Origin of the sequence: Paraburkholderia denitrificans, assembly GCF_042655705.1 — a bacterium.
Lineage (GTDB): Bacteria > Pseudomonadota > Gammaproteobacteria > Burkholderiales > Burkholderiaceae > Paraburkholderia > Paraburkholderia denitrificans.
Genome location: NZ_JBHSMP010000013.1, coordinates 1 through 56,454, shown reverse-complemented (window position 1 = coordinate 56,454; position 56,454 = coordinate 1). Strand labels below are relative to the sequence as shown.

The window sequence follows — 56,454 nt, the reverse complement described above, 5'->3', positions numbered from 1 at the left end:
CACCGCGCTGATCGTCGCCGTCGTGCTCGGGCTCATCAACACCATCCTGCGGCCGGTGCTGATCCTGCTCACGCTGCCCGTGACGATCATCACGCTCGGGCTCTTCATTCTCGTCGTGAACGCGCTGTGCTTCTGGCTCGCGGCGACGCTGCTGAAGGGCTTCGAGGTGTCGGGTTTCTGGTCGGCGTTCTTTGGCTCGATCCTGTACAGCATCGTGTCATGGCTGCTGTCTGCCCTGATTTTCGGCAACCGCTCGCTCGGCTAACCGGGCCGCGGCCATCCCATCATGAAACCGATCGAACTTTCATTCGAATTTTTCCCGCCGAAGACGCAGGACGGCGTCGAAAAGCTGCACGCCACCCGCGCGCAGCTTGCGACGCTCAAGCCGAAATTCGTCTCGGTGACGTTCGGCGCGGGCGGCTCGACGCAACAAGGCACGCTCGACACCGTCGTCGAGATTGCGAAGGACGGCATCGAAGCGGCGCCGCACCTCTCGTGCATCGGCTCGTCCAAAGAGAAGCTGCGCGAAATCCTCGAGCAGTACCGCTCGCACGGCGTCCGCCACATCGTCGCGCTGCGCGGCGACCTGCCCTCGGGCATGGGCGAAGTGGGCGAGCTGCGCTACGCGTCGGAACTCGTTGCGTTCATCCGCCAGGAAACCGGCGACACGTTCCACATCGAAGTGGCCGCGTATCCCGAATATCACCCGCAGGCGCGCTCGCCGCGTCACGACATCGAAGCGTTCGCGCGCAAGGTGAAGGCGGGTGCGAACTCGGCGATCACGCAGTACTTCTTCAACGCGGATGCGTACTTCCGCTTCGTCGACGACGTCCGCAAGCTGGGCGTGGACGTGCCGATCGTGCCCGGCATCATGCCGATCACGAACTACTCGCAGCTCATGCGCTTTTCCGAAATGTGCGGGGCGGAAGTGCCGCGCTGGGTCGCGAAACGCCTTGAGAGCTTCGGCGACGACCGCGAGGCGATCCGCGCGTTCGGCCTCGATGTCGTGACGGATCTGTGCCGCCGTCTTACCGATGCCGGCGCGCCCGGGCTGCACTTCTACACGCTCAACGGTGCTGCAGCGACGAAGTCGATCTGCGAGCGGCTCGGACTCTAAGGCTTCCGTAAGGCTCCAGTCGCGCGTTCATCACCAGTACCGCCTGCACGGCCCGCTCGTCCCCGCGTTTCATGTTTGACACGCGGGCGGTGAAGCGGGCCGTTCTCATTTCTCCGCCCTTGCGCCCGTGCGCTCGTGCGCTCGTGCGCTCGTGCGCTCGTGCCGCGAGTCGCGCCAGGGCGGTGGCGCGCGTGACGGTTCAAAATGTCGGGACAGCGAAGTTCGCTTCGCGCAACAGGCGCAACCCGTGCCAATCGGGTAACCCGGCGTCACGTTCGAGGTGCAACCGGTCCTGTCAACCCGGCGTTTTCCATGGTCCACCAGGCCCCGTTATCTGTTGTGACGGGCACGACAGGTCTTGTAAGATCGCGCTACGCCGGCGCTGTCCGGCACCGAACTGGAGGAAATATGAAAGGAAACAACCTGTTGCGAGCTGCGCGGCTCACGTCGCTCGCCGCGCTCGCAGCGGCATCGATTGCGGGCGCCACCGTAGCGCACGCCGCGGGCATCCCGAACAAGACGCTGGTTTACTGTTCCGAAGGCAGCCCCGCAGGCTTCGACCCGGCGCAATACACGACCGGCACCGACTTCACCGCGGACACCTTCACCGTCTACAACCGCCTCGTCGAATTCGAGCGCGGCAGCACGAAGGTCGAACCGGGCCTCGCGCAATCGTGGGATGTTTCCGCCGACGGCAAGACCTACACGTTCCATCTGCGTCATGGCGTGAAGTTCCAGACCACGGCGTTCTTCAAGCCGACGCGCGAATTCAACGCCGACGACGTCGTCTTCACGTTCGATCGCATGCTCGATCCGAGCCAGCCGTTCCGCAAGGCGTACCCGGTGTCGTTCCCGTACTTCACGGACATGGGCCTCGACAAGCTGATCACCAAGGTCGAGAAGGTCGATCCGTACACCGTCAAGTTCACGCTGAACGAGCCGAACGCGCCGTTCATCCAGAACATGGCGATGGAATTCGCGTCGATTCTCTCGGCTGAATACGCCGATAAATTGCTGAAGGCCGGCAAGCCCGCCGACCTGAATCAGTATCCGGTCGGCACGGGCCCGTTCATCTTCAAGAGCTACACGAAGGATGCGACGATCCGCTTCGACGGCAATCCCGACTACTGGAAGCCGGGTGCAGTGAAGATCTCGAAGCTGATCTTCTCGATCACGCCGGATGCGAGCGTGCGCGTGCAAAAGCTCAAGCGCGACGAGTGCCAGGTGATGAGCTATCCGCGTCCCGCCGACATCGCCCCGCTGAAGGCCGAGCCGACCGTCGCGATGCCGTCGCAGCCGGGCTTCAACCTCGGCTACCTGTCGTACAACGTCGAGCACAAGCCGCTCGACAACGCCGACGTGCGCCACGCGCTCGACATGGCGATCAACAAGAAAGCCATCATCGAATCGGTGTACCAGGGCGCGGGCCAGCTCGCGACGAACCCGATGCCGCCGACGCAATGGTCCTACTACAAGAACCTGCCGGCGAACGCATACGATCCGGCCAAGGCCAAGGCGCTGCTTACGAAGGCGGGTGTGGCCAACGGTCTCGAGATCACGCTCTGGGCCATGCCGGTGCAGCGTGCGTACAACCCGAACGCGCGTCTGATGGCCGAGATGATCCAGGCCGACTGGGCGAAGATCGGCGTGAAGGCGAAGATCGTCACGTATGAGTGGGGCGAGTACATCAAGCGCGCGCACGCGGGCGAAGACGACGCGATGCTGATCGGCTGGACGGGCGACAATGGCGACCCCGACAACTGGCTCGGCACGCTGCTCGGCTGCGAGGCCGTGAACGGCAACAACTTCGGCAAGTGGTGCTACAAGCCGTTCGACGAGCTGATCCAGAAGGGCCGCACGACGTCCGATCAGGCCGCGCGCACCAGGCTCTACGAGCAGGCGCAGCAGATCTTCGCGAAGCAACTGCCGTTCTCGCCGATCGCCCACTCGACCGTCTATCAACCGGTCAGCAAGAAGGTGATCGACATGCGCATCGAGCCGCTCGGCTATGCGCGCTTCGACGGCGTCGGCATGCAGTAATGCCGCGCGCCGCGTCCTGACCGGGCTTTCGTCCGGTCAGGACAGGATTTGGAAAACTGGCCGAATCGGGTCCGGCGACAGGGGTCACGAGCCTCCGTCGCCGGTTGCATTTCATTTCAAGCTTTCGGGGGAACAAACCATGTTCCGCTTCGTACTGCGCCGTATCGGCATGGTGATACCGACATTCATCGGCATCACCATCCTCGCGTTTGCGCTTATCCACCTGATTCCGGGCGACCCCATCGAAGTGATGATGGGCGAGCGCGGCGTCGATCCGCAGATGCACGCCGACGCGATGCATCGCCTCGGCCTCGACGAACCTCTGCCGATGCAGTATCTCCACTACGTCGGCCACGCGCTGAAGGGCAATCTCGGCACCTCGATCATCACCAACACGAGCGTGATGGGCGAGTTTCTCGCGCGCTTTCCGGCCACCGTCGAACTCTCGTTGTGCGCGCTGGTCTTCGCGCTCGCCATCGGCCTGCCCGCGGGCGTGGTCGCGGCGCTCAAGCGCGGGCGTCTCGTCGATCACGGCGTGATGGGCACCGCGCTCACCGGCTATTCGATGCCGATCTTCTGGTGGGGCCTCATCCTCATCATGGTGTTCTCGTCGAAGCTCGGCTGGACGCCCGTGTCGGGCCGCATCGCCGTCGAATTCGACATTCCGCGCGTGACCGGCTTCATGCTGATCGACTCGCTGCTGCCCGGCACCGACGAAGGCTCGTTCCGCTCCGCCGTGAGCCACCTGATCCTGCCCGCCATCGTGCTCGGCACGATTCCGCTCGCCGTGGTCGCGCGCATGACGCGCTCGTCGATGCTCGAAGTGCTGCGCGAGGACTATATCCGCACCGCGCGCGCGAAGGGCCTCTCGCCGCTGCGCGTGATCGTCGTGCACGCGCTGCGCAATGCGCTGATTCCCGTCGTCACCGTGATCGGCCTGCAGGTCGGCACGCTGCTCGCGGGCGCGGTGCTGACCGAAACGCTGTTTTCCTGGCCCGGCGTCGGAAAGTGGCTGATCGATGCGATCAGCCGCCGCGACTATCCGGTGGTGCAGGGCGGCATCCTCATGATCGCGACACTCGTGATCGTCGTGAACCTGTGCGTCGACTTGCTGTACGGCGTGCTGAATCCGCGCATCCGTTACACGAGGTAAGCCCGTCATGAACCGATTCCCGCACTACACTCAACGCAATCTGGAGGCGTGATGGCTGACATTCAGAACGCCGCCCCGCAAGCGGTCACGCCGCCCTCGGGCCGCGCGCTCGTGCTGCGCGAATTCTGGGCGAATTTCTCGCACAACAAGGGCGCCGTCTCGGCTGGCGTCGTCGTGCTCGTGCTGATCATCGTCGCGATCTTCGCGCCGCTGATCGCGCCGCACAGCCCGATCGAGCAGTACCGCGACTATGTGAAGATTCCGCCCGCCTGGCTCGACGGCGGCAACTGGAAGTTCGTGCTCGGCACCGACGAAGCGGGCCGTGACATCCTCTCGCGCCTGATGTACGGCGCACGGCTGTCGCTGTGGATCGGCTGCGTCTCGGTGGTGCTCGCGCTGATTCCGGGCATCGTGCTCGGCCTTGTCGCCGCATTCTTCGAGAAGTGGGCCGATACGCCGATCATGCGTCTGATGGACGTGCTGCTCGCGCTGCCCTCGCTGTTGCTCGCCGTGGCCGTGGTCGCGATCATCGGCCCGGGTCTCACGAACACGATGTTCGCCATCGCGATCGTCGCGCTGCCGGGTTACGTGCGTCTCACGCGCGGCTCGGCGCTCGGCGAGCTGCACAAGGAGTACGTGACCGCGTCGCGCGTGGCCGGTGCCGGCACGGCGCGCCTGATGTTCTCGCAGGTGCTGCCCAACTGCACGGCGCCGCTCATCGTGCAGGCCACGCTCGGTTTCTCGTCGGCGATTCTCGACGCCGCCGCGCTCGGCTTCCTCGGCCTCGGCGTGCAGCCGCCCGCCGCCGAGTGGGGCGCGATGCTCGCCTCGGCGCGCGACTATATCGACAGCGCCTGGTGGATCGTCACGATGCCGGGCCTCTCCATCCTGATTTCGGTGCTCGCGATCAACCTGCTCGGCGACGGGCTGCGCGACGCGCTCGATCCCAAGCTGAAACGGATGGCCTGACATGAACATGCAAAAGAAAGACCTGCTGACCATCCGCAATCTGGCGGTGAACTTCAACGGCCTGCCCGCCGTGGACCGCGTGAATCTCTCGGTCGCGCCGGGCGAGGTGCTCGGCATCGTGGGCGAATCGGGCTCCGGCAAGAGCGTGACGATGATGGCGCTGATGGGCCTCATCGACGCGCCCGGCAAGGTGAGCGCCGATTCGATCACGTTCGACGGCCGTGACCTGCTCAATGCGACGGGCCGGGAGCGCCGCCGCATCGTCGGCAAGGACATCGCGATGGTGTTCCAGGACGCACTCACGAGCCTGAACCCGAGCTACACCGTCGGCTACCAGATCAAGGAAGTGCTCAAGCTGCACGAGGGCCTGCGCGGCGCGGCGCTCAATGCGCGCGCGCTCGAACTGCTCGACCAGGTGGGCATTCCCGACGCGAAGAACCGCATCGACAACTTCCCGCACCAGATGTCGGGCGGCATGAACCAGCGCGTGATGATCGCGATGGCCGTCGCATGCAACCCGAAGCTGCTGATCGCCGACGAGCCCACCACGGCGCTCGACGTCACGATCCAGGCGCAGATCATGGAACTGCTCGTGCGCCTGCAAAAGGAGCGCGGCATGGCGCTCGTGCTGATCTCGCACGATCTGGCCGTGGTGTCCGAAGTCGCGCAGCGCGTGGCCGTGATGTACGCGGGCGAGATCATCGAGACGAACGCCGTACCCGACATCTTCGCGAAGCCGCATCATCCGTACACCGAGGCGCTGCTCGCCGCGATTCCCGAGCACAACAAGGGCGCCGTGCGCCTCGCCGCGCTGCCGGGCATGGTGCCGGGACGCGACGACCGTCCGGGCGGCTGCCTCTTCGCGCCGCGCTGCAAGTACGCGGTGGACGACTGCAGGAAGGCGCGTCCCGCGCTCGAACCGGTGCCGGGCTCCGGTGCCGGTGCCGTTACGCAAGTCCGCTGCATCAAGCCGCTCAATCTGCGCGATATGCGCAATACGCGCGATAAAGCGGCGAACCCGACTCACGGAGGCGCGCTATGAACGCAGTCCCGCAACACGCGCCGCACGGCGATGAAGACCGCGTCCTCGTCGCCGAGGATCTGAAGAAGCACTACACCGTCAAGCGCGGCATGTTCGGCACGGCAACCGTGAAGGCGCTCAACGGCGTGTCGTTCTCGCTCGTGCGCGGCCGCACGCTGGCGGTGGTCGGCGAATCGGGCTGCGGCAAGTCCACGCTCGCGCGTCAGCTCACGATGATCGAGCCGCCCACGGCGGGCCGTCTCGTCATCGACGGCGAGGACGTTGCGCACGCGAACCGGGAGAAGATCGCCGAGCTGCGCCGCCGCGTGCAGATGGTGTTCCAGAACCCGTTTGCCTCGCTCAATCCGCGCAAGACGGTCGAGCAGACGCTGGGCGAGCCGCTCGCGATCAACACGCAGCTCACGGCCGCCGAGCGCGCGGACCGCATCGCGCACATGATGCGCATCGTCGGCCTGCGGCCCGAGCACGCGAAGCGCTATCCGCACATGTTCTCGGGCGGGCAGCGCCAGCGCGTGGCGATCGCCCGCGCGATGATCCTCGATCCGCAGATCGTCGTGGCCGACGAACCGGTCTCCGCGCTCGACGTGTCGATCCAGGCGCAGATCCTGAACCTCTTCATGGACCTGCAGGATCAGTTCCGCACGAGCTACATCTTTATCTCGCATAACCTCTCGGTGGTGGAGCACGTTGCCGACGACGTGATGGTCATGTATCTCGGCGGGGTGGCCGAACTGGGCGACAAGAAGACCGTGATCGAGCGGCCGCGCCATCCGTACACGCGCTCGCTGCTGTCGGCGACGCCCGCGATCTTCGAGGCGGACCGCCGCGTGAAGATCAAGCTCGAAGGCGAACTGCCGTCGCCGCTGAACCCGCCGTCGGGCTGCACGTTCCACCAGCGCTGCCCGTATGCGATCGAGCGGTGTCGTAAAGAGGTTCCGGTACTTCGCGAAGTCGATGGACGTCAGGTATCCTGCCATCGTGCAGAGGAGGTAGGGGAAGAGGATGCCTGAAGCGACGGCGGCGCGTCGTTTTACGCGCCGCTGGGGTGAAAGCGGCCGTCGTGCCGTTTTCACATTGCGTGATGCCATGCGTGCCGCCACAGGCGCATTGCTCGCGCTGGCCATCGCCTTCGGGCCGTCGCTCGACCGGCCGCTGCGGCTCGCGTTTGCCGCGGGCGATGCGTTTCGGGTGGGCGGGGTGGTGGTCGTGCCGCAATCGCGCGGCTTCGTCCCCGCCGCGCTCGCGGCGGAATCCGCTGCCGAAATCGCCGCCGAATTTGCCACCACTACGCCCGGCGCCCGTCCGCCCGTCTCGATGCCGGGCGGGTCGGGCCTGCCGGGCTTTCACTCGCCGCCCGCCGTGCCGAGCTACGCCTCGGGCACGACCGCCGGCGGCCCCGTGCGCGGGCGGCCCGCACGCATGCCGTTCTACGTCGCCACGCGCGGCACGGTCACCCTCTACCTGCTCGGGACGCTGCATGTGGGCGACCCCGTCGACTATCCCCCGAACCAGCCCTTTCGTCAGCCGATCCTCGCGGCGCTCAACGCGTCGCCGACGCTCGCGCTCGAACTCTCGCCCGACGATCTGCTCGTCTCGCAGGACGACGTCTCAAAGTACGGCGTGTGCGCACGGCCGTGCCTGCCGGGGCTTTTGCCCGAACCGCTGTGGCAGAAGCTGGAGGCGCGCCTGCGCGGCAATCCCGAGGCGCTCGCCGGCATCCGGCGGATGCGGCCGTGGCTCGCCTCGCTCCTCGTGGAGACCTACGACTCGCTGAGCGCGGGTCTGCAAACCGAGTACGGCACCGAAGCGCAGTTGCAGAACGTGTTCCTGAGGCTGAAGGGGCGGCGCGTCGTCGGGCTCGAGACGCTTCAGGAGCAGATGCGCTCGTTCACGAACCTCTCACTCGCGCAACAGCGCGAGATGCTGGCGCAGGATCTCGCGCAGACCCCGGCGCAGAACGTCGCCGACGTGAACGCGCTGCTGCACCTGTGGCGCCTCGGCGATGCGGATGCGATCGCCGCGTGGGAGAGCGCACGCTCGGAGAAGCTCGCGCACGACAAGCGCGTTTCGGATTCGGTCGACAACCGCATCGTCTACGAGCGCAACCGGCGCTTTGTCTCGCGCATGCTGCAGATCGCGGCGCCCAACAAGCCGGTGTTCGTCGCGATCGGCGCGCTGCACCTCGGTGGGCGTAAGGGCGTGCTGGCGCTGTTGCGGCAGCGCGGCTTCACGGTTGAGCCGGGTTGAATCAGCTTGAGTCGGACTGAACTGGACTGAATCGGGCTGAATCAGCTTGAGTCAGCATGAATCAGGTTGAGTCAGCCTGAATCAGGTTGAGCGGCGCGTTTCGCCGCTTTCACTTGCTGTCACGCGCTCTCGCACGCCTCAATCCGCCGCCGCGCCCGCTCAGTCCCTGGCTGGTCCCGCAGCGCGTACGCCGATGCCCGCGTCGGCCAGCGCCGCGCGGATGCGCCGCGCAAACGCCAGCGCATGCGGCCCGTCACCGTGCAGGCAGACGGTTTGCGCATTGAGCGGCACCCACGTTCCGTCGACTGCCTGCACGCGCTGTTCGCGGATCATCGCGAGCGTGCGCGCCAGCACGGTGTCTTCGTCGTCGAGGAGGGCGCCAGGCTCGCCGCGCGGCACGAGCGAGCCGTCCGCGCGATAGCCTCGGTCGGCGAACACTTCTTCCACGGCGACGAGCCCGGCCGCGCGCGCCGCTGCCGCAAGCGCGCTGCCCGCGAGCGCGAACACGGCGACCGTCGGATCGAAGTCGTGCACGGCGGAAACAATCGTGTCCGCGATCCGCGCGTCGTGCGCCGCCTGGTTGTAGAGCGCGCCGTGCGGCTTCACGTGCGCGATGCGCCCGCCCTCGGCCTGCGCAATCGCCGATAGCGCGCCCAACTGGTAGAGCACGCCCGCATAAAGCTCGGTGACCGGGAGATCCATCTCCTTGCGGCCGAAGTTCTCCGGGTCGTTGAAACCCGGATGGGCGCCGATCGACACGCCTTTTTCGACGGCCCAGCGCGCGCATTCGCGCATCGCGTGGGCGCTGCCCGCGTGCCAGCCGCACGCGATGTTCGCGGAACTGACGAGGTCGAGCAGCGCCTCGTCCGAGCCGCAGCCTTCGCCAAGATCGGCGTTCAGGTCGATGGTGATCATGATGGGTTTCTCCGTACTGCCTGCCGCTTCTTTCTTTTCCGCTGCTGATTATTGTGCGCGCAACGCCCGCTATGCCCGTTGCGCGCGTTGCGCCGTTCCACAGCGCCGCGCGTAGTGCTCGTCATGCATGGCGATTGCGGCGTCGATCTGCCGCAAATACGCCAGTTCGTCTTCGAGCGCCTTGCGCGCGAGTGCGGGCGTGGTCGGCACAAAACACACGCCGCCCATCAGACGCACCTGCGCGAGCTTCCACAAATCGGCGCGGATCACCGAGCCGATCTTCGGATAGCCGCCCGTGGTCTGCGCGTCGCTCATCAGCACGATCGGCTGACCGTTGGGCGGCACCTGGACCGTGCCCGGCAGCACCGCGTGCGAGAGCAGGTCCACGCCGCTTTCGCGCGCGAGCGCCGTGCCCGAAAGGCGGTAGCCCATGCGGTTGCTGTTCGGCGTGACGCGCCATTCCTCGGACCAGAACGCGTCCTGCGCTTCGGGCGTGAAGCTGTCGTATTCCGGGCCGCGCAGCGCGCGCACCCGCACCACGGTCCACGCGTCTGGGTTCGCGTTCGCACGGCGGCCACGCTGGCGGTGCGGCTCGTGCACGTAGCCGAAGTCGCATAGCGAGGGGGATTTCACGCCGAATGGCGGCGCATCCGGCGATAACGACACGCGCTCGGGTCCGGGCGCCGCGCTCGCGCCCGTGGCGAGGCGGTCGCCGTCCTTGAGCGCGCGGCCTGCGAGTCCGCCGAAGCCCGCCGTGAGATCGGTGCTGCGCGAGCCGAGGATCGGCAGGACATCGATGCCGCCCGCGACGCATACATAAGCGCGCATGCCGCTTTGCGCTTTGTTCAGCACGAGTTCTTCGCCCGCCGCGACGGGCAGGCTCCACCATGGCCACACCGCGCTCGTTTCCGCGCTTGTGCCCTGGCTTGTGCCCGCGCTCGTACCGAGCGTTGCGCCGTAATCGGCGCCGGTCACGGCGATGCGCGTCGCGCGCGCGAAGCGCAGCACGACGGGGCCGAGCGTCACTTCGATGCCCGCCGCATCGGGCCGGTTGCCGACGAGCCGGTTGCCGACTTCGAGCGCCAGCGCATCGAGCGCGCCGGCCGACGCGACGCCGAGGTGCCGGTAGCCGTGCCGGCCGGGATCCTGGACCGTGGTGAGCGTGCCCGCGCGCAGGACTTCGATCATGCGCACAGCTCCGCGACGGTGAAGTGCACGCGGTCGCCGGGCAGGAGCAGCGTGGGCGGGTTGCGCGTGGGGTCGAAGAGCGTCAGCGCTGTGCGGCCGATCAGTTGCCAGCCGCCCGGCGACTTCGCGGGATAGATGCCCGTCTGCTCGCCGCCGATGCCGACCGATCCGGCCGGTACGGCAAGGCGCGGCTCGCGGCGGCGCGGCGTGTGGAGCGCGGCGTCGAGTCCGCCGAGATAGGCGAAGCCCGGCTGGAAGCCGAGAAAGAATACGGTGTAGACGCCAGCGGCGTGGCGCGCGGCGACCTCGGCGGCATCGAGGCCCGCGTGAAGCGCAACGGCTTCGAGGTCGGGGCCGTTGTCGCCGCCGTATGCAACCGGGATTTCGATATCGCGGCCTGCACGCGGCACGATATCCGCGTCGCACCAGGCCGTTTCGAGCGCGCGCGTGAGCGAGGCGGAGTCCGCGGCGAGCGGATCGAACGTGATCGTCAGGTTGTTCATGCCGGGCACGACTTCGCGCACGGGCGCCCAGGCGCGTGCGAGCGCGGCGACGGCCCAGACCCGGCGCTGGACTTCGAGTGTGGCGGGCGGCGGCACTTCGCAGACGAGTGCTTCGTCGCCGAGCGCAAAGATGCGTGGAGCAAGATTCGACATGGCGTTGCAAAGGGACGGGTCGTACCCGGATTGTGCCCTTCGCGCACGCAAAGTGTCGGCTTGGTGTGAGCGTGGCTCGTGTTTGGCGCAACGAGTGCGCCTGCGTGCGATGTCGGCGCGCAGTCAATCCGCACTCAACCGGCCATCATCAGACTTTGATGCGAGACTTGATACGGGCTTTGATGCGTGCGGTGAGGTGCGTGTGGGCATCGGTGACGACGGCGTCGAGCGGCAGGTCATGCGCCTCGCGTTCGAGCAGGCCGGTCTCGATGCGGCATGCTTCGTACGCAATCCCGACCGTGACGGGCAGCGTGTCGCCGGGCCACTCGGCCAGCGTGCGGTCGTAATAGCCGCCGCCGTAACCGAGCCGGTAGCCGTCGGCATCGAAGCCCACGCAGGGCACGAGCAGCAGATCGGGCGTTGCAATTACCTGCGAGGCCGGTTCGGGGATGCGGTGATGGCCTTCGCGCATGGGCGCATCGGGTGTCCAGAGGTGAAAGGCGAGCGGCGCATGACGTTCGCGAATCGCGGGCAGCGATGCGCGCCGCGACGGATCGCCTGCGAGCCAGGATGCGATCCAGGCGCGCGCATCGAACTCGCCGCGCAACGGCCAGTAAAAACCGATCGATCGTGGCGCGAGGTGTTCGACGAGTGCCGCGAGCCGGGTTTCGAGCGCGGCGTTCAGAGCCCCGTCCGATGCGGCTTCCAGGCGTGTTGCGAGGAGTCGCGCACGGTAGGTCTTTTTGGATTCCGGGCGAGGGTTGCATGCTATCCTTGGGTCCACCTCGTGCTCCAGAAATAATGATGTCCAAACGCTTTGTCCGAGTATATCGCGCGGCCGGTTTCGCGCTGGCCGCTGCGGCACTCGTCGCCTGCAGCACGGCGTCCGCCGTACGGCCCGTCGCACTTTCCCAGGGCGCTCAACTTTCTCCCGACGACCAGACTTTCATTCAGCTTCGCGAAGCTGCGCGCAACAACGATCCCGCGCGCGCCGCGCAACTGGCTGCAACGATTCCGGACTATCCGGCACAGTCGTATGTGGAGTACTTCCAGATCAAGCCGCAGTTGTTCGACTCGCAGGGCCACGCGCGCATCGACGCGCCGGACGCGCCCGTGCTCTCGTTCCTGCAGCGCCACGATGGCGAGGCGATTGCCGACCGTCTGCGCAACGACTATCTGCTCGTGCTCGGCACGCGCCACGACTGGGCGAACTTCGATCAGCAGTATCCGCGCTTCGTCCTCAACGACGACACGCAGGTGAAGTGCTACGCCCTCGAATCGCGCGCGGCGCACGGCGAGAACGTCGCGAACGATGCGCGCACGCTGCTCACCGAACCGCGTTATTACGGCGACGGTTGCGTCGACCTCGTGACGTCGCTGGCCATCAAAGGCCAGTTCACGAGCGACGACGTGTGGCAGCAGATCCGCCTCGCCTACGAACAGAACCAGACCACCACGGGCGACCGGCTGTTCGGCGGCCTCGCTCAGCAGCCCGACCCGGCCGCCGCCGCGCAGGCCACGAGTGCGCCGCCGCTCACGCTCGCACGCGGCGTGAGCGCCGATCCGCAGTCGCACCAGCTCGCGCTCCTCGCCGTCACGGTGATGGCGCGCAACGATCCGGCCATGGCCGCCGCGACCTGGGCCGCCGTCGCGCCTTCGATGTCGTCGCCCGAGCGCGCCATCGGCTGGGGCACGATCGGCTATCAGGCCGCGCTCAAGCGCCTGCCCGGCGCGCTCGACTGGTATCGCCTCTCGGCGAACGCGCCGCTCTCGAATGCCGCCTACGAATGGCGCACGCGCTCGGCGCTGCTCGGCGGCGACTGGACCATGGTGCGCTGGTCGATCGAGCAGATGCCGCCCGCGCTGCGCGCGCAGCCCGCGTGGGTCTACTGGCACGCGCGCGCGCTCAAGCAGAGCGGCCAGAATGCCGATGTGGCGCAGGCCAACCAGGAGTTCATGCAGATTTCGCCGGGCTATAACTTCTACGGCCAGCTCGCGCTCGAAGAACTCGGCCAGAAGATCACGATTCCGCCGAAGGTTACCGTCACCGACGACGAAATCGCCCAGGCCGGGCGGACGCCGGGCTTCGCGCTTGCGCAGCGGTTCTATGCGATGAATCTGCGCTTCGAAGGCAATCGCGAATGGAACTGGCCGCTGCGCGGCATGACGGATCGCCAGTTGCTCGCCGTCGCCGAATACGCGCGCCGTATCGATCTGCTCGACCGCACCGTCAACACGGCGGACCGCACGAAATCCGAGCATGACTTCTCGCTGCGCTTTCTCTCGCCGTTTCGCGACATCGTCGAGCGCGACGCGCAGTCGAACGGTCTCGATGTCGAATGGGCCTACGGGCTCATCCGCCAGGAGTCGCGCTTCATCCTGAACGCGCGCTCGGGCGTCGGGGCGAGCGGCCTCATGCAAATCATGCCGGCCACGGCGCAGATGGTTGCGAGGAAGATCGGCCTCGGCCCGCTTTCGCGCGCGCAACTCGACAACATCGACACGAATATTCTTCTCGGAACCAACTATTTGTCGATGATCTACAATCAGTTCGACGGTTCCGCCGTGCTCGCCACCGCGGGCTACAACGCCGGACCGGGCCGCCCCCGCGCGTGGCGGCAGTCGTTGCAGCAGCCTGTCGAGGGCGCTATCTTCGCGGAAACCATTCCGTTCACGGAAACCCGCGACTACGTGAAAAATGTGTTGTCGAACACGGTCTACTACGCGGCGCTGTTCGAGGGCCGCCCGCAATCGCTGAAGGCGCGTCTCGGCTACATCGCACCTTAAGCGCAGCGCCGCCGCGCCCGCCCGGGCGCCGGCGGCTCATGACGGCGCGCGCCGCACCCCGCTTTGCGCGCGCCGGCCGGGCGAATCCGGTTCTCGATTTCTCGTGCCGCTTGCACAAGGGAGGTCGGAGATGCGACATCAAGCCATCGCGGTTATCGGCGGTTCGGGGTTCATCGGCAGTCATCTCGTCAACGCGCTCGTCGAGGCGGGCAAGGACGTGCGCGTCGCGACCCGACGACGCGCCAACGCCCGACATCTCACCCTGCTTCCCATCGATGTGATCGAAACCGACGTGTTCGATCCCGTTGCGCTCGCGAGCTTCGTCGAAAAGGCCGATGCCGTCATCAATCTTGTCGGCACGCTCGACGGCGGGCGCGGCGATCCTTACGGCCCGGGCTTTGCCCGGTTGCACGTCGAACTGCCGACGAAGATCGTCGCCGCGTGCGAAGGCAAGGGCGTTCACCGGCTCGTTCACGTGAGCGCGATCGGCGCCGATCCGCGCGGGCCGAGCATGTACCTGCGCTCGAAGGGCGACGGCGAAAAGGCCGTGCACGCATCGGCGTCGCTGGCCACGACGATCTTCCGGCCGTCGGTGGTGTTCGGCCCCGGCGACACGTTCCTCAACCGCTTCGTGTTCCTGCAAAAACTCTTTCCGGTGATTCCGCTTGCGATGCCCGACGCGAAATTTCAGCCGGTCTATCTCGCCGACGTGTCGGCGGCGATCGTCAATGTGCTCGATCTCGACGCCGCAAGCGGGCACACTTACGAACTCGGCGGGCCGAGCGTCTATACGCTCGAACAGTTGGTGGCGTATTGCGGCGACGTGGTGGGGCGGCATGCGCGCATCGTGCGGCTGCCCAACGCGCTGGCGCGGTTGCAGGCGTTCTCGTTCGAAATGGCGCCTGGCGTGCCGGTGCTCACGCGCGACAATCTCGATTCGATGAAAGTCGACAGCGTGCTCTCCGGGCCGCTCGCACCGGAACTCGGCATCGAGCCCGCGAGCCTCGAAACGATGGCGCCGCTGTATCTGGGCGATGCGGCGCAGCGCTCGCGGCCCAAGGTGTTCCACACGAGCTAGCATGCTCTTCCTTCCACTCCTGACCTGATGGACGTGATGAAACTCGCTATTGGAGACAAGAACTATTCGTCGTGGTCGATGCGTCCGTGGTTGCTGCTCACGCATTTCGGCATCCCGTTCGACGAAGTGCTGATCGAACTGGACGAGCCGGGCACGAAGGCTGCGATCCTGCAGTACTCGGCGTCGGGCAAGGTGCCGTGCCTCATGCCCGACGACGGTTTCCCCGTGTGGGATTCGCTCGCGATTGCGGAGACGCTCGCCGAGCGCTTCCCGAAGCATGCGCTGTGGCCACGCGACGCGAATGCGCGTGCCCGCGCGCGCAGCGTGAGCGCCGAAATGCATTCGGGCTTCTTCGCGCTGCGCAACGCCATGCCGATGAACATCCGCCTGACGCGCCCCGGCGTGGGCACGGCGCCGGATGTGCTCAGCGATATCGCGCGCATCGACGCGATCTGGCGCGAGTGCCTCGCCGCCAGCGGCGGGCCGTTCCTGTTCGGCGAATTCAGCATTGCCGACGCGATGTACGCGCCGGTCGTGATGCGCTTCAACAGCTTTCAGCCGAAGCTCTCGCCGGAAGCGGGCGCGTACGCGCGGCGCGTCACGGCGCTGCCCGCCGTCGCCGCGTGGATTGCGGCGGCACGCAGCGAAACGCACATTGTGGCCGACGACGAACTCGACGAATGAAAATCTACGTTGTAGGCGGTGCGATCCGCGACGAGATGCTCGGGCTGCCCGTGCGCGACCGCGACTATGTGGTGGTGGGCGCCACGCCCGAGCAGATGGCGGCGCAGGGATATCGCCCGGTGGGCAAGGACTTTCCGGTGTTTCTGCATCCGCGCACGCATGAGGAATACGCGCTTGCGCGCACCGAGCGCAAGACCGCTGCGGGCTACCACGGCTTCCAGTTCTTCTACGCGCCCGACGTGACGCTCGAAGAAGATCTCGCGCGGCGCGACCTCACGATCAACGCGATGGCGCGCGAAGTGCTCCCGGGCGATGTCATGGGCGCTGAAGTGGTCGATCCGTTCGATGGCGCGGGCGACCTCAAGGCGCGCGTGTTCCGGCATGTGAGCGACGCGTTTCTCGAAGACCCCGTACGCATTTTGCGCATCGCACGCTTTGCGGCGCGCTTTGCCGACTTCACCGTTGCACCCGCAACGATGACGCTGATGCGGCGCATGGTCGACGCGGGCGAAGTCGATGCGCTCGTGCCGGAGCGCGTGTGGCAGGAAGTGGCGCGCGGACTCATGGAGAACAAGCCGTCGCGCATGTTTGCGGTGCTGCGCGAATGCGGCGCGCTCGCGCGCGTGCTGCCGGAAGTCGAAAGCCTCTTTGGCGTGCCGCAGCGCGCGGACTATCACCCCGAAATCGATACCGGCGTGCACGTGATGATGGTGATCGACCACGCGGCGGCGCAAGGCTACACGCTGCCGGTGCGCTTCGCCGCGCTCACGCACGATCTCGGCAAGGCGACCACGCCCGCGGATCTGCTGCCGCGCCACATCGGCCACGAAGGCCGCAGCGTGGATCTGCTGAAGCCGCTGTGCGAGCGTCTGCGCGTGCCCAACGAATGCCGCGATCTGGCCGTGCTGGTCGCGCGCGAGCACAGCAACGTGCATCGCGTGACGGAGATGGGCGGGGCCGCGCTCGTGCGTCTGCTCGAACGTTGCGACGCGCTGCGCAAGCCCGCGCGCTTTGCCGAGGCGCTACAGGCCTGCGAGGCTGATCTGCACGGGCGGCTCGGCTGGGAGCAGGCGCCGTATCCACAGGTCGAACGGTTGCGTGCGGCGCTGGCGGCGGCGCGCGGCGTCGACGCGGGCGCAATCGCGCGCGATTGCGGCGGTGGCGCGGAGAAGATCAAGGAAGCGGTGCATGGCGCGCGCGTGAAGGCCGTGGAGGACGCGCTGGCACAGGTCTGAGCGAGGTCTGAGCGCTGCGGGTTGCTTGCGCCCGCAGCGCACGACGCTCAGAGCGCGCGCACGAGTAGCGAAAGCAACAGCGAAAGCACGAGCGTCGACATGAACGGCAGCGGGTATTCGCGGCCGAAGAGGCGCAGCGTGACGTCGCCGGGCAGTCTGCCGATGCCGAGCTTGCGCAGCCACGGCTGCGCACCCGAGAGGATCGCCACGGCGATGAACGTGGTGAGGAACCAGCGGATCATGGCGTCTAGAGTGTGTGGCTGCGATCGCCGCGCGCGAATGCGGTGAGGGTTCCGTCGATGCCGCGCGAGAACGCGATCACCTTGAAGAGCTCGCCCATCTCCGATTCGGAGACGAGTTTTTGCACGGCGTTCGCGGCGGGCAGGAAGCGTGCGACATCGCGCGGATCGATTTCCGAGAGCACTTCCGTAATGCCCGCGTTCATCAGAAAGCGCGCCTGCGAGGTGTAGCCGAGCAGATCCGCGCCCGCGTCGACGCCCGCTTCCGCGATGCCCGTGAATTCGACGTGTGCCGTGATGTCCTGCAAGCCCGGATAGAGGAACGGATCGTCGTGCGCGCGATGGCGGTAGTGGCACATCAGCGTGCCCTGCACGCGCTGCGGATGATAGAACTCGCTGCTCGGGAACCCATAGTCGATGAAGAACGCGGCGCCGCGCACGAGCATCGTACAGACGGTGCGCGTGAAGGCGAGCGCCGCGTCGTGCGTTTCGGCCACGTAGTCGTCGCTGCCCTCGATGCCGGCGAGCACGCTTTCGGGCCAGTGCGCGCCGGGTTCACTGCCTTCGCTGCCTTCGCTCACCGCCGGCCGATCCGAGAACACGAATGCTCCGTGCGCGTTCACCGCCACGCCGCGCTCGTGCCACACGGCGTCCTTGCGGGCAAAAAGCCGCACCGGCATCGCGTCGAGCACTTCATTGCCGATCACCACGCCCTCGAACTGCGCGGGCAGGGCGTCGAGCCACGTCACGCGCTGTACGAGATGCGGTGCGCGCGCTTCGAGGGTTTCGCGCTGGCGCGCGCGCAATTCGCCCGAAAGATCGACGATGGCATACGAATCGAACTCGACGCCGAGCGCGTCGAGCGCGAGCAGGATACCCGCCGCGAGCTTGCCCGTGCCCGCGCCGAACTCCATCAGCGCGCGCGTGCCGCTCGCCGCAAGTGCTTCGGCGAGCGCGCGTGCGAGCGTCGAGGCAAAGAGCGGCGAGAGTTCGGGTGCGGTCACGAAGTCGCTGCCGTCGGCGGCGAACAGGCCGAATTTGCGTGCGCCGCCGCTGTAGTAGCCGAGCTCCGGCGCATAAAGCGCGCGCTCCATATAGCGCTCGAACGGGAGCCAGCCGCCTGCCGCGGCGATCTCGGCGCGCAAGGTGGCGGCGAGCGCCTCGGACTGCGCGAGCGCGGCCGGTTCGGGAACGGGTAAACTATCGGGTTCGTGAGCTTTCGGATTCATCCCGCCATTGTAAATGAGCGCACCTACCGGTTCCCGCCCGTCTAGCGGTTCCGCCGAGGCTTTCGGCGCATCCGTCGCACCCGTCACGCCCGGCTCCGATTTTCGCCCCGGTTCGTCGGCGGGCGCTTTGTCGCGCGTGGTGCTGGTCACGGGCGGTGCGCGCCGGATCGGGCGCGAGCTGTCGCTGGGCTTTGCGGCGCGCGGCTGGGATGTGGCGGTGCATTTCGGCGGCTCCGGGGACGCGGCTGACGAACTCGTCACGCAGATCGAGGCGCTCGGGCGGCGCGCGGTGGCGCTGCACGCCGACCTCGCGAGCGAGGCCGACGTCGCGCGGCTCGTACCCGCCTGCACGGCGGCGCTCGGGCGGCCCGCGTGCGTGCTGAACAACGCGTCGTCCTTCGACGAAGACACGGCGCGCGACATCGGCTACGAGAAGCTGCTCAACCTCATGGCGATCAACGTGGGCGCGCCGCTCGTGCTGGCGCGCACGCTGTACGAGGCGACGCCCGATGCCGCCGCGGCCGACGAGTCGCAGCGCACCTGCGTGATCAACGTGCTGGACCAGAAGCTGTACAACATGAACCCGGATTACCTCTCGTACACGCTGACGAAGGCCGCGCTCGCGAACGCGACCGTCGCGCTCGCCCAGGCGCTCGCGCCGAAGGTGCGCGTGGTCGGGCTTGCACCGGGCCTCACGCTGCAGTCGGCCGACCAGACGCCGGAAGGCTTCGAGACCGCGCACAAGCTGACGCCGCTCGGCCGCGCGTCGCGGCCCGCCGATCTGGTCGAGGCCGCGCTGTATCTCGCGGGGGCATCGGGCGTGACCGGCACGACGCTCGTGGTCGACGGCGGACAGCACCTCGTGCCGCTGCCGCGCGACGTGATGTATTTGACGGGAGCATGAGCGGCGGCACGTAAAACGATGCGCCGGAATAAGGCACAGCGCGAAACCCGCGCGTGCGCACGAAGGAATACTGTATGAACCGCCGGGCGCCCCGCGTCCGCGCGCGTGCCGCGAAGGCACGCTTTTTTATCGACTGGAACGACTATGTCCGCCGTCTTGCTGCACCCCCGGCTCGCCGATTGCCGCCGGCTCTTTTTGCGCAACTACGAAGTCAACATCAACATCGGCGTGCACGACTTCGAAAAACGCGGCGAACAGCGCGTCGTGATCAACGTCGATCTGTTCGTGCCGCTCGCGCAGACCACGCCGCGCGAGGACAAGCTGCGCGAAGTGGTCGACTATGACTACATGCGCGCGACCGTGGCCGCGCGCGTGAGCCAGGGCCATATCCATCTGCAGGAAACGCTCTGCGACGATCTCGCGACCGCGCTGCTCGCGCACCCGCTCGTGCGCGCGGTGCGCCTCTCGACCGAGAAGCCCGACGTCTATCCGGACTGCGACGCGGTGGGCGTCGAAGTCTTTCGCATCAAAGAGGACTGATTCATGAACGCCCCCCAAACCCTTCCCGTCGACGCGCGCGCCACGCAGGACGGCAGCGCCGCCGCACCCGCGACCGTGCCGGACGCGCCGGAAGCGGCGCATGCACAAGGCAGCAGCCGTCCCGCGATGACGCGCCGCGAGCAGAAGGACGCCTACGAGAACAACAAGCTCTTCAAGCGGCTCATGCGCCAGGTCGGCCAGGCAATCGGCGACTACAACATGATCGAGAACGGCGACAAGGTGATGGTGTGCCTCTCGGGCGGCAAGGACAGCTACGCGCTGCTCGACATCCTCCTGCGCCTGCGCGAGCGCGCGCCGATCGACTTCGAGATCGTGGCCGTGAACCTCGACCAGAAGCAGCCCGGCTTTCCCGAGCACGTTCTGCCCGAGTACCTGACCAAAGTCGGCGTGCCGTTCCACATCGAGAACCAGGACACCTACGGCATCGTCAAGCGCCTCGTGCCCGAGGGCAAGACGACGTGCTCGCTGTGCTCGCGGCTGCGCCGCGGCATTCTGTACCGCGTGGCGGGCGAGCTGGGCGCGACCAAGATCGCACTCGGCCACCATCGCGACGACATTCTCCAGACGCTGCTGCTGAACCTGTTCTACGGCGGCAAGCTGAAGGGCATGCCGCCCAAGCTGCAGTCCGACGACGGCAAGAACATCGTGATCCGGCCGCTCGCATACGTGAAGGAAACGGATCTGGAGAAATTCGCGGAACTGCGCGAATTCCCGCTGATTCCGTGCAACCTCTGCGGCAGCCAGCCCAACCTCAAGCGCGCCGAAATGAAGGCGCTGATCCGCGAGTGGGACAAGCGCTTCCCGGGCCGCGTCGAAAACATGTTCAACGCGCTCGGCAATGTCGTGCCGTCGCACCTGATGGATGCGTCGCTGTTCAGCTTCAAGGACCTGCGCACGACCGGCGTGGTCGATCCGCTCGGCGACATCGCCTTCGACGACGATCCGTGCTCGGCCGACACGCCGTCGCTGTCCGCAGAAGGCACGCCGATTTCGTTCGCGAAGCTCGACGATCTCTGATTCCGCGTTTGATTCTGCATTTGATGCCCGCGTTAGACGCTCACAGGGCCGGATACGCTCATCCGGCCCCGTGAGCGCGCCGCTTGCGGGTAAGCCCGCATGCTAGAATCGGCGGCTTCAAATTCCCCTTCACCGATGCAATGAACATCGTGATTCTCGCGGCAGGCATGGGCAAGCGCATGCATTCGGCGCTGCCCAAAGTGCTGCATCCGCTGGCTGGCCGGCCGCTTCTCTCGCACGTTCTCGATACCGCCCGCACGCTCGAACCGACCCGGCTCGTCGTCGTGATCGGCCATGGCGCCGACGCGGTGCGCGCAGCGGTCGCCGCACCCGACGTCCAGTTCGCCGTGCAGCACGAGCAGCGCGGCACGGGCCACGCACTCGCGCAGGCGCTGCCGTTGCTCGATACGAGCGTGCCGACGCTCGTGCTTTACGGCGATGTGCCGCTCACGCGCGCCTCGACGCTCAAGCGTCTCGCCGACGCCGCGCGCCTGGCGGGAGAGCGTGTGGCCAAAAACAAGGCGGGTTACGGCATCCTGACCGTCACGCTCGACAACCCCACCGGCTACGGGCGCATCGTGCGCGACGCGGCGGGCAAGGTGGTGCGCATCGTCGAGCAGAAAGACGCGAGCGAGGCCGAGCGCCGGATCGACGAGATCAACACGGGCATCGTCGTCACGCCGAGCGCGCCGCTCGCGGGCTGGCTCGCCGCGCTGAAGAACGACAACGCGCAGGGCGAGTTCTATCTGACCGACGTGGTCGAGCACGCTATTGCAGAGGGCCATCCGGTCGTCACCGCGCAGCCCGACGACGAAGCGGAAACGCTCGGCGTCAACAGCAAGCAGCAGCTCGCCGAACTCGAGCGCGTCTATCAGCGCAACGTGGCCGAGTCGCTGCTCGTCGCGGGCGTGACGCTCGCCGACCCCGCGCGCATCGACGTGCGCGGCACGCTCACCTGCGGGCGCGACGTGTTCATCGACGTGAACTGCGTGTTCGAAGGCGACGTGACGCTAGCGGACAACGTCGTCATCGGCCCGAACTGCGTGATCCGCCAGGCCGCGATCGGCGCGGGCACGCGCATTGACGCCTATACGCACATCGAGAACGCGCGCGTCGGCGCGCAGGCCGTGCTCGGACCGTACGCGCGTCTGCGCCCGGGAACGCAGCTTGCGGACGAGGTCCACGTCGGCAATTTCGTCGAGATCAAGAACGCGAACATCGGTCACGGTTCGAAGGCGAATCACCTGAGCTACGTCGGCGACGCCGATGTCGGCGCGGGCGTGAACATCGGAGCGGGCACCATCACCTGCAACTACGACGGCGCCAACAAGCACCGCACGGTGATCGGCGACAACGTGTTCGTCGGCTCGGATACGCAACTGGTCGCGCCGGTGCGCGTGGGCCGCGGCGTCACGATCGCGGCGGGCACGACGGTGTGGAAGGACGTTGCCGACGACATGCTCGTGCTCAACGAAAAATCGCAGGTCTCGAAGTCCGGCTACGTGCGACCGGTCAAGAAAAAGAAATAACGCAGCACCCGGACTTTTTATTGCAAAGGATCGAAAGCTATGTGCGGCATTGTCGGCGCGGTGGCGCTTCGTAATATCGTGCCCGTCCTGATCGAAGGACTGCGGCGACTCGAATATCGCGGTTACGATTCGTGCGGCGTCGCCGTCGTCACGAGTGCGGGCGCCGAGCGCGTGCGCAGCGTCTCGCGCGTGGCCGAACTCGACGAACAGGTGCGCGAGGCGCACTTCGAAGGCGTGACCGGCATCTCGCACACGCGCTGGGCGACGCACGGCGCGCCCACCGTGAACAACGCGCATCCGCTCTTCTCGCACGATGCGCTCGCGATCGTTCACAACGGCATCATCGAAAACTACGAATCGCTGCGCGAGGCCTTGCGCGCGAAGGGCTACGAATTCGTTTCGCAGACCGATACGGAAGTCATCGCGCACCTCGTGCACAGCCTCTATCGCGGCGACCTGTTCGCCGCCGTGCGCGAAGCCGTGCAGCAACTGAGCGGCGCGTATGCGATCGCGGTTGTTCACAAGGATCAGCCGCACACGGTCGTGGGCGCGCGCGCGGGCTCGCCGCTCGTGGTCGGCCTTGGCAGCGGCGAGAACTTCCTCGCCTCGGATGCGCTCGCCGTCGCGGGCAGCGCGAGCCACATGATCTTCCTGGAAGAAGGCGACGTCTGCGAACTGACGCTCGAAGGCGTGCGCATCGCCGATGGCAACGGCCATGAAGTCCAGCGTGAAGCGCGCGAAGTGCAGGCCTACGGCGGCACTGTCGATCTTGGCCCGTATCGTCACTACATGCAGAAGGAAATCTTCGAGCAGCCGCGCGCGATCGGCGACACGATTCCCGCCGGAGACAAGTTCGAGCCGGGTCTCTTCGGCGACAACGCACGCGCGGTGTTCGGGGACATCGACAGCATCCTGATTCTCGCGTGCGGCACGAGCTACTACGCGGGCCTCACGGCGAAATACTGGCTCGAATCGGTGGCGAAGATCCGCACCGATGTCGAGATCGCGAGCGAATACCGCTATCGCGAGTCGGTGCCGAATCCGCGCGCGCTCGTCGTCACGATTTCGCAGTCGGGCGAAACGGCGGACACGCTTGCGGCGCTCAAGCACGCGCAGTCGCTCGGCATGACCCACACGCTCGCGGTGTGCAACGTCGCGACGAGTGCGATGGTCCAGCTCACCGAACTGAAGTTCCTGACGCATGCTGGACGCGAGATCGGCGTGGCTTCGACGAAGGCGTTCACGACGCAGCTGGTCGGCCTCTTCATTCTCGCGGCAACCCTGGGCAAGCTGCGCGGCCACGTGAGCGCCGAACAGGAAGCGCAATACGTGAAGCTGCTGCGCCACCTGCCTGCCGCGCTCAACGGCGTGCTCGCGCTGGAGCCGCAGATCATCGCGTGGTCGGAAGAGTTCGCGCGCAAGGAGAATGCGCTCTTCCTCGGACGCGGGCTGCACTATCCGATCGCGCTCGAAGGCGCGCTCAAGCTCAAGGAAATCTCGTACATCCACGCGGAAGCCTATCCCGCTGGTGAGCTCAAGCACGGCCCGCTGGCGCTCGTGACCGAGGCGATGCCGGTCGTGACGGTCGCGCCGAACGACGCGCTGCTCGAAAAGCTCAAGTCGAACATGCAGGAAGTGCGCGCGCGCGGCGGCCGGCTTTATGTGTTCGCCGATGCCGATACGCACATCACGAGCGGCGACGGCATTCACGTCATTCGCATGCCGGAGCACTACGGGCTGCTTTCGCCGATCCTGCACGTCGTGCCGCTGCAACTGCTCGCGTATCACACGGCCTGTGTGCGCGGCACCGATGTCGACAAGCCGCGTAATCTGGCGAAATCGGTCACGGTGGAGTGAGGGTGGGCGGCCGGGCAGTTTGCCCGGCCGCGCCTGCGGCTAGCCGCGCTATTTCAACCCGAGCCGTAGCGCCAGCCGATGCAGGTTGCCCGGGTTGAGCGCGAGCCTTCGTGCGGCCCCGGCCCAGTTGCCGTCACAGTCGTCGACTGCCTTGCTGATCATCGAGCGCTGAAACGCGTCGGTGGCGTCCTTCAGACTCATCTCGCGCAGGTTCTCGGGCTGCGCCGCCAACGGCGTGTGCCCCGCGACAGGCTGGCGATCGCCCGGGCAGATGTGATGCTCGTGGATCACCGCCTTCTCCCCCTGCTCCGCACGCGCAAGCACCGCCGCGCGGCGCAGCACGTGTTCGAGTTCGCGCACGTTGCCGTGCCACGGACGCGCAGCCAATGCAGCCAGCGTGTCCTGGTCGATCGACAGCGTATTCAGACCCATCGTGCCGCGCCAGCGTTCGAGGAAGAAACCGGTCAGGAGCGGAATGTCCTCGCAGTGCTCGCGCAGTGACGGCGCGTGCAGCGGAAAGACGCTCAGGCGGTGATAAAGATCGGCGCGGAACTGCCCGGTGACGGTTTCGGCCTTGAGATCCTTGTTGGTCGCGGCGATCACGCGGACGTCGACCTTGCGCTGGCTGTCGTCGCCGATCCGCTGCAGGTCGCCGTATTGCAGCACCCGCAGCAGCTTGGCCTGCAACGACAGCGGCAGTTCGCCGATCTCATCGAGAAACAGCGTGCCCTGGTGAGCCAGCTCGAACTTGCCGGTGCGATTGTGGATGGCGCCGGTGAAGGCGCCCTTCACGTGGCCGAACAGCTCGCTCTCGGCGACGCTCTCGGGCAGGGCCGCGCAATTCAGATAAACGAGCGGGCTCGCGCGCCGCGCCGAGCCCGCGTGAACCGCCCGCGCGATCAGTTCCTTTCCCGTACCGGTCTCACCGAGGATCAGCACGTTCAGATCCGTCCCGGCCACGACGCCAATCTCGCTGCGCAACTGCTGCATGGCCGCCGACGTGCCGATCATCTCGCCTTCTCCCGTCGCCGCGGCAATCTGGCGCACCGGGGGATTGGCGGTGCCGTGCGGATCGCTCGCCATCTGTTCGAGCAGCAGCGCGTTGGCGAGCGCCGCCGAGGCGAGCGCGCCGATCACGCCGAGATCCTGATCGTCGAAGCCGTCGAACTGCGAGGGATTCAGGCCGTCGATGGTCAGCGCGCCGATCAGCACCTCTTCGCTGAGCAGCGGAATGCCCATGCAGGCATGCACATGCAGATGGTCCAGCCGGGCAATCAGGCTGTCGTACGGGTCGGGCAGGTCGCTGTCCGGCGGAAAGCGCACGACGTCGCCCGCGCGCGCAATCGCTTCCAGACGCGGGTGCTCGCTCACGAGAAAGCGCCGCCCCATGACGTCGGGCGACAGGCCGTCGATGGCCAGCGGAATGAAGGTGCCGCGGTTGTAACGAAGCAGCGCGGAGGCGTCGGAACGGAAGAGCTGCCGCACGCTCTGGATCAGCTGCTCGAAGCGCTCGCGGTGCGAATTGCCGCGCTGAAGATCGAGTGCGATGCGGGTGAGAGTGTCGGCGCTGAGCATTATTGTCGGATTGACGATGGATTTGTCGGCGAAACAATACCGGAGAATTGTCTTTTAAACAATTGATGGATAAAAGTTGTATGTTTATCAGTGGATGACGGGCTGGCACGCTGCTTGCAGTAGATGTTCCCCGCAACCGTTCACCCACTAAAGGAAACACCATGTCCATTCTGCTCAAAAACAACGTCCATTGGGTCGGCCAGCGCGATTGGGAAGTCCGCAGCTTCCACGGCACCGAATACGGGACGCTGCGGGGCAGCAGCTACAACAGCTATCTGATTCGTGAGGAAAAGACGGTTCTCATCGACACGGTGGATCACCGGTTCAGCCGCGAGTACATCCGCGATCTGGCCGCCGAGGTCGATCTCAGCACGATCGACTACGTGATCATCAACCACGCCGAGGAAGACCACGCGGGCGCGCTGGCCGAACTGATGGCGCTGATTCCGGGCACGCCGATCTACTGCACGAACAACGCGCTCGATTCGATCGTCGGCCACCATCACCACCCAGAGTGGAATTTCCGCACCGTGCGCACGGGCGACAAGCTCGACATCGGCAACGGCAAGCAGCTCGTCTTCATCGAAACGCCGATGCTGCACTGGCCCGACAGCATGATGACCTACCTCACCGGCGACGCCGTGCTGTTCAGCAACGACGCCTTCGGCCAGCACTACTGCGACGAGCACCTGTTCAACGACGAGGTCGACCAGGGCGAATTGATGGAGCAGTGCCTGCGCTACTACGCGAACATCCTCACGCCGTTCAGCGCGCTCGTGACCGCCAAGATCAATGAAGTGCTCGGGTTCGGCCTGCCGGTCGACATGGTGGCCACCTCGCACGGCGTGGTCTGGCGCGACAACCCCACGCAGATCATCCTGCAGTACCTCGAATGGGCGAACAACTATCAGGAAGACCGCATCACGCTGTTCTACGACTCGATGTCGAACAACACGCGGATGATGGCCGACGCCATTGCGCAGGGCATCCACGAAACCGATCCCGCGGTCGCCGTGAAGATTTTCAACGTCGCGCGCCACGACAAGAACGAAATCCTCTCGAACGTGTTCCGTTCGAAGGGCGTGCTCGTCGGTTCCTCGACGATGAACAACGTCATGATGCCGAAGGTGGCCGGCATGCTGGAGGAGATCACCGGGCTGCGTTTTCGCGGCAAGAAGGCTTCCGCGTTCGGCAGCTTCGGGTGGTCGGGCGGTGCGGTCGATCGCATCCAGACGCGTCTCATGGACGCCGGTTTTGACATCGCGCTTTCGCTGAAGGCCAAGTGGCGCCCGGATGCCGCGACGATCGAACTGTGCCGTGAACATGGCCGCCAGATCGCGCGCCAGTGGGCGCTGCATCCGATCGAACCGGCACGTCGCCGGGAAACGGCGGTTGCGGCAAACGACGCCAACGGCAGCACGGTCGATGTCGCCGCCGTAGCTGCAGCCGCCACCGCAGCCCCGGCAGCCCCCGCGGCCGCCGCGGCCAAGGCCCCCGCGGCGGCGGCGGCCACCGGCGCGGCTGCTTCGTCCTGCGGCGGCTGCATGGTGTGCACCGTGTGCCAGTGGATCTACGACCCCGCGCTGGGCGAGCCCGATCAACTGGTCGCGCCCGGCACGCCCTGGGAGGACGTGCCCGATACGTTCCTCTGCCCCGGCTGCGGTATCGGTAAAGCCGTGTTCGAACCCGTTCTGGAGAAGGCTGCAGCATGAAACGCGCAATTACGATCGTCGGCAGCGGTTTCGCTGCCCAACAACTCGTCCGCAACATTCGCAAGCACGACGCGGAGGTGCCGGTACGCATCATCACCGCCGACAACGGCCACGAATACAACAAGCCGGACCTGAGCCACGTGGCGAGCCGCGCCACCACGGTTACCGGCTTGCCGTCGCGCTCGGGCGAGGCGTTTGCCGCCGAGCTGAACGTCACGCTGCAGGCGCGGTGCCGGGTCGAGTCCATCGACACGGCGCGCCAGGTCCTGGTGACGTCGGAGGGGGAGAGCGCCTACGAGCAGCTCGTGCTCGCCACCGGCGCGCGCGCGGTGCGGCCTGGATTTGCCGGATCGGATCTGATGTACACGCTCAACAGCCTCGACGAATTCGCGAAGCTGGAGCCGCAACTGGCGACGGCGCGCAGCGTGTTCGTGCTGGGCGCGGGCCTGATCGGCACGGAACTCGCCATGGACATCGCCACGACCGGCCGTGAGGTGACGCTCGTCGATAACGCAGCGAGCCCGCTCTCCGCGCTGCTGCCCGCCGCCTTGAGCCAGCCGCTGATCGAAGCGCTGAAGACCGCGGGTGTGCGGCTGCAACTGGGTCGCGGCGTGCAGGCCATCGCGGCGGCTGACGGCGGTTTCGACGTCAGCCTGACCGACGGCACGACGAGCCGGCATGACCTCGTCCTCGCCGCGGTCGGACTTGCGCCGGAAGTGTCGCTCGCCCGCGCGGCGGGGATCGAAGTCGGGCGCGGTATTGTCGTCGACGACCACCTGCGCACCAGCGTGCCCGGTATCTACGCGCTCGGCGACGGCGCGGAAAAGCAGGGCAAGCTCATGCCTTTCCTGCAGCCCGCCCTGCTCGGCGCGACCGCACTCGCGGCCACGCTGCTCGGCAAGCCGACACCGCTCGTGCTGCCGCACATGATGGTGCGCGTGAAGACCCCGGTTTATCCGCTGCAACTGGCTGGCCGCACGAACGGAGACGGTCTGTCGTGGCAGTCAGAATGGAATGCGAGCGGCATGCTCGCCCGTGCGTTCGATGCGGCCGGCAAACTGTGCGGCTTCGTCGCGGGCGGCGACCGCATCAGCCAGGCTTTTGCTGTGTTTCGCGAACTTCCCCGCCCCACCATGTGAGCGGGAAAGACGCCGGTAAGCAAAGCAGCCGGGCGTGGAGCTGACGATATCCATGCCGGGCTGCTTCCGGTTCTCCACTTTGATCGGGCGCCCGAGTCCGGTTTGTGTCGATACGCGCTGTCGCTGTTTTCCCCTGGGCCGCGACAGCGCGTATCGGACAAATCTGGCTCGCGTTAATACGAGCTGTCCCTGCTTTTTCCCCGGAGCAGTGGCATTGCGTTGCGCCCGATCCTTTTTTCCCCTGCTTTTCTTCCCGCTTTTTTCCCCTTAAAGCTGCCAGGCGTGGCCCTGCGCGAGCTTTAGCCCATCTCCCTCCAACCGTCCCCGCGAAGCGCATTGGCCCGTGCAGTCAAAAGCGCTGCATGCCGCGCTGACCGACGCGCGGCGCGGCGTCATAATGGCGCCGATCCCACCAGGAGACGAAATTGGCCGAACTGCAACAACGGCGAAAGCCCCACATGTACGTGTTTTCGGGGGCGGGCCTCTCGGCGGAAAGCGGCATCTCGACGTTTCGCACGGGCGATGGCATCTGGACGCACGAGAATATGGACGAGGTGTGCAACTACCTGACCTGGCGTCGCAACCGGCCGGCCGTGTTCCGCTTCTACAACCGGCGCCTTGCCGAATGCGCGGGCGCGCGCCCCAACGACGCCCATCGGCTGCTGGCCGAATGGCAGGAAACGTGGGGCACGCAGCGCGTGCATCTGATTACGCAGAACATCGACGATCTGCTGGAGCAGGCCGGCGCGCGTCAGGTCACGCACCTGCACGGCGACATGGTTTCGCTCCTGTGCACCGACTGCGACCACCGCTTTCCGATGACCGGCGAGACGCTCGATCCGCAGGCGGCGTGTCCGTCGTGCGGCCAGGCGGACAGCGTGAAGCCAGGTGTTGTGTTCTTCAACGAGGCTGCGCCCGAATACGAGACGCTCTGGCGCGTTCAGCAGTCGATGACGGCGGACGATCTGTTTATCGCCGTCGGCACGGCGTTCGAGGTGATTCCGCCCGAGCGGCTGCTGCCGCCCGAACGCCTCGGGAAGCACCGCCGCAATTTCGTCGTCGATCCGGCGCCGAAGCGCACCGAATGCTTCGGCGTGGTGGAGGCCAAACCGGCGACGGTCGGCCTGCATAACCTCGCCGATACGGTTACCCGGATGATGGCTGGCGGCTAACGCCGCGCGCTCATCGGCGCAAGCGCGCGAATGCGCGCTCGTTTAGAGAAACTTCGCGAAATCAGGCTGGCTCGGCCGGTTGCCGCTGCGACTCCGGTTCGGTGAGCATGCGTCCTGCGGGCAGCAACTGGCACGCGAGCAGGCCCGCGAGCATCAACGCGCAGCCCGTGAGCGCGCGCGCCGTCATCGTTTCGCCGAGTACGGCCCAACCCGCCAGTGCGGCGAACACGCCTTCCATGCTGAAGATCACAGCGGCGTGCGCGGGTGCCGCGTAGCGCTGGGCGACCACCTGAATCGTGTAGGCGACGCCCACCGAAAGCCCGCCGCCATACAGGATCGTGGGTGCGGCGCGCACGAGGCTCGCGAACTGCAGCGGCTCGCGCACGAGGCCGATCGCGAGACAGGTCACCCCGCACGTGACGAACTGCACGATGGACAGGGCGAGCGGATCGTGGCGCGGCGCGTAGCGGCCCACGAGCATCACCTGGATCGAGATCACGATCGCACAGGCGAGCTGGTACCAGTCGCCATACATGATCGAGAAATGCTCGTTGATGCTGAGCAGATAGAGCCCGGCTGCGGCCAGCACGGCGCCGAGCCACGTGCCGGGGCCCGTGCGATGACGCAGCAATACGCCGATCAGGGGCACGATGACCACGTAGAGCGAGCTGATGAAGCCCGCATTGGCGATCAACGTGTAGCGAAGGCCGATTTGCTGGAGCGAAATGGCGACCGCGAGCAACAGGCCGAGCAGGACGCCCGCGCGCAGCAGGGCGGCGTCGAAGAGGCGCGGCGGCGCGACGTCCGCGGCGCGGCGCGTGGGCCGGCGCAGAACGAACACGAACGCCGAGACGACGGCGGCGCCCAGCAGGAAACGCAATCCCGTGAAGAGGAACGGCCCGATGGCGTCGAGGCTCAGTCGCTGGGCGACGAAGGCCGAGCCCCAGATCATGGCGGCCGCCAGCATCATCAGATTGGCGCGCAGGTGTTGGCGGGAGGCGGAGTTCAAGCGGATTTCTCTTTTTTCGAGGACTGCCGCAGCACCGTTTTCAAGGTGGTGGCGTTCACATGCAACGCCTGCGTGGTGCGCGCAGACCTCGATCGTATCCGAATTGAAAGGCGGTTGTCTGTTAGGTGTATCGGAATAAATACCGCGCCATTTGCGGATGACCCGCACCATTCGCTGCCAGATGCGTCTTTTGCAGCGCCGCGCGTGGTGGAACTGACAAGGCGGAAGTGAAAAAAAAGCCAGAGCGTGCCCGGGCTTTTTCGTGAGTGCGGCGCGCTGGCCGCGCGTGTTACGACGCGTCGCGCGCGAGGCCCTGCTCAAGCAATTCGGTCAGGAGACCGTTCAGGCCGCCGGGATGCTGCTCGGCACGCGACTTCAACTGCGCGACCAGGTCGGCGTTGAGCTTGCAGGCGAACGGCACGAGCCCCTGCGCCTGGTCGAGCTTGCGGCGCTCGCGGCGATCCAGCGTCGCGGTCGACCCCTTGCCGAAGCGCTCGGGCCCGGCCTGGTTCGTCGCTTGCATCAGTTTGAGTGCCTTGTTCTTCTCAAGGTCGGTTTTCTTCATGGCCATGCTGTCGGCTCCGATGTTGGGCAGTGGCGCGCATTGTACGCATTCGACCGGGGGCGTCCATCGCCGATATGTTTCGCTTCATGTCTGCGTCTGCGTTCGAATATGCGGCGCAGTGCGTGTGACGTGGTCCATCAGCGCGCGCATGCGCTGCCAGTGCGAGCCTTCCCAGAACACGCGCTGGCAGACATCGCAGGTGACGAAGCGCGTCTGACGCTCGAATACGCCCTCCGGCACGCGCGTACGCGCTTCGCCGCGTTCGATCGGATGCAGCGGCGCGTTGCATGTCAGGCAGAGCCGGAAAGGCCGCGCGCTGGCGGCGAGATCAAGCCGCTCGAAGATTTCGTAGAGTTGCGCGCTCGGCTTCAGCGCACGCACGTAGCAGCCGTGCGTGATGGTGCGGCGCTTGAGCAGTTCGCGGTCGCGCGTGAGCACCACGCGGTGCTCGGCGGCGGCGAGCGCTTCGATTTCGGGGTCGGGGAAATTGTTGTCGTAGAGCGTATCGAAGCCCGCGAGCCGCAGCAGTTGCGCGAGGCCGCCGAGATGCGCATCGGCGACGAAGCGCAACTCGCGCAGCGGCGCAGCGCGCACGCGCAGCAGCGGGCGGATGTCGAGCGCCTCGAACTTCGGATAGACGGCGACGCGGTCGCCGTCCGCAAGCGGATGCTCGAACCCGACCGATTCGCCGTTCACGAGGATCAGTTCGACTTCGGTGTGCGGCACGCCGAGCGCTTCGATCATGTGCTTCGCGGTGGCATTGCGCGCGCACGCGCAACTGAATGCACGGCGGCGCAGCGGCCGTGCAAGGAAGTCGTTCAGCTCCTCGTAGAAGCGGAAAGTGGCGGTAACCATGCGGCAGTATGGCACCGGACGGGGGCCGTCGGCGCGTGTTTGACTGCAGTGCGCGCGTTGCTGTGCTCTACTGCCGGTTCTCACCCTGAAGGAGCTTGAGATGGACATTGGTTTTATCGGCCTCGGCGAAATGGGGGGCGCGATTGCCGCCAATCTTCTGACGGCGGGGCATCGGGTGCGCGTGTGGAACCGGACGCCGGAGCGCGCGCAGCCGCTTGCCGCAGCCGGAGCGCAGGTGGTCGTCACGCCCGCTGCCGCCTTCGCGGGTGATGCCGTCATTTCGATGCTCGCCGACGACGCGGCGTTGCGTGACGTGGTCGACGCCGCGTTGCTCGACCAGGCGCCGCGCGGCTTCGTCCATGTGAACATGGCGACGATTTCGGTTGCGCTTGCCGGAGAGCTTGCACGTGCGCATGCCGAGCGCGGCCTGCAATATGTGGCCGCGCCCGTGCTGGGCCGCCCGGACGCCGCGCGGGCCGCGAAACTGACGATCGTCGCGGCGGGCGCCGCCGAAGCGATCGACCGCGTGCAGCCGCTATTCGACGTGATCGGACAGAAAACCTGGCGCATCGGCGCGCGGCCGCAGCAGGCGAACGTGATGAAGCTGGCGGCGAATTTCATGCTGGCGTCGGCGGTGGAGACGCTCGGCGAGGCGTCTGCGCTGCTGTCGGGGCACGGCGTTGCGATGCGCGATTTTCTTGACGTGGTGGCGGGTGGACCGTTTCCCGGCCCCGTGTACGCGGGTTATGGTGCGATGATCGCGGAACGGCGCTACGAACCCGCGCTCTTCAAGGCGCGGCTCGGTCTCAAGGATGTGCGGCTTGCGCTGGCTGCGGCAGACGAAGTGTCGGCGCCGATGCCCGTGGCGAGCGTCGTGCGCGACAGCCTGCTCGACGCCATCGCGCACGGCGACGGCGAGCGCGATTTCGCGGTGCTCGGCGAGGTTGCTGCGCGGCGCGCCGGGCAGACGCCGCGTGAAGCTTGATGGTGCGGTGTGTCGCGACGACGGAGCCGTTTTACCGGTCGACTCGCAAGGTCGATTTGATTCGCCCGCCTGGGCACGGGTTGCCAATGGAGCGGTCGCGGCGCAATCTTCATACGAGCGCCCGGTTTCGCACGATGCGGGTTAAAGCAGACGAGGACAATGGCAGCCGACGCGTCGGGCCACATTGCGAGGTGCGCTGGAGCGGGCCTTGCGGCGTGCCGGAACAAATCGTGCTGGGCAGTGGACGAATGACAACCACAATGGCAGGAGACGGCGGGTGGAAACGCGCATTCTGATCGCCGATACCGACGAGAAGTCGCTAACGGGGCTCGGCACGTTGCTCACGGACCTCGGTTATGCGATTGCCGTGGCGCGCACGCTCGACGATGCGGTCGAGGCCGCTGCGCGCTTTGCGCCGGACGTCGCGATTATCGGGTTGTCGTTGCAGGCGGAGGATCCGGCAACCATCGTCCACCGGCTGCGGCAGGCGAGCGGCATGCGATTGCGGCTGCTCATCGCGCTGACCGGCTGGGGCGACACGCGCCACCGCGACGAGGCGCTGGTGGCGGGCTTCGATGTGCATCTGGTGCGCCCGGTGGGGCTCGATCAATTGATGTTCATTCTCTCGATGATCGGCTAGTAGGCTAGATGTTGCTAAATTACAACATTGGGGTCCATGCTACTTTACATGTTGCGTTGCATCACAAATGTGGCTATACTGATTTCGTCTCCTCCATGTCTCCTCTGATATGGATTAAGCCCGCCGACTTGGCGGGCTTTTTTTTTCTGCGCGCTTTTTGCCGCCATCTTGCGGCGTTTGTGCAGCTTTTGTCCTGCATTCGCGCCACCGCCGCCGCACAATCCGCACAATCGAGCGCCAATAAAAAAACCGGCTCTTCGCAGAGCCGGTTTCGCTTTGTGCTACCGATGTCGGTACGCGTCCGCTAAATCAGCCTTTGAGGCCGGCGTCTTCCGCCGCGCCGATGGCGAGGTTCATGCACTGGATCGCCGCACCCGACGCACCCTTGCCCAGATTGTCGAGGCGCGCGACGGTCACGAACTGCTCGTCGTTGCCGAACACGAACAGATCGACGCGATTCGTGTCGTTGTTCGCCTGGACGTCGAAGGCGCCGTTATCGAGGTTCTCGTCGGCGTTGTACGGTGCCACGCGCACGAATGCCTCGCCCGCGTAGTACTCGGCGAACAGCGCCTGAATGTCCTGCGGCTTCGCGCGGCGCGTGAGCTGCTGCGGCGAGAAGAAGGTCGTGACGGCAAGGCCCTTGTAGAACGGGCCGACGACGGGCGTGAACACCGGCGTGAGCTTCAGGCCGCCGTGCGCGGCCATCTCCGGCAGATGCTTGTGCGCGAGGCCGAGCGCATAAGGACGCGGGCTCATCAGCTTCGCGTTGCCGCCTGCTTCGTACTCCGCGATCATTTTCTTGCCGCCGCCGCTGTACCCGGTCAGCGAGTACGCGTGGGCCGCGAAATCGGCGCTGACAAGACCGGCCTCGACGAGCGGGCGCATGGCGAGCACGAACGCCGAAGCGTGACAGCCCGGCACGGCGATGCGCTTCGCGTTGCGCACGCGGTCGCGCTGCTGGCGTGTGAGTTCGGGCAGACCGTAGGCCCAGTCGGCGCTCGTGCGAAATGCGGTGCTCGCGTCGATCAGTACGGTGCGGTCGTTTTCGACCAGCGAAGCCGATTCGCGCGAGGCGACATCGGGCAGGCAGAGGAACGTCACGTCCGAAGCGTTGATGAGACGGCGGCGTTCTTCGACATCCTTGCGCTTCGCTTCGTCGATCCGCAGGATCTCGACGTCGGCGCGCGCTGACAGGTACTCGAAAATCTTCAGGCCGGTCGTGCCTTCCTGTCCGTCGACAAAAACTTTCGTGCTCATTGCAGTCTCTCTGAACGCGGGTGGTTCGGGGCGCTCGCGCAACGGGTGCTGACCCGTCGGGCGCCGGAACGGTATTTTAAGACTTGATGCGCATCGAGGTGCGGGCCGCGCCGGAAAAAAATGGCGCGCCGCGGATTTCCGGGGAAGGTACGGTGCGTACCGACCCCTTTGAGACATGCGGCTCGCCGATTTCGTTGTCTGCCTCTGGTCGCGAAGCAGACGGATATCAGTCGCATCCGCCCGATTTCGCTCCGACGACGCGTCACGGCGCCTAGAAAGTCTCCCAGTCGTCGGCGTGGCTGTCCGCCACTGCGCCTGTAGCCGGTGCGCGAACACTGGCAGCCGCCGTTGTCGCCATCGCCGGACGGATGGGACGAATGGGTTGCGCGACCGTCCGCTTCTGCGCCGGTTGCGCTCGCGCGGGCGGCTGGTGCGACAACTCGTCTCCGAGCCGGAAGAACGTCACGTCGGATTTCATCTTCGTGGCCTGTTCCTGCAGCGACTGCGCCGCTGCCGCTGCTTCCTCTACCAGTGCGGCGTTCTGCTGGGTCACCTCGTCGATCTGGTTGATCGCCTGATGAACTTGCTGGATGCCCTTGCTCTGCTCGTCAGAGGCCGCCGAGATCTCGCCGACGATATCGGACACCTGGCTAATCGCCTGGATCACCTTATTCATCGTCGTGCCGACGTCGCCCGCCTGCTCGGCGCCTTGCTGCACCTTGCCCGAGGACGCTTCGATCAGCACCTTGATCTCCTTGGCCGCCGCCGACGCGCGTTGCGCCAGCGTGCGCACCTCGCCGGCCACCACCGCGAAACCGCGGCCCTGTTCTCCGGCGCGTGCGGCTTCGACGGCGGCATTCAGCGCGAGGATGTTGGTCTGGAAGGCGATGCCCTCGATCATCCCGGTGATCTCGGCGATCTTGGCGGAGTCAGCGCGGATCCCCTGCATCGTCGCCACCATCGTGCCCACCGCCGTGCTTCCCGCATTGGTCAGCGCGCGCGCGTTGGCCGCGAGTGAATTGGCCTGGCGGGCGTTGTCGGCGTTCTGCTTCACGGTTTCGGTGAGTTGCGTCATGCTCGCGGCCGTCTGTTCGAGCGAGGCCGCCTGCTCTTCCGTGCGTGCCGAGAGGTCCTGGTTGCCCGCCGCAATCTGTCCGGATGCAACCGTCACCGACTCGCTGCTATCGCGAATCCCCCGGATGGTGGCGGCCAGTTGCCGGCTCATCGTCTTCATGGCGTCGAGCAACTGCCCGAACTCGCCCGTCGCGTCCACGACGATCTCGGCGTCGAGCCGGCCTTGCGCGATATCGCTGGCGATACTCACCGTCTTGTTCAACGGCCGCGTGATGGCACGGATCAGATAGAGCGCCGCACCAATCGACAGCACGATACCGGCGAATAGCAGTGCGAGGGAAATCCACTTCAACCCCGTGGCCTCGGCCGCACCGTCACTATCGGTCTGTTTCGCCACATCGGCCCCAAGCTGCACGTCCTGCTTGAGCAGCGCCGTCACGCTGTCGCCGATCGGGAGAACGTTGCTCACCAGCCAGGCGAGCGCGCCGTCGAAGTCGCCCTGTTCGATGAGCGACAGTTCCTTGTCGACCGCCGCGCGGTACTGGGTGAGCTGACCATCGATCTTGTCTGCCAGCACGCGCTCTTCATTGCCCGTCACACCGTTCGGGTAGTAGTCCTTCCAGTCCTTTTCCGTCTGCTCCGAATAATCACGAACCTTCGCTGCGAAAGACTTGTCCTTCTGCGCGACCATGCGCCAGAGCGCAAGACGCGAATTGAGCGCATCGGTCTGGGTCGCGCTCAGATAGCCGGTCGGGATGACGATGGCGGTGTAGGTGCCGTGTAAGGCGCTGCTCAAGACCGAGATTCCGCGCAGACCGAAGCCGCCAACGATCAGCGTAATCGCCATGCTGGTCGCGAGCACGAGAATGATCCTGGCCCTGACCGTCGAAAAGAATTTACCCAACGAAAACCTCTTGCATGTGTCGTTTAGTGGGACGGTGAGAGGCCGACGCACACTGGCTCCACCGGAATGCATCGCCCAGCCCGACTTGCCACAGTGACGCGGCATGCCGGTGGCGTCCCGCGTAACGGGAGCGGTAGCGCTGCATATGCCGTCTTGATCTGGATCAAGGCGGCATATGCATTTCGGCATGCCAGGGAAAATCTTTATGCGGCCCCGAATTAGAAAGCGTTAGCCGTGTGGCGCAACTTTGCGGGGCTGATGAAGGGGTCTGAGCCGAATCAACCGGCGTCGGAAGTGGTGTTTCGTTCGGGGGAAGAGCGCGGGTCGTGCACGCTTGCGCACGACCCCGATTCGGTGGCCTTAAGTGGCCTTCAGCGTCCGTACGTGACCGTGAGCTGCGCGCTGCCGAGCCTGGATCCCGCGATTTCGTGATCGAACAGGGCGGCGGGGCGTCCTTGCGGAATGCCGAGCCGGTCGATGCTGAGCGCGTACACCGTGATCACGTAGCGATGCGGCTTGCCCGGCGGCGGACAGGGGCCGCCGTAACCGTCGGCATCGAAGTCGTTGCGCGCTTCTACGGCGCCGAGCGGCTTCAGTTCGCCCGACGCGCTCGCGTTCTCCGGCAGCGCCGTCACGCGCGCCGGTATATCCGCGACGGCCCAATGCCACCAGCCGGGGCCGGGCGCGTCGGGATCGAACATCGTGATGGCGAAACTGCGCGTACCGGCCGGGGCGTTGTGCCACGTCAGCTGCGGTGAGCGGTTGCCGCCGTCGCAGCCGCCCTTGTTGAAGACCTGCGCTGTGGCGACGCGCCCGCCGTCATGCATCGTCGTGCTCGAAACCGAGAACGCCTCGCCCGCATGAGCGGCGACATCCGCATGAGCGACGAGCGCCAGTGGCGCGCAACCGAGTACGAGCCGAAGGCAGCGTGAAAGTGGCGTGCTGGCGTGAGCGCGATCCATTGACCCGTTCTCCCGTGTGTTCATCGAATGCCGACCACGATTCACCGAGGTGACGTTTCGAATTGTGTTCCAGATCGGGACCGCTTCGATAGAGCGCTATCCCTGAGTGCCGTCTCGCTTTGCAGAGTATGGCGCGTGGGCGGAAATCGTTATCGGCGGGTGCGCGTGGGGGCGTCTGGCCGTAACGGGAAGCGCATAAAAAACCCCACTGTCCAGCAAGACAGTGGGGTTTTTCGTTTTGCGGTGGCGCGATATGCGCCAGCCGGGGGGCTAACCGCGCTGTTTACTGCGGTGCCGCCGTCGCGCCGCCGTGCGCTGCCGACCATTCGGCCGGTGCGTGCAGGAATTTCTCGACTTCGTCGAGCGTCTTCGTTTCGAAGTAGCCCGATTCCTTCGCGACGCGCAGCACATCCCACCACGTTGCGAGCGCGTGCAGGTCGACGTCGATGTCTTTCAGCACCGAAACGCTTTCCTTGAAGATGTTGTAGTGGAACAGCACGAAGCAGTGGTTCACCGTCGCGCCGGCCGTGCGCAGCGCGTTGATGAAGTTGATCTTGCTGCGGCTGTCGGTGGTCAGGTCTTCGACGAGCAGCACGCGCTGGCCTTCGGTGAGCAGACCCTCGATCTGCGCGTTGCGGCCAAAGCCCTTCGGCTTCTTGCGCACGTACTGCATGGGCACCATCAGACGGTCCGAGAGCCATGCGGCGAACGGAATGCCCGCGGTTTCGCCGCCCGCGACGGCGTCGATCTGCTCGTAGCCGACGTCGCGCAGGATGGTCGCTTCGGCCATTTCCATCAGGCCGCGGCGCACGCGCGGGTACGAGATCAGCTTGCGGCAGTCGATGTAGACCGGGCTCGCCCAGCCGGAAGTGAAGATGAAGGGCTTTTCGGCGTTGAAGTGCACGGCCTTCACTTCGAGCAGCATTTTGGCGGTCGTGTCCGAGATCGTCTGGCGATCGTAGCCTGTCATGGGCGAATCCTTGGATATGAAAGCGGGGAGGGCGGGCGCGAGGCCCTGGGGGCTGGCCCTAGGGGCTGGCCCTGTGGCGCTGGCACGGCGAATCCGGATGCGCTGCACCGGAACCCGCGATGCGCGGCCCGGATGGCGTCGGCTGCCTAACGTTGCCCGAGGTTCTTCGGGAGTTCGTCTGGGGCGGCCCGCACGGTCCGGACGGCTTTTCTTGCGCGCGTAGCCGCGTATTTTACCCGACTTGAGATACGGCGACGAGCCGCGCGCACGGCGGGGAGCGTCCGGCGAACCGGATTCACGCGGATGCACGCGCGGACTCACGCACTGATTCACACGCGTTGCCTCGGGTGTACACTAATCGCCCCCGCCAATTAGCACTCGCCGTTTCGTTCTCCGCGCCGGGGTTTCCCGTCGCCGCATGTCCTGCGCACGGGGCTGCGCTGTCGACCCTTTGAGCGCATCGAGCGAAGCGACGAATTCACGACCACAAGACGATTCACGTCGCTCACGTCCAGGCAGGCCTGAAAATGGATGAACAACTGAAGCAAAGCGCGCTCGCGTACCACCAGAATCCGAAACCCGGCAAGATTTCGGTCACCCCGACCAAGCCGCTGTCGAACCAGCTCGACCTCTCGCTCGCGTATTCGCCCGGCGTCGCCGCCGCGTGCATGGCGATCTTCGACGAGCCGCTCGACGCGCAGAAGTACACGTCGCGCGGCAACCTCGTCGGCGTCGTGACGAACGGCACCGCCGTGCTCGGCCTCGGCAACATCGGCCCGCTCGCCGCGAAGCCGGTGATGGAAGGCAAGGGCTGTCTCTTCAAGAAATTCGCCGGCATCGACGTCTTCGACATCGAACTCAGCGAATCGGACCCGGACAAGCTCGTCGAAGCGATCGCCATGCTCGAACCGACGCTCGGCGGCGTCAACCTCGAAGACATCAAGGCGCCCGAGTGCTTCTACATCGAGCAGAAGCTGCGCGAGCGCATGAAGATCCCCGTCTTCCACGACGACCAGCACGGCACGGCGATCATCGCCTCCGCTGCGATCCTCAACGGCCTGAAGGTCGTCGGCAAGGATCTCGGCAGCGTGAAGTTCGTGTGTTCCGGCGCGGGCGCGGCAGCGATCGCCTGCCTCGACCTGCTCGTGAAGCTCGGCCTGAAGAAGGAGAACATCCTCGTCGCCGACTCGAAGGGCGTGATCTACGAAGGCCGCGGCAATCTCGATCCGTCGAAGGCGCGCTACGCGGCCAACACGCAGGCGCGCACGCTCGCCGACGCGATCAAGCAAGCCGACGTGTTCCTCGGCTGCTCGAGCGCGGGCGTGCTCAAGCCCGAGATGGTGAAGGACATGGCTGCCACGCCGCTGATCCTCGCGCTGGCGAACCCGGACCCGGAAATCCGTCCGGAAGAGGCGAAAGCCGTGCGCCCGGATGCGATCATCGCGACGGGCCGTTCGGACTATCCGAACCAGGTCAACAACGTGCTGTGCTTCCCGTTCATCTTCCGCGGCGCGCTCGACGTCGGTGCGACGACGATTACGGAAGAGATGAAGCTCGCGTGCGTGCGCGCGATTGCCGAACTCGCCGAAGAAACCGATCAGGGCGACGAAGTGGCGAAGGCGTACGAAGGCCATACGCTCGAATTCGGCCCGGAGTACCTGATTCCGAAGCCGTTCGATCCGCGGCTCATCATCAAGATCGCTCCGGCCGTTGCGCAGGCGGCGATGGATTCGGGCGTCGCGACGCGCCCGATCGCCGACATGGACGCCTACCGCGAGCAGCTTGGCGCGACGGTCTATCGCTCGGGCATGGTGATGCGCCCGGTGTTCGCGGCTGCGAAGGCGAGCCAGGCGCGCATCGTGTTTGCCGAGGGCGAGGACGAGCGCGTGCTGCGCGCCGCGCAGTTCGTGCTCAACGAAAAGATCGCCAAGCCGATCATCGTGGGCCGTCCGTCCGTGGTGGAAATGCGCCTGAAGAAAATGGGCTCGAAGCTGCGCGCGGGCACCGACTTCGAGATCGTCGATCCGGAAGACGATCCGCGCTTCCAGAAGAGCTGGCAGGCGTACCACCAGATCGGCGCGCGCCGGGGCGTCACGCCCGACGTCGCGAAGGCGGCGGTGCGCAAGTTCAACACGCTGATCGGCGCGATCCTCGTGCATCTGGGCGACGCGGACGGCATGATCTGCGGCCTCGTGAACAGCTTCGACTTCCACCTGAATTTCGTCGAGCAGGTGCTCGGCAAGGCTGACGGCGCCGAGAACTACGCGGCGATGAATCTGCTGATGCTGCCGGGCCGCAACCTCTTCATCAGCGATACCTACGTGAACGAAGTGCCGAGCGCCGAGCAACTCGCCGACATGACGATTCTGGCGGCGCGCGAGATCGAGAAGTTCGGCATCACGCCGAAGGTCGCGCTGCTCTCCAGCTCGAACTTCGGCAGCGTGCGCTCGTCGACGTCGCAGCGCATGCAGGCGGCGCGCGAACTGCTGGCGCAGCGTGCGCCGCAGCTCGAAGTGGACGGCGAAATGCACGGCGACGCGGCGCTTTCGGAGGTGATCCGCAAGCAGGCGTTCCCGGGCACGACGCTCGCGGGCGAAGCGAACCTGCTCATCATGCCGAACGTGGAAGCCGCGAACATCGTCTACAACCTGCTGAAGGTGATCGGCGGCGAAGGCGTGACGGTGGGACCGTTCCTGCTCGGCGCGTCGAAGCCGGTGCATATCCTGACGCCGGCGGCGACCGTGCGACGCATCATCAACATGACGGCGGTCGCTTCGGCGAACGCGGCCGTGCGCAAGGCAGCGGCACGCTAAGCACGAGCGAGTTGGACTGATGTTGATCTGAGCGCATCCGGTCGATGCGATGCGCTCAATGAAAAGGGCGCTCCGTTTTCACGGAGCGCCCTTTGTTTTTACGGCAACTTTAGCGTTCTAAGCCAACGTCAACCCATCATGCTGCGTGACGCGCCGCGCCGCCCTGCGGCGAGCGCCACTTGTCGAGCAGCGCCGCCCACTTCGCGCGCACGGCTTTCAGGTTGTTCTCCTTCACGTGGCCGTAGCCGCGAATGCCGTCCGGAAGATCCGCCAGTTCGACCGCGAGCGCGAGATTGCCGCTGTCGACGCCCTTGATCAATTCACGCACGAGCGCTTCGTACTCGCCGATCAGCGCACGTTCGTGACGCCGTTCCTCGGTGCGGCCGAACGGATCGAGCGCCGTGCCGCGCAGGAACTTCAGCTTCGCGAGCACGCGCATCGCCGTGAGCATGCGCGGACCATACTGCTTCTTCAGCAGATGGCCTTTGTCGTCGTGCTTCGCGAGGGACGGCGGCGCCAGGTGGAAGTTGAGCTTCCAGTCGCCCTCGAAGCTCGCCTTCAGCTTCTCGATGAACGCCGGATCGGTATACAGGCGCGCGACTTCGTACTCGTCCTTGTACGCCATCAGCTTGTGCAGGTTCTTCGCGACGGCTTCGGTCAGCGCGAACTGGCCATCTGCCCGGTCGAGCTTGCCTTCCGCCGCGCGCACGTCCGCGACCAGCGCGCGATAACGCGACGCGTAGGCGTCGTTCTGGTACGCGGCGAGATACTGCGCGCGCTTCTCGATCAGCGCGTCGAGCGCCTTCGGCGTGTGCAGCGAGACGATCTTCGCACCACCGTCCATCGCCTGCGCCGCCGCGGGTTGCTTCACGAGCGCGTCGACCGAGGCGCGGTCGTGCGCCGTGCGGCGGCCCCACTCGAACGCCGCGAGGTTCTTCTCCACCTGCACGCCGTTCAGCTCGATCGCGCGCGTGAGCGACGCATGCCCGAGCGGCAGCCAGCCGCGCTGCCACGCGTAGCCGAGCACGAACGGGTTCGTGTAGATCGCGTCGCCGAGCAGCACGACCGCGTAGCGGTTCGCATCGATGGCGACGACGTTGTCCGTGCCTGCCGCTGCGCGTACATCGGCTTCGGTGTTCGTGCCCGGGAACTGCCACTTCGGGTTCTTGATGAACTCCGCGGTCGGCGTCGGCGCGCTGTTGAGCACGACGCTGGTCCGGCCGAGCTGCATGCGCGAAACGCAGTCGTCGCTGGCGGTCACGATGGCGTCGCAGCCGATCACGAGCTTCGCCTCGCCCATGGCGATGCGGGTCGCGTGGATGTCGTCGGGCCGGTTCGCGATCTGCACGTGGCTCATCACCGCGCCGCCCTTCTGCGCGAGGCCGGTCACGTCGAGCACGGTCACGCCCTTGCTCTCCAGGTGCGCGGCCATGCCGAGCAGCGCGCCGATCGTTACGACGCCGGTGCCGCCCACGCCCGTCACGAGCACGCCATAGGGCTGCGCGAGCGCGGGGATGTCGGGCGTCGGCACGGCCGGCATCGCGTCGTTCGCGACGCTGCTCGCGCCCGGCTTGCGAAGCTGTCCGCCGACCACGGTGACGAAGCTCGGGCAGAAGCCCTTCACGCAGGAATAGTCCTTGTTGCAGCTCGACTGATTGATCTGGCGCTTCGTGCCGTACTCGGTATCGACCGGCTCGACCGACAGGCAGTTCGACTGCACCGAGCAGTCGCCGCAGCCTTCGCAGACGGCCTCGTTGATCACGACGCGCTTCGCCGGATCCGGATACGTGCCGCGCTTGCGGCGGCGGCGCTTTTCGGTGGCGCAGGTCTGGTCGTAGATCAGGATCGTCGTGCCGGCGATCTCGCGCAGTTCGCGCTGGATCGCGTCGAGCTGGTCGCGGTGATGGATCGTGACGCCCGGCGCGAGCGAGGTCACGCCGTCGTACTTCTCGGGCTCGTCGGTGACGATCACGATCTTCGCGGCGCCTTCCGAGGCGAGTTGATGCGTGATCTGCGGCACGGTGAGCACGCCGTCCACGGGCTGGCCGCCCGTCATCGCGACTGCGTCGTTGTAGAGGATCTTGTAGGTGATGTTCGCCTTCGACGCGATGGCCGCGCGAATCGCGAGCAGACCCGAGTGGAAATAGGTGCCGTCGCCGAGGTTCGCGAACACGTGCTTGTCGTTCGTGAACGGCGCCTGGCCGACCCACGCCACGCCTTCGCCGCCCATCTGGCTGAAGGTGCTGGTGCTGCGGTCCATCCAGGTGGTCATGTAGTGGCAGCCGATGCCGGCCATCGCGCGCGAGCCTTCCGGCACGTTCGTCGACGTGTTGTGCGGGCAGCCCGAGCAGAACCACGGCTTGCGCTCGACCTGCACGCGCGGCTTCGCGAGCGCCTTCTCCTTCGCCTCGATCACGGCGATGCGCGAGGCGATACGCGCGCGCACGTCGGAGGGCAGATCGAACTTGTCGAGGCGCGTGGCGATGGCCTTGGCGATGATCGCGGGCGAGAGTTCGTAGTGCGCGGGCAGCAGCCAGTTGCCCATCGGCACCGACCATTCGCCACCGGCGCCGTCCTTCTCGTCGAACTTGCCGTACACGCGCGGACGCTGGGCGTCGGGCCAGTTGTACAGCTCTTCCTTGATCGCGTATTCGAGGATCTGACGCTTTTCCTCGACCACGAGGATCTCTTCGAGGCCGCTCGCGAACGCATGGGCGCCCTGGGCTTCGAGCGGCCACACGCAGCCGACCTTGTAGAGCCGCACGCCGATGCGCGAACAGGTTTCGTCGTCGAGGCCGAGATCGGTCAGCGCCTGGCGCACGTCGAGATAGGCTTTGCCGCCCGTCATGATGCCGAAGCGCGCGTGCGGCGAATCGATTTCGACGCGGTCGAGCTTGTTGGCGCGGACGTAGGCGAGGGCCGCATACCACTTGTAGTCGAGCAGACGCGCTTCCTGGACGAGCGGCGGATCGGGCCAGCGGATGTTGAGCCCGCCTTCGGGCAGGACGAAATCGCCCGGCAGGATGATGTCGGTGCGATGCGGGTCGATCTCGACCGAAGCCGACGATTCGACCACGTCGGTCACGCACTTCATGGAAACCCAGAGGCCGGAATAGCGGCTCATGGCCCAGCCGTGCAGGCCGAAGTCGAGGTATTCCTGGACGTTCGACGGGAACAGCACCGGCAGGCCGCAGGCCTTGAAGATGTGCTCCGACTGGTGCGCGAGCGTCGACGATTTCGCGGCGTGGTCGTCGCCCGCGAGCACGAGGACGCCGCCGTGACGCGAGGAGCCGGCCGAATTGCCGTGCTTGAACACGTCGCCGCAGCGGTCGACGCCGGGGCCCTTGCCGTACCACATCGAAAATACGCCGTCGTATTTCGCCGACGGGTACAGATTCACCTGCTGCGACCCCCAGACGGCGGTGGCGGCGAGGTCTTCGTTGACGCCGGGCTGGAAGACGATTCCGTGACCGGCGAGGTGCTGTTTGGCTTTCCAGAGCGACTGGTCGAGACCGCCGAGCGGTGAGCCGCGATAGCCGGAGATGAACCCCGCCGTATTGAGACCTGCTGCTTTGTCGCGTTCCTGTTGCAGCATCGGCAGGCGGACCAGCGCCTGGATGCCGCTCATGTACGCGCGGCCGCGATCGAGCGTGTATTTGTCGTCGAGCGTGACGGAAGCTAGCGCGGCTTCGAGCGAAGCACGCTGACCAGCGTCGAGCGGGGCATTCATTATGTGTACTCCTCCATCCACTATCGTTTTGAGATCGCCAGAACTCAGTGCCTCGACATCTTGTGAATGTTTTGGCCTGGCGCGCCATATTGGCGTGTTTTTACCGATGGTAGCACTGGGGCAAACCCGCCACTGGCGCCGCAAATCGGCTGAAACCCTTATTCCACGGCGATTTTGTGCGTTTCACGCGCCATCAAGGCGCCGCCCAGGTGTTGTAACAATGGATGTATCGGAATACCGCGTCGCGTAACAGCGTGTAAAACCTGCACTCCGACAGAACTGGTCTTGATATTTCTGTCTAACGGAATCACCTGTGCATTTCGCGCAGCGCCCCAGGCAGTCAATGGGGCACGACCGCAACAGGCGCAACAGACGCCGCAGGCAGCCTCAAAAAGGAGTACAGCATGAACAACCGACACATCCAGACCTTCCTGACGGTCTCGGCCGCTTTCTTCGCGATGAACGCGCCGCTGCTGGCGAACGCGCGCAGCCAAAGCGGCGCCGGTGAAACGACCCGTCCCGCGCAGTGCGCGCGGGCCGATGTCCGGGTTACGAACCCAACGACGGCTATGATCGCCGGCCGGAAATCCTGATGCTTTCCGCGACTTATTCATGACGCTGCGCTGATCCGCGCGGCGTTCCACCCACGAGAGCCTGCTGCCGGGTGTGCGGCGGCAGGTTCCAGAAAGACAAAAAGGGCGAAGATCGGCTGATCTTCGCCCTTTTTGCTTGTGCTTTGGCGGCAGTTAAATCCGCCGGTAAGTCCGCAGTCAAGTTTTGTCGTGCACGACGCCGCGACGAATCTGATCGAGCTCGATCGATTCGAACAGTGCCTTGAAATTGCCCTCGCCGAAGCCCTGATTGCCCTTGCGCTGGATGATCTCGAAGAAAATGGGGCCGATCTGGTTGGCGGTGAAGATCTGCAGCAGCAGGTCGCCGGGCGCGCCGTCGATCAGGATCTTGCGCTTCTTCAGTTCCGCGAGCGGCTCGCCGTGGTTCGGGATGCGGCGGTCCACGAGTTCGTAATAGGTGTCGATGGTGTCGAGCAGCGCGATATTCGCTGCGCGCACGCCGTCGACGGTCCGGTAGATATCGCTGGTGCCGAGCGCGATGTGCTGGATGCCTTCGCCGTGATAAGCCTCCAGGTATTCCTGGATCTGGCCCGGGGTTTCCGACCCTTCTTCGTTGATCGGAATGCGGATCTTGCCGCACGGCGAGGTCATGGCCTTCGACTTCACGCCCGTTACCTTGCCTTCGATGTCGAAGTAGCGGACTTCGCGGAAGTTGAACAGGCGTTCGTAGAACTCGGCCCACTCGTTCATGCGGCCGCGATGAACGTTGTGCGTCAGGTGGTCGATATAGGTGAGGCCGTGGCCGGCCGGATGCTGGTTGGCGCGGGGGATCGGTTCGAAGTCGACATCGTAGATGTCGATATCGCCGATGCTGCCTGGGGCGGCGTCGTTCTTGCCGCGCCAGCGGTCGACGAAATAAATCAGCGAGTCGCCGACGCCCTTGATTGCGGGGATATTCAGCTCCATCGGGCCGGTCTTGTTGTCGAAGCCCCAGGCGCCGAGTTCGAGCGCGTGCGCGTAAGCCTTTGCGGCGTCGCGCACGCGAAAGGCGATGGCGCAGATCGACGGACCGTGCAGGCGGGCGAAGCGCTGGGCGAACGAATCGGGTTCGGCGTTGACGATGAAGTTGATGCCGCCCTGGCGATATAGCGTGACGTTCTTGTGGCGGTGACGCGCGATGGCGGTGAAGCCCATTTGCTCGAACAGCTTGCCGAGCGCTTTCGGGTCGGGTGCGGTGTATTCGATGAACTCGAACCCGTCGGTGCCGACGGGGTTGTCCCAGGTGGAAATCTGCATGTTTGTCTCCTGTGTCGACCGGAGTTAGTGCTTCAGCACTTACTCCGGTCCCACGCAAAGCGCGTCGCTCAGAGTTAAAGCGCTTCAGCGCCTGTTCTGGTCCCATGCTAGCGGTGCGAATCGGGTGAAAACTTGCGAACTTAACCGTGCGAGTTGTAGATTGCGCTATAAACTGCCATCAAATCACAAATAAAAGGCAGAACATGGCGAATATCGAACTCGACGCAATCGACCGCCGGATTCTCGCGATCCTTCAGGAGAATGGGCGGCTCTCGAATCAGGACATCGCGGAGCGCGTGAACCTGTCGCCGAGCCCGTGCTTGCGCCGCATCCGCCGGCTGGAGGAAAGCGGCGTGATTCGCGGTTACGTGGCGCTGCTCGATCCGCAGAAGCTGGGGCTCGATTTGCTGGCCTACGTGAACGTGCGGCTCGAAAAGCGGGGCGGCTCGGCTGTGACGCGTGAGGGGCTCGTGGGCCGCACCGCCGCGACGCACGCCGAACTGTTCCGCGCGGCGGTGCAGGCCTGGCCGGAAGTCGTGGCCTGCCACGCGATGACGGGCGACATGGACTATCTGCTGCGCGTGCAGGTGGAGGATATGGCGCACTTCTCGCGCTTCGTGCAGGAGCAGTTGCTGCACCATCCGTCGGTGATCGACGTGAAGACGAGCTTCTCGCTGGAGGCGATCAAGGAAACGACTGCACTGCCGATCCTCTGAGCGCGGGTGGCACCGCGTTTGCCACAGAACGTAGAGGCGTAAAAAAAGCAGCCGAAGCCGCTTTGTTCGCTAATGGAGGGGCGCTCAGGCCGCGATGGTCTGCGGCAGGATCGCTTCGATCAGCTTCGAAGCCCGGCAAGCCTGACGCTTGATCGCGTAGTCGAACGCCGCGGCTTGCTCCTGGAGCATTTCCGAAATGATGCTGCTCTGGTCGGCCGGTTCCAGCGACAGATACGCGTCGGCTTCGCCGTAGGCATATTCGATCTTCATGCCCGACTTCCTGGCGATGTGCATCATCTTCGAATTGCGCGACAGGCAATGCATGTAGAGCGTCGTCACGTGGGTGTTGCGGCTGCGGATCGCTGCGCGCTCGAACAGCTTCGAACCGATGCCCTCGCCGCGCGCGCTTTCGAGCACGGAGACGCCGAATTCCGCGGTGCGGCCATTGCCGTCCGCCGGCAGATAGGCGAGGTGCCCGACACCGACCAGTTCCAGTTGGCCATCGAACACGCCGAATACGGTGTCGCGCATGAAGTCCATCGACCCGACGTATTTCTCGATTACGTGGTCCGGCGCGGCCTGGCCGAAGCGCAGCAGGCGGTCGTCGGTGGCGAGTGCGAGGAAGTGGCCGAGCAGGCGCTCGCGGTCGGCCGAGGTGAGGACGCGCACCATGACAGTCGAATGACCGGACGACAGCGTATGGCCGGACGGCAGGATCGGCTCGTTCGCGTGCGTCGAAATCGTGTTCATGGGCGGGTTCTCCTTGGCATGCGGGCGCATGATGCGCCGCAAAAACAGATTCTAGCGGAAACCCTGGGATCGATCTAGGGAAAACCCCAATTTCCGACCCGAATGTTGACACTAATTCACAGACGAATTGTCGCAGTCCATTGATTTCACGGATTTAATTCTTTTGAAGGGAAACCCGGGATGCACGGGTTGTCACTGGAATGTCATGTTGCATCGCAGCAAATGATTCGGCTCAAACCTAAGACCAATGCCGGTTTCATGCGGATTGCATCCCGTGATCGATCACGCCGATCACCTGTTCGGCGAAGTCGCGGTAGCCCATCCGGCCCCCCGGCTTGAGCCACGTGAACGTCCAGTTGATCATGCCGAACACCATCATGGTCAGCGCCGTCTGGTTCTCGGTGCTCACGCGTCCGGGGTAGGCGCGCGCGAGCTGGCGCGCGAACGCGGCGACCACGTCGCGCTGGCGGTTCAGGATGATCTCGCGCTGCGCGTCCACGAGGTACTTCACGTCGTTGAGCAGCGCGACGTGGCGGCTGTGCGACGTCTCGTATTCGGCAAGGAACGCGCGAATCAGCTCGGCAAACGTCTCGCGTTCGTCGAGGCCCCGCCGCTGGCTCGCGCCGTCCACCTCCGCGATGATCAGCATCAGCCGCTTCGTATAACGGTCGAGCAGATCGAAGAGGATCGCTTCCTTGCTCTCGTAATAGTGGTAGAGACGGGCCTTCGACGTGCCGCTCGCGGCCGCGAGATCGGACATGGACGTGCTCGGATAGCTCGTCTGCGCGAACTTCGCGGCTGCGAGGTCGAGGATCTGCTCGCGTTGCGTTTCGTGGTCGGGGGCTCGGGTGCGGGCCATGGTGTCAGCGGGGGAGAGAGGGGGGCGCAGGCACGTGTGCGGCGGCCATCGACGCGGGCGGCTGGGTCAGTGCGCACGCGGCGGACATGTCGTCGCGCAGGCCCAGTTCACCGGCCGCCGCGAGTTCGTGGAGGCGCCACAGCACGACCCGCTCGCTCACTGGCGCGTCCGCATCGCAGGAACGCAGGGCAGCCATGATGGCGGTCGGCGCGAGCCACGGCTCGTGCGCAGCGCCCAGGATCGCGACGATCGACTGATCGAGGTCGGCCCAGGTGCCGCTCGTAAAGGTATTGTCGTGCCAGCGGCGCGTCTCGCCGTTCGCGAACTTCGTCTCTTGCCATTCGAGCGCGAGCCGCGTGATGCGCAGCACCGAGATCGGCGCGGCATCGGGCAGGCGCGCGCGCAGCCGTTCCACGGCGGCATCGCCTGCGACATCGCTGTCGGCGAGGCGCACCTCGTTCAGGCGCTGCGGCGCGTTGCGCAGCCGGTAGCAGATGCGCCGAAGCGTCAACTGGTCGCTGGCGGCATTTGTGTGCCAGATCACCACATTGGCGTCGTCGGCTTCGAGGGCGGCGAGCGCCGCGCAGTCGCCTCCGGTCAGCATCTCGGGCACGCTATCGAGCCCCTGCCAGAACGCAGCGCGCCGCGCGGCGCCCCGGTCGCTGGGGTCGTCGATATCGCGTAGCGGGCCGACGGTGAGATCGTCGGGGAGTGCGATCACGCGATCAGCGCGGCCGTTTGCGTCGAGCGCCTGGCGCAGCGCCGCCGCAACGGGCTCGCCATGGGTGAGGTGAATCGTGGTCATCGGCGGCTCATCGCAATCAGGGGATACCGAAATAAAAAAGGGACCGCCCGCTATCCGGATTTGTACCGGTCGCGGGCGGCCCCTAGTGTAAGCGGATCGCCTGAGGGCCGAAAGCGAACTGTGGCTTAAGCTTATCGTTCGTCGTTATCGTTCGTCGTAACTGACGACGATCCGATCGCTGACCGGATGACACTGACAGGTGAGCACGAAGCCGTCCTTCAGTTCCTGCTCTTCCAGCGTGTAGTTCCGGTCCATCTTCACTTCGCCCTCGAGCACCTTCGCGCGGCAGGTGCAGCACACGCCGCCCTTGCACGCGTACGGCAGCGCCAGACCCGCGTGCAGCCCGACGTCGAGCAGACTCGCGCCCTCGTAGGGCAGGCGCAGCCTGCGCGTCTTGCCGTCGAGCACGATTTCCAGCTCCGCCGCCGGGGTGTCCGCGGCAATCTCGACCGGCGGCGCACCCGCCTGCGGCAGCGGCGCGCCAAAGCGCTCGACGTGCACGTTCTGCGCCGCCACGCCCGCCGCCTTCAGCGCCGCTTCGGCGGCATCCATCATCGGCGCGGGACCGCAGATGAACGCCTCGTCGATCTCGCCGGGCGGCACCAGCGTGTCCAGAAACGCCGCGCACTTCGCCTGGTCGAGCACGCCGTTGAAGAGTTCGACCTCCTGCCGGTCGTCGGAGAGCACGTGATAGAGCACGAAGCGGCTCATGAAGCGGTTCTTCAGGTCTTCGAGTTCCTCCGCGAACATGATCTGGTCGACGCTGCGGTTGCCGTAGACCAGCGTGAACGCGCTGCGCGGCTCCAGTTCCAGCGTCGTCTTGATGATCGCGAGCACCGGCGTGATGCCCGAGCCGCCCGAGAACGCCACGTAGTGCTTGCCGTGTTCCGCGTTCAGGTGCGTGAAGAAGCGGCCGTCGGGCGTCATCACCTCGATTTCGTGCCCCGGCGCAAGCTGCTCGAACGCGAAGTTCGAAAAGCGCCCGCCGCGCACGCGCTTGATGCCGATGCGCAACTCGCCGTCGCGGTCGTAATCGGTCACGCCCACGCAGATCGAGTACGAGCGGCGCGTCTCTTCGCCGTCGATATGGGTCTTGAGCGTGACGAACTGCCCCTGCGTGAAGCGGTACGCCTCGCGCAGCGCAGGCGGAACATCGAACGCGACGGAGACAGCATCCGCGGTTTCGGGCCGCACTTCACGGATACGCAGCGAATGGAATTGCGGGGTGGCCATATCAGTACGGTTTGAAGTAGTCGAAGGGTTCGCGGCAGTCGTTGCAGCGGTACAGCGCCTTGCAGGCGGTCGAGCCGAACTGCGCGAGGCGTGCGGTGTGCGGCGAGCCGCAATGCGGGCAAACCGGCGCGGCTGGCGGCACGAAGGTGAGCGGCTGCTCGTGCAGCGCTTGCGCGCCGCTGCCGCACTGGCCCGTGGGCGGCGCGATGCCGAACGCGCGCAGCTTCTCGCGCGCCGCTTCGCCGATCCAGTCGGTGGTCCAGGCGGGCGTGAGCGCCGTCTCGATGCGGTAGGGCGCAAGACCTGCGCCGTCGAGCGCGCGCGCGACGTCCCCTGCGATCTGCGACATCGCCGGGCAGCCCGAATAGGTGGGCGTGATGACCACTTCGATCCGGCCGTCGACGCCGCGGCGCACCGCGCGCAGGATGCCCAGTTCGCGGATCGAGACGACCGGAATCTCCGGATCGGGCACCGATTCGAGCGCTTCCCAGGCGCGGGCGAGCGCGTGGTCCGTCTTTGCCTCTATCTTTGTCTCTCTCGTTGCCTGCATCGTGGCGTCCTCCTGAAGCGGTCTCACGTAACCTCGCGCGCCTTTACCAACCCCTACCAGCGCGCGCCCGGATGCTGGCGCGCGAGGCTCTGCATCTCGGCGAGCACGTAGCCCATGTGCTCCGAATGCTCGCCGAGCTTGCCGGTCGTCACGTGCGCGACCGGCGCGGGCAGCGCGAGCGTCGCCTCGTCGATGGCCGGTTCCACGTCGGCGCGCCAGGCCGCTTCGAGCTGGGCGGTGAGCGGCGCAATGCCCGCTTCGGCCACGCTAGTCTCCACGGCATCGGTGCTGAAGAATTCACGCGTGTACGGCATCAGCCAGTCGAGCGCGGTCTGCACACGGCGGTGCGATTCGTCGGTGCCGTCGCCAAGCCGCACCAGCCAGTCGCGCGCGTGGTGGACGTGATAGCGCGTCTCCTTGAGCGAGCGCTCGGCGATTGCGGCGAGCTGCGCATCGGCCGATTGCAGCAGCGCGCGCCACAGATGCGCCATCAGCGTCGCGTAGAGGAAATTGCGCACGATCGTCACGGCATAGTCGTTGGGTGCGTGCACGGTGCCCGCGAGCGGGCCGAAGTGCGGCAGCTCGGTGAGCGTGTAGTTCCTGAACTCGCGCTCGTCGCGGAAGTAGGCGTAGTCGTCCTCGGTGCGCTCGGGGCCGCCGCGCGCCTTCTCCAGCGTCGCGGCGTGCGCGTAGAGCAGGCGCGCCTGGCCGATCAGATCGAGGCTCATGTTGGCCAGCGCAATGTCCTCCTCGAGGACCGGGCCGTGGCCGCACCATTCCGTATTGCGCTGAGCGAGGATCAGCGCCGTATCGGCGAGGCGCAGCACGTAGGCGAGATGTTCGGGCGTGGGCGTCGTCATGTCGTGCGCTCTTCTATTACATGTGGTTGACTTCGTCGGGCAGCGTATAGAACGTCGGATGCCGGTAGATCTTGTCGCCGGCCGGCTCGAACAGCTCGGCCTTCTCGTTCGGATCCGACGCCGTGATCGCCGCGGACGGCACCACCCAGATGCTCACGCCTTCCTGGCGGCGCGTGTAGACGTCGCGTGCCATGTGCAGCGCCATCGCCGCATCCGCCGCGTGCAGGCTGCCGCAATGCTTGTGGTCGAGCCCCTGCTTGCTGCGCACAAACACTTCCCAGATCGGCCATTCCTTGTTCATTCCTGCTCTCCTTTGATGTCTGTTTCGGCGTGTCGGCGCTCGCCTTCTGCAACAGGTTGCGGCGGGCTCAGGCTGCGTGCTGTTGCGCACGCTCGATCTGCTTTTGCGCATGGGCAAGCGCGGCTTCGCGCACCCACGTGCCCTCGTCGTGCGCCTTCACGCGCGTGGCGAGGCGTTCGCGGTTGCACGGGCCGTCGCCGTTCACCACGCGCCGGAATTCTTCCCAGTCGATCGCGCCGTACTCATAGTGGCCGCGCGCTTCGTTCCACTTCAGGTCTGCGTCGGGCAGCGTCACGCCCAGCACGCGCGCCTGCTCGACGGTGGCGTCGACGAACTTCTGGCGCAAATCGTCGTTCGAGATGCGCTTGATCCCCCATTTCGTCGACTGGTTGCTGTGCACCGACTCGGCATCGCCCGGACCGAACATCATCAGCACCGGCCACCACCAGCGGTTCACCGCCTGCTGCACGAGCGCGCGCTGCGCGTCGGTGCCCTGCATCATCGCGAGCAGCGCATCGAACCCCTGACGCTGATGGAACGACTCCTCCTTGCAGATGCGCACCATGGCGCGCGCGTACGGGCCGTAGCTGCAGCGGCACAGCGGGATCTGGTTCATGATCGCCGCGCCGTCGACGAGCCAGCCGATCACGCCGACGTCCGCCCAGGTTGGCGTCGGATAGTTGAAGATACTTGAATACTTGGCCTTGCCGGCGTGCAGGGCGTCGACGAGCTGTTCGCGCGAGACGCCGAGCGTTTCGGCCGCGCTGTAGAGATACAGGCCGTGGCCGCCTTCGTCCTGCACTTTGGCGAGCAGGATCGCCTTGCGCTTGAGGCTGGGGGCGCGCGAGATCCAGTTGCCCTCGGGCAGCATGCCGACCACCTCCGAATGCGCGTGCTGCGAGATCTGACGCACGAGCGTCTTGCGGTAGGCGTCGGGCATCCAGTCCTGCGGCTCGATCTTGCCGTCGGCGGCCATGACGGCGTCGAACCGGGCCTGCTGCGGCGTCGCGGGTGCCGTATCGGGTGCCGTGTCGAATGCCGTGGCGTTGCCGGGGATGTCGAGCGATTGGGTGTACATGGCGGACACTCATATGAACGTTAGCTATGCGGCGCAGTATAAGCCAACCGACCGGTCGGTAAATGATTTTTTGCGCTTGCGCAAAAACCGGCGGATCGGGAGGTGTGTCGAGTGAGTTTTGGCGAGTCGGATGGGCGTTGCACAGGCTGCACTGGGTTGTTCGCAATGCAGCCGAGTTTTTTCGCTCCGTTAGCGAGATCGACAGTGCCTCGCGCGTAGCGTCGGGCACAATCGACGTTTTGCTCCTGCCTTTCCTGCCGGATGAAGCTTTCCCTCTCGAGCGTTGCGGCCAGTGCCGCGCTTTTTGTAGCGTTGGGCATTGCCGCCCCGGCAGGTGCGGACCAGCCGTCGGCTACATGGGTGACGAGCTGGGCGACGGCGCTGCAGCCGATTCCACCGCTCGTTGCGCCGCCGCCGCTTTACCGCGCGCCAGACGTTGCAGGCCGCACCGTCCGGCAGATCGTGTATCCGACATTGGGCGGCCGGATCGCGAGGATTCACATCAGTAACGAGTACGGGCGCGTGCCGCTTGTCATCGAATCGATGGGGATCGCACCTTTGGCGGGCGGCGCGGCGACGAGCGCGACGGGTGCCGCGCAGGTGACCTTCGGCGGACGACCGGATGTATCGGTGCCGCCGGGTGGCGAACTGGATAGCGATCCGGTAGAGATCGACCTGCGCACCGGAGCGCCGTACGCGATAAGTTCCTACATGGGGCCTCACCAGACGATGACAGCTTGGCATCGGGTGAGCAGTCAGCTGAACTACGTCTCGCCTCCGGGCGACCACATTGCAGACGCCTCACCCTCCGCCTTCGCCCAGCGATTCACGCAGTACGCCTGGGTGACGGGATTGGCCGTCGATGCGCCACAGGCATCGACGGTCGTCGCGATCGGCGATTCGATCACGGATGGAATGCGGTCGTCGCTCAATCGGAACCGACGCTGGCCGGATGCGCTGGCGCGGCGCCTCACGCGTGCGCAGCGGACGGATTTGGCGGTGATCGATCTCGGGATTAGCGGAAACCGCTTGCTGAGCGACTCGCCTTGTTACGGTGAGGCGCTGGAGCGGCGTTTCGAGCGCGACGCGCTGCGCCACCCGGGCGTGAAGACGGTGGTTCTGCTTATCGGCATCAACGACATCAATTTCCAGGTGATGCCGGCCCGGGCGGGACTAGACTGCGACGCGCCGCATACGCAAGTGAGTGCGGAAGATCTGATTGCGGGCTACAAGCGCGTGATCGCGCTGGCGCACGCGCGCGGCGTGCGCATTCTTGGCGGGACTTTGACGCCGGCGTCGCTGCCGCAGGCGCGCGAGACAATCCGGCAATCGGCTAATAAATGGATTCGGACCAGCCACGCGTTCGACGACGTAGTCGATTTCGACGCCGCGCTGCGTGATCCCGTTGATCCTGTGCGATTGCGCCGCGAGTACGACAGTGGCGATCACATCCATCCGAGCGATGCGGGTTATACGGCGATGGCTGACGCTGTGCCGCTGGCGGCGCTTACCGGAAACCGGTAGAAAATTTTTCTCCGCGCCCCCCTTGCGCGATGGGGGGGAGGGCGGTAAGATTCGCCCCCTTCGCAGTACGGACGTGATGAAACAGGCGTCCGGGCAGCGGA

The 56,454-nt window shown here is 65.8% G+C and carries 50 protein-coding genes (1 of these 50 only partly in view); 26 read left to right on the top strand and 24 right to left on the bottom strand.

The genetic code is table 11. From position 1 onward, the window contains the following. The 8 genes from ACFPTO_RS09700 to ACFPTO_RS09665 form a co-directional block, all read left to right on the top strand. Positions 1–265, top strand: partial view of a phage holin family protein gene (locus ACFPTO_RS09700; RefSeq protein WP_377711131.1) — the 3' portion only. The gene continues 89 nt to the left of window position 1, outside the view; only the last 265 of its 354 coding nucleotides appear in the window; its start codon lies off the left edge, out of view; the stop codon is at positions 263–265. A gap of 21 nt (positions 266–286) precedes the next feature. Then, the gene (gene metF / locus ACFPTO_RS09695; RefSeq protein WP_377711129.1) at positions 287–1,117 is read left to right on the top strand and encodes a methylenetetrahydrofolate reductase [NAD(P)H]; all 831 of its coding nucleotides are present in this window, start codon (positions 287–289) and stop codon (positions 1,115–1,117) included. A 408-nt stretch (positions 1,118–1,525) separates the two neighbouring features. Next, positions 1,526–3,157, top strand: a complete 1,632-nt coding sequence (locus ACFPTO_RS09690; protein WP_377711128.1) for an ABC transporter substrate-binding protein — start codon at positions 1,526–1,528, stop codon at positions 3,155–3,157. A 139-nt stretch (positions 3,158–3,296) separates the two neighbouring features. Further along, positions 3,297–4,310, top strand: coding sequence for an ABC transporter permease subunit (locus ACFPTO_RS09685; protein WP_377711127.1), 1,014 nt, complete (start codon positions 3,297–3,299; stop codon positions 4,308–4,310). Positions 4,311–4,361: 51 nt separating this feature from the next. Beyond that, the gene (locus tag ACFPTO_RS09680; protein ID WP_377711125.1) at positions 4,362–5,279 is read left to right on the top strand and encodes an ABC transporter permease subunit; all 918 of its coding nucleotides are present in this window, start codon (positions 4,362–4,364) and stop codon (positions 5,277–5,279) included. Positions 5,280–5,286: 7 nt separating this feature from the next. Continuing rightward, positions 5,287–6,321 (top strand): ABC transporter ATP-binding protein, encoded by a 1,035-nt coding sequence (locus ACFPTO_RS09675; RefSeq protein ID WP_377711706.1) that lies wholly within the window; start codon positions 5,287–5,289, stop codon positions 6,319–6,321. Continuing rightward, entirely contained in the window at positions 6,318–7,331 is a 1,014-nt protein-coding gene (locus ACFPTO_RS09670) for a peptide ABC transporter ATP-binding protein (protein ID WP_377711123.1), read from the top strand. Before ACFPTO_RS09675 ends, ACFPTO_RS09670 begins: the two co-directional genes overlap by 4 nt. Beyond that, positions 7,324–8,568 carry a TraB/GumN family protein gene (locus ACFPTO_RS09665; protein ID WP_377711121.1) on the top strand — a complete coding sequence of 415 codons (1,245 nt, stop codon included), beginning with the start codon at positions 7,324–7,326 and terminating at the stop codon, positions 8,566–8,568. Before ACFPTO_RS09670 ends, ACFPTO_RS09665 begins: the two co-directional genes overlap by 8 nt. A gap of 159 nt (positions 8,569–8,727) precedes the next feature. On the opposite strand, the gene pxpA is transcribed toward ACFPTO_RS09665, so the two are convergent. From pxpA to ACFPTO_RS09645, 4 genes are all read right to left on the bottom strand, one after another. Further along, entirely contained in the window at positions 8,728–9,480 is a 753-nt protein-coding gene (gene pxpA, locus ACFPTO_RS09660; RefSeq protein WP_377711705.1) for a 5-oxoprolinase subunit PxpA, read from the bottom strand. 72 nt (positions 9,481–9,552) lie between these two features. Beyond that, positions 9,553–10,671, bottom strand: a complete 1,119-nt coding sequence (locus ACFPTO_RS09655; protein WP_377711120.1) for a 5-oxoprolinase subunit C family protein — start codon at positions 10,669–10,671, stop codon at positions 9,553–9,555. Beyond that, positions 10,668–11,327, bottom strand: coding sequence for a 5-oxoprolinase subunit PxpB (gene pxpB, locus ACFPTO_RS09650; protein ID WP_377711119.1), 660 nt, complete (start codon positions 11,325–11,327; stop codon positions 10,668–10,670). Before pxpB ends, ACFPTO_RS09655 begins: the two co-directional genes overlap by 4 nt. Before the next feature lie 148 nt (positions 11,328–11,475). Further along, positions 11,476–12,123, bottom strand: coding sequence for a 5-formyltetrahydrofolate cyclo-ligase (locus tag ACFPTO_RS09645; protein WP_377711704.1), 648 nt, complete (start codon positions 12,121–12,123; stop codon positions 11,476–11,478). 8 nt (positions 12,124–12,131) lie between these two features. Between ACFPTO_RS09645 and ACFPTO_RS09640 the strand changes: the two genes are divergently transcribed. The 4 genes from ACFPTO_RS09640 (at position 12,132) to ACFPTO_RS09625 (ending at position 17,111) form a co-directional block, all read left to right on the top strand. Then, a complete protein-coding gene (locus tag ACFPTO_RS09640) occupies positions 12,132–14,114 on the top strand; it encodes a lytic transglycosylase domain-containing protein (protein WP_377711118.1) in 1,983 nt (660 codons plus the stop codon). A gap of 130 nt (positions 14,115–14,244) precedes the next feature. After that, positions 14,245–15,192 carry a complex I NDUFA9 subunit family protein gene (locus tag ACFPTO_RS09635; protein WP_377711117.1) on the top strand — a complete coding sequence of 316 codons (948 nt, stop codon included), beginning with the start codon at positions 14,245–14,247 and terminating at the stop codon, positions 15,190–15,192. 36 nt (positions 15,193–15,228) lie between these two features. Next, positions 15,229–15,876 (top strand): glutathione S-transferase family protein, encoded by a 648-nt coding sequence (locus ACFPTO_RS09630; protein WP_377711116.1) that lies wholly within the window; start codon positions 15,229–15,231, stop codon positions 15,874–15,876. Next, complete coding sequence (locus ACFPTO_RS09625; RefSeq protein WP_377711114.1) at positions 15,873–17,111, top strand: multifunctional CCA addition/repair protein; 1,239 nt, start codon at positions 15,873–15,875, stop codon at positions 17,109–17,111. Before ACFPTO_RS09630 ends, ACFPTO_RS09625 begins: the two co-directional genes overlap by 4 nt. A 47-nt stretch (positions 17,112–17,158) precedes the next feature. Here the strand turns inward: ACFPTO_RS09625 and ACFPTO_RS09620 are convergent, their stop codons facing one another. Together ACFPTO_RS09620 and ACFPTO_RS09615 are read right to left on the bottom strand one after the other, a co-directional pair. Further along, a complete protein-coding gene (locus tag ACFPTO_RS09620; RefSeq protein ID WP_296662899.1) occupies positions 17,159–17,353 on the bottom strand; it encodes a DUF2905 domain-containing protein in 195 nt (64 codons plus the stop codon). Between the two features lie 5 nt (positions 17,354–17,358). Beyond that, positions 17,359–18,579: a class I SAM-dependent methyltransferase gene (locus ACFPTO_RS09615; RefSeq protein ID WP_377711113.1), complete on the bottom strand. Its 1,221-nt coding sequence runs from the start codon at positions 18,577–18,579 to the stop codon at positions 17,359–17,361. A 13-nt stretch (positions 18,580–18,592) separates the two neighbouring features. Between ACFPTO_RS09615 and ACFPTO_RS09610 the strand changes: the two genes are divergently transcribed. The 5 genes from ACFPTO_RS09610 to glmS all read left to right on the top strand — a co-directional run bounded on the left by ACFPTO_RS09610 (position 18,593) and on the right by glmS (position 24,447). Further along, positions 18,593–19,483: an SDR family oxidoreductase gene (locus ACFPTO_RS09610; protein WP_377711112.1), complete on the top strand. Its 891-nt coding sequence runs from the start codon at positions 18,593–18,595 to the stop codon at positions 19,481–19,483. 144 nt (positions 19,484–19,627) lie between these two features. Beyond that, positions 19,628–20,023 carry a dihydroneopterin aldolase gene (locus ACFPTO_RS09605; protein WP_377711111.1) on the top strand — a complete coding sequence of 132 codons (396 nt, stop codon included), beginning with the start codon at positions 19,628–19,630 and terminating at the stop codon, positions 20,021–20,023. 3 nt (positions 20,024–20,026) lie between these two features. Next, positions 20,027–21,061 carry a tRNA 2-thiocytidine(32) synthetase TtcA gene (gene ttcA, locus ACFPTO_RS09600; protein WP_377711110.1) on the top strand — a complete coding sequence of 345 codons (1,035 nt, stop codon included), beginning with the start codon at positions 20,027–20,029 and terminating at the stop codon, positions 21,059–21,061. A 140-nt stretch (positions 21,062–21,201) separates the two neighbouring features. Then, entirely contained in the window at positions 21,202–22,590 is a 1,389-nt protein-coding gene (glmU, locus tag ACFPTO_RS09595) for a bifunctional UDP-N-acetylglucosamine diphosphorylase/glucosamine-1-phosphate N-acetyltransferase GlmU (RefSeq protein ID WP_377711109.1), read from the top strand. Between the two features lie 39 nt (positions 22,591–22,629). Next, positions 22,630–24,447, top strand: a complete 1,818-nt coding sequence (gene glmS, locus ACFPTO_RS09590; RefSeq protein ID WP_377711108.1) for a glutamine--fructose-6-phosphate transaminase (isomerizing) — start codon at positions 22,630–22,632, stop codon at positions 24,445–24,447. A 48-nt stretch (positions 24,448–24,495) separates the two neighbouring features. Here glmS and norR read toward each other — a convergent pair whose 3' ends face one another. Then, positions 24,496–26,022 (bottom strand): nitric oxide reductase transcriptional regulator NorR, encoded by a 1,527-nt coding sequence (gene norR, locus ACFPTO_RS09585; RefSeq protein WP_377711107.1) that lies wholly within the window; start codon positions 26,020–26,022, stop codon positions 24,496–24,498. Between the two features lie 161 nt (positions 26,023–26,183). Here norR and norV point away from each other — a divergent pair, with 161 nt between their 5' ends. The 3 genes from norV (at position 26,184) to ACFPTO_RS09570 (ending at position 30,045) form a co-directional block, all read left to right on the top strand. Then, positions 26,184–27,734 (top strand): anaerobic nitric oxide reductase flavorubredoxin, encoded by a 1,551-nt coding sequence (gene norV, locus ACFPTO_RS09580; protein ID WP_377711106.1) that lies wholly within the window; start codon positions 26,184–26,186, stop codon positions 27,732–27,734. Further along, the gene (norW, locus tag ACFPTO_RS09575; protein WP_377711104.1) at positions 27,731–28,873 is read left to right on the top strand and encodes an NADH:flavorubredoxin reductase NorW; all 1,143 of its coding nucleotides are present in this window, start codon (positions 27,731–27,733) and stop codon (positions 28,871–28,873) included. The genes norV and norW overlap by 4 nt, the downstream gene beginning before the upstream one ends. A gap of 425 nt (positions 28,874–29,298) precedes the next feature. After that, positions 29,299–30,045, top strand: a complete 747-nt coding sequence (locus ACFPTO_RS09570) for an SIR2 family NAD-dependent protein deacylase (protein ID WP_377711102.1) — start codon at positions 29,299–29,301, stop codon at positions 30,043–30,045. 61 nt (positions 30,046–30,106) lie between these two features. Here the strand turns inward: ACFPTO_RS09570 and ACFPTO_RS09565 are convergent, their stop codons facing one another. The 3 genes from ACFPTO_RS09565 to ACFPTO_RS09555 all read right to left on the bottom strand — a co-directional run bounded on the left by ACFPTO_RS09565 (position 30,107) and on the right by ACFPTO_RS09555 (position 32,474). After that, positions 30,107–31,054, bottom strand: coding sequence for a DMT family transporter (locus ACFPTO_RS09565; protein WP_377711101.1), 948 nt, complete (start codon positions 31,052–31,054; stop codon positions 30,107–30,109). Between the two features lie 289 nt (positions 31,055–31,343). Next, the gene (locus ACFPTO_RS09560) at positions 31,344–31,625 is read right to left on the bottom strand and encodes a hypothetical protein (protein WP_377711100.1); all 282 of its coding nucleotides are present in this window, start codon (positions 31,623–31,625) and stop codon (positions 31,344–31,346) included. A gap of 78 nt (positions 31,626–31,703) precedes the next feature. Next, positions 31,704–32,474: a Mut7-C RNAse domain-containing protein gene (locus ACFPTO_RS09555; protein WP_377711099.1), complete on the bottom strand. Its 771-nt coding sequence runs from the start codon at positions 32,472–32,474 to the stop codon at positions 31,704–31,706. A gap of 100 nt (positions 32,475–32,574) precedes the next feature. On the opposite strand from ACFPTO_RS09555, the gene ACFPTO_RS09550 reads away from it, so the two are divergent. Beyond that, positions 32,575–33,459, top strand: coding sequence for an NAD(P)-dependent oxidoreductase (locus ACFPTO_RS09550; protein WP_377711098.1), 885 nt, complete (start codon positions 32,575–32,577; stop codon positions 33,457–33,459). A gap of 277 nt (positions 33,460–33,736) precedes the next feature. Next, positions 33,737–34,099: a response regulator gene (locus ACFPTO_RS09545; RefSeq protein ID WP_377711097.1), complete on the top strand. Its 363-nt coding sequence runs from the start codon at positions 33,737–33,739 to the stop codon at positions 34,097–34,099. A 309-nt stretch (positions 34,100–34,408) separates the two neighbouring features. Here the strand turns inward: ACFPTO_RS09545 and argC are convergent, their stop codons facing one another. The 4 genes from argC to ACFPTO_RS09525 all read right to left on the bottom strand — a co-directional run bounded on the left by argC (position 34,409) and on the right by ACFPTO_RS09525 (position 39,266). Then, the gene (gene argC / locus ACFPTO_RS09540) at positions 34,409–35,356 is read right to left on the bottom strand and encodes an N-acetyl-gamma-glutamyl-phosphate reductase (protein WP_377711095.1); all 948 of its coding nucleotides are present in this window, start codon (positions 35,354–35,356) and stop codon (positions 34,409–34,411) included. Between the two features lie 271 nt (positions 35,357–35,627). Continuing rightward, complete coding sequence (locus ACFPTO_RS09535) at positions 35,628–37,385, bottom strand: methyl-accepting chemotaxis protein (protein ID WP_417629191.1); 1,758 nt, start codon at positions 37,383–37,385, stop codon at positions 35,628–35,630. A gap of 320 nt (positions 37,386–37,705) precedes the next feature. Beyond that, positions 37,706–38,296 (bottom strand): YbhB/YbcL family Raf kinase inhibitor-like protein, encoded by a 591-nt coding sequence (locus tag ACFPTO_RS09530; RefSeq protein ID WP_377711092.1) that lies wholly within the window; start codon positions 38,294–38,296, stop codon positions 37,706–37,708. A gap of 283 nt (positions 38,297–38,579) precedes the next feature. Then, positions 38,580–39,266, bottom strand: coding sequence for an orotate phosphoribosyltransferase (locus ACFPTO_RS09525; RefSeq protein ID WP_296662843.1), 687 nt, complete (start codon positions 39,264–39,266; stop codon positions 38,580–38,582). 527 nt (positions 39,267–39,793) lie between these two features. Between ACFPTO_RS09525 and ACFPTO_RS09520 the strand changes: the two genes are divergently transcribed. Next, a complete protein-coding gene (locus ACFPTO_RS09520; protein ID WP_377711091.1) occupies positions 39,794–42,079 on the top strand; it encodes an NADP-dependent malic enzyme in 2,286 nt (761 codons plus the stop codon). A 136-nt stretch (positions 42,080–42,215) separates the two neighbouring features. Here ACFPTO_RS09520 and ACFPTO_RS09515 read toward each other — a convergent pair whose 3' ends face one another. Beyond that, positions 42,216–45,809 (bottom strand): indolepyruvate ferredoxin oxidoreductase family protein, encoded by a 3,594-nt coding sequence (locus ACFPTO_RS09515; protein WP_377711089.1) that lies wholly within the window; start codon positions 45,807–45,809, stop codon positions 42,216–42,218. A gap of 404 nt (positions 45,810–46,213) precedes the next feature. On the opposite strand from ACFPTO_RS09515, the gene ACFPTO_RS09510 reads away from it, so the two are divergent. Next, complete coding sequence (locus ACFPTO_RS09510) at positions 46,214–46,402, top strand: hypothetical protein (protein ID WP_377711088.1); 189 nt, start codon at positions 46,214–46,216, stop codon at positions 46,400–46,402. A gap of 177 nt (positions 46,403–46,579) precedes the next feature. Here ACFPTO_RS09510 and hppD read toward each other — a convergent pair whose 3' ends face one another. After that, on the bottom strand, positions 46,580–47,677 hold the full coding sequence (gene hppD / locus ACFPTO_RS09505; RefSeq protein WP_377711087.1) for a 4-hydroxyphenylpyruvate dioxygenase: 1,098 nt from the start codon (positions 47,675–47,677) through the stop codon (positions 46,580–46,582). Positions 47,678–47,880: 203 nt separating this feature from the next. Here hppD and ACFPTO_RS09500 point away from each other — a divergent pair, with 203 nt between their 5' ends. Then, the gene (locus ACFPTO_RS09500; RefSeq protein ID WP_377711085.1) at positions 47,881–48,393 is read left to right on the top strand and encodes an Lrp/AsnC family transcriptional regulator; all 513 of its coding nucleotides are present in this window, start codon (positions 47,881–47,883) and stop codon (positions 48,391–48,393) included. Positions 48,394–48,477: 84 nt separating this feature from the next. On the opposite strand, the gene ACFPTO_RS09495 is transcribed toward ACFPTO_RS09500, so the two are convergent. The 8 genes from ACFPTO_RS09495 to paaA form a co-directional block, all read right to left on the bottom strand. Further along, the gene (locus tag ACFPTO_RS09495) at positions 48,478–49,143 is read right to left on the bottom strand and encodes a GNAT family N-acetyltransferase (RefSeq protein ID WP_377711083.1); all 666 of its coding nucleotides are present in this window, start codon (positions 49,141–49,143) and stop codon (positions 48,478–48,480) included. Between the two features lie 256 nt (positions 49,144–49,399). Then, positions 49,400–50,002: a TetR/AcrR family transcriptional regulator gene (locus tag ACFPTO_RS09490; RefSeq protein WP_377711081.1), complete on the bottom strand. Its 603-nt coding sequence runs from the start codon at positions 50,000–50,002 to the stop codon at positions 49,400–49,402. A 4-nt stretch (positions 50,003–50,006) separates the two neighbouring features. Beyond that, the gene (locus ACFPTO_RS09485; protein ID WP_377711079.1) at positions 50,007–50,807 is read right to left on the bottom strand and encodes a DUF1835 domain-containing protein; all 801 of its coding nucleotides are present in this window, start codon (positions 50,805–50,807) and stop codon (positions 50,007–50,009) included. Positions 50,808–50,951: 144 nt separating this feature from the next. After that, the gene (gene paaE / locus ACFPTO_RS09480; RefSeq protein WP_377711077.1) at positions 50,952–52,040 is read right to left on the bottom strand and encodes a 1,2-phenylacetyl-CoA epoxidase subunit PaaE; all 1,089 of its coding nucleotides are present in this window, start codon (positions 52,038–52,040) and stop codon (positions 50,952–50,954) included. 1 nt (position 52,041) lies between these two features. Beyond that, positions 52,042–52,590, bottom strand: coding sequence for a 1,2-phenylacetyl-CoA epoxidase subunit PaaD (gene paaD / locus ACFPTO_RS09475; RefSeq protein WP_377711076.1), 549 nt, complete (start codon positions 52,588–52,590; stop codon positions 52,042–52,044). A 53-nt stretch (positions 52,591–52,643) separates the two neighbouring features. Next, a complete protein-coding gene (paaC, locus tag ACFPTO_RS09470; RefSeq protein ID WP_377711074.1) occupies positions 52,644–53,450 on the bottom strand; it encodes a 1,2-phenylacetyl-CoA epoxidase subunit PaaC in 807 nt (268 codons plus the stop codon). Positions 53,451–53,466: 16 nt separating this feature from the next. Then, entirely contained in the window at positions 53,467–53,751 is a 285-nt protein-coding gene (gene paaB / locus ACFPTO_RS09465; protein WP_377711072.1) for a 1,2-phenylacetyl-CoA epoxidase subunit PaaB, read from the bottom strand. A gap of 67 nt (positions 53,752–53,818) precedes the next feature. Further along, a complete protein-coding gene (paaA, locus tag ACFPTO_RS09460) occupies positions 53,819–54,829 on the bottom strand; it encodes a 1,2-phenylacetyl-CoA epoxidase subunit PaaA (RefSeq protein ID WP_377711070.1) in 1,011 nt (336 codons plus the stop codon). Positions 54,830–55,090: 261 nt separating this feature from the next. Between paaA and ACFPTO_RS09455 the strand changes: the two genes are divergently transcribed. Continuing rightward, positions 55,091–56,353 carry an SGNH/GDSL hydrolase family protein gene (locus ACFPTO_RS09455; RefSeq protein WP_377711068.1) on the top strand — a complete coding sequence of 421 codons (1,263 nt, stop codon included), beginning with the start codon at positions 55,091–55,093 and terminating at the stop codon, positions 56,351–56,353. Positions 56,354–56,454 lie beyond the last annotated feature (101 nt).

Bases quoted from the DNA above. Each gene is read 5' to 3' on its own strand.
- metF (WP_377711129.1), top strand. From the start codon at position 287: ATGAAACCGATCGAACTTTCATTCGAATTTTTCCCGCCGAAGACGCAG.
- ACFPTO_RS09690 (WP_377711128.1), top strand. From the start codon at position 1,526: ATGAAAGGAAACAACCTGTTGCGAGCTGCGCGGCTCACGTCGCTCGCC.
- ACFPTO_RS09685 (WP_377711127.1), top strand. From the start codon at position 3,297: ATGTTCCGCTTCGTACTGCGCCGTATCGGCATGGTGATACCGACATTC.
- ACFPTO_RS09680 (WP_377711125.1), top strand. From the start codon at position 4,362: ATGGCTGACATTCAGAACGCCGCCCCGCAAGCGGTCACGCCGCCCTCG.
- ACFPTO_RS09675 (WP_377711706.1), top strand. From the start codon at position 5,287: ATGCAAAAGAAAGACCTGCTGACCATCCGCAATCTGGCGGTGAACTTC.
- ACFPTO_RS09670 (WP_377711123.1), top strand. From the start codon at position 6,318: ATGAACGCAGTCCCGCAACACGCGCCGCACGGCGATGAAGACCGCGTC.
- ACFPTO_RS09665 (WP_377711121.1), top strand. From the start codon at position 7,324: ATGCCTGAAGCGACGGCGGCGCGTCGTTTTACGCGCCGCTGGGGTGAA.
- ACFPTO_RS09655 (WP_377711120.1), bottom strand. From the start codon at position 10,671: ATGATCGAAGTCCTGCGCGCGGGCACGCTCACCACGGTCCAGGATCCC.
- pxpB (WP_377711119.1), bottom strand. From the start codon at position 11,327: ATGTCGAATCTTGCTCCACGCATCTTTGCGCTCGGCGACGAAGCACTC.
- ACFPTO_RS09640 (WP_377711118.1), top strand. From the start codon at position 12,132: ATGTCCAAACGCTTTGTCCGAGTATATCGCGCGGCCGGTTTCGCGCTG.
- ACFPTO_RS09635 (WP_377711117.1), top strand. From the start codon at position 14,245: ATGCGACATCAAGCCATCGCGGTTATCGGCGGTTCGGGGTTCATCGGC.
- ACFPTO_RS09630 (WP_377711116.1), top strand. From the start codon at position 15,229: ATGAAACTCGCTATTGGAGACAAGAACTATTCGTCGTGGTCGATGCGT.
- ACFPTO_RS09625 (WP_377711114.1), top strand. From the start codon at position 15,873: ATGAAAATCTACGTTGTAGGCGGTGCGATCCGCGACGAGATGCTCGGG.
- ACFPTO_RS09620 (WP_296662899.1), bottom strand. From the start codon at position 17,353: ATGATCCGCTGGTTCCTCACCACGTTCATCGCCGTGGCGATCCTCTCG.
- ACFPTO_RS09615 (WP_377711113.1), bottom strand. From the start codon at position 18,579: ATGAATCCGAAAGCTCACGAACCCGATAGTTTACCCGTTCCCGAACCG.
- ACFPTO_RS09610 (WP_377711112.1), top strand. From the start codon at position 18,593: ATGAGCGCACCTACCGGTTCCCGCCCGTCTAGCGGTTCCGCCGAGGCT.
- ACFPTO_RS09605 (WP_377711111.1), top strand. From the start codon at position 19,628: ATGTCCGCCGTCTTGCTGCACCCCCGGCTCGCCGATTGCCGCCGGCTC.
- ttcA (WP_377711110.1), top strand. From the start codon at position 20,027: ATGAACGCCCCCCAAACCCTTCCCGTCGACGCGCGCGCCACGCAGGAC.
- glmU (WP_377711109.1), top strand. From the start codon at position 21,202: ATGAACATCGTGATTCTCGCGGCAGGCATGGGCAAGCGCATGCATTCG.
- glmS (WP_377711108.1), top strand. From the start codon at position 22,630: ATGTGCGGCATTGTCGGCGCGGTGGCGCTTCGTAATATCGTGCCCGTC.
- norR (WP_377711107.1), bottom strand. From the start codon at position 26,022: ATGCTCAGCGCCGACACTCTCACCCGCATCGCACTCGATCTTCAGCGC.
- norV (WP_377711106.1), top strand. From the start codon at position 26,184: ATGTCCATTCTGCTCAAAAACAACGTCCATTGGGTCGGCCAGCGCGAT.
- norW (WP_377711104.1), top strand. From the start codon at position 27,731: ATGAAACGCGCAATTACGATCGTCGGCAGCGGTTTCGCTGCCCAACAA.
- ACFPTO_RS09560 (WP_377711100.1), bottom strand. From the start codon at position 31,625: ATGGCCATGAAGAAAACCGACCTTGAGAAGAACAAGGCACTCAAACTG.
- ACFPTO_RS09555 (WP_377711099.1), bottom strand. From the start codon at position 32,474: ATGGTTACCGCCACTTTCCGCTTCTACGAGGAGCTGAACGACTTCCTT.
- ACFPTO_RS09550 (WP_377711098.1), top strand. From the start codon at position 32,575: ATGGACATTGGTTTTATCGGCCTCGGCGAAATGGGGGGCGCGATTGCC.
- argC (WP_377711095.1), bottom strand. From the start codon at position 35,356: ATGAGCACGAAAGTTTTTGTCGACGGACAGGAAGGCACGACCGGCCTG.
- ACFPTO_RS09530 (WP_377711092.1), bottom strand. From the start codon at position 38,296: ATGGATCGCGCTCACGCCAGCACGCCACTTTCACGCTGCCTTCGGCTC.
- ACFPTO_RS09525 (WP_296662843.1), bottom strand. From the start codon at position 39,266: ATGACAGGCTACGATCGCCAGACGATCTCGGACACGACCGCCAAAATG.
- ACFPTO_RS09520 (WP_377711091.1), top strand. From the start codon at position 39,794: ATGGATGAACAACTGAAGCAAAGCGCGCTCGCGTACCACCAGAATCCG.
- ACFPTO_RS09515 (WP_377711089.1), bottom strand. From the start codon at position 45,809: ATGAATGCCCCGCTCGACGCTGGTCAGCGTGCTTCGCTCGAAGCCGCG.
- ACFPTO_RS09510 (WP_377711088.1), top strand. From the start codon at position 46,214: ATGAACAACCGACACATCCAGACCTTCCTGACGGTCTCGGCCGCTTTC.
- hppD (WP_377711087.1), bottom strand. From the start codon at position 47,677: ATGCAGATTTCCACCTGGGACAACCCCGTCGGCACCGACGGGTTCGAG.
- ACFPTO_RS09500 (WP_377711085.1), top strand. From the start codon at position 47,881: ATGGCGAATATCGAACTCGACGCAATCGACCGCCGGATTCTCGCGATC.
- ACFPTO_RS09495 (WP_377711083.1), bottom strand. From the start codon at position 49,143: ATGAACACGATTTCGACGCACGCGAACGAGCCGATCCTGCCGTCCGGC.
- ACFPTO_RS09490 (WP_377711081.1), bottom strand. From the start codon at position 50,002: ATGGCCCGCACCCGAGCCCCCGACCACGAAACGCAACGCGAGCAGATC.
- ACFPTO_RS09485 (WP_377711079.1), bottom strand. From the start codon at position 50,807: ATGACCACGATTCACCTCACCCATGGCGAGCCCGTTGCGGCGGCGCTG.
- paaE (WP_377711077.1), bottom strand. From the start codon at position 52,040: ATGGCCACCCCGCAATTCCATTCGCTGCGTATCCGTGAAGTGCGGCCC.
- paaD (WP_377711076.1), bottom strand. From the start codon at position 52,590: ATGCAGGCAACGAGAGAGACAAAGATAGAGGCAAAGACGGACCACGCG.
- paaC (WP_377711074.1), bottom strand. From the start codon at position 53,450: ATGACGACGCCCACGCCCGAACATCTCGCCTACGTGCTGCGCCTCGCC.
- paaB (WP_377711072.1), bottom strand. From the start codon at position 53,751: ATGAACAAGGAATGGCCGATCTGGGAAGTGTTTGTGCGCAGCAAGCAG.
- paaA (WP_377711070.1), bottom strand. From the start codon at position 54,829: ATGTACACCCAATCGCTCGACATCCCCGGCAACGCCACGGCATTCGAC.
- ACFPTO_RS09455 (WP_377711068.1), top strand. From the start codon at position 55,091: ATGAAGCTTTCCCTCTCGAGCGTTGCGGCCAGTGCCGCGCTTTTTGTA.